Origin of the sequence: Flavobacterium branchiarum (assembly GCF_030409845.1) — a bacterium.
In the GTDB taxonomy this organism is placed as follows: domain Bacteria; phylum Bacteroidota; class Bacteroidia; order Flavobacteriales; family Flavobacteriaceae; genus Flavobacterium; species Flavobacterium branchiarum.
Genome location: NZ_JAUFQQ010000005.1, coordinates 1 through 57,671, shown reverse-complemented (window position 1 = coordinate 57,671; position 57,671 = coordinate 1). Strand labels below are relative to the sequence as shown.

Below are 57,671 nucleotides of genomic sequence, written 5' to 3'. Positions count from 1 at the left end.
CGAAGCGTATTTAAAGTTTTATACTGTGACTGACAACTACGACTGTAAACTGCAACTTTCATGCTGTTTCAAGTTCTGTACTGAGACTGTAAACTGTAAACTGCGACTGAGAACTGCAAACTACAAACTGCTCTTTTATCTAGATGCTAATAATTTTGATTCCTCGGGTGTAAAATCATTTACAATTGTATAATTCTGAATTTTGGCAATTGCCATTTCATCAAGAATATCAACCAGATTTTTATAGTTGGATTTTTTACTGGGTTTTATGATAACAATGGCTCCGTTTTTAGGTCTTCCCATTTGTGCGGAATATTCTAGAATAGATTTATTCTTGTAGTATAGTTCTTTGCGAATTCCATCTTTCCCATATTTAATTTGTTTAGGGCCATCTATTGGCCATTCTAAAAGACCGTAATAGGAAACAATTTGATCATTGTCATCAAGCAATATGGTTATAATACGAGTTTCATGTATTCCTCCACAACCATAATTTCTGTAATAGTTAGGATCTTTCTCAGGTAAACATAAACTCAATGTTTTAGGTTTGTCTAATTCGGTTGTGATCATGAAGAATGCAATCAGTAAAAATGAAACACTTACCATTGCAGTTAAATCTACTCTTGCTTTTAGTTTTTTACTTCTTACTTTCTTGTCTCTTTTGTAGATTTCCATAATTACAATAGTTTAGATGGTTAGTTTTGGTATTCCTTTTTTTTGGTTGTTATAAATATAATGTTTCTTAGTTAATGATTTTTTATTAATCCCTGCTTTTTAAGAGTTATTTTACTTTTATTGTCTTGAGAATAATTAGAAAAAACTAAGTCATTATTAAATATAAATTTTGAAGTTTCTTTTAAAGTAGTTCTTGATGGCTTCTAAATAATCAAATTCTTACATATTAATTGTTATTATGTAGAAAATTACACTATATTTACTTTTTTGATATAAGATACTTCGGTAGTTGTTAGGTAATTTTAAACAAATAAAGTAATGACGAATAATAGACAAAAAAAAGGTTATAATAGTTACAATCCTGTAATTATAAAAAAACTTGTAGAAAAATATGGTTTCTCTGTACAATTTATAGGACAGTCTTTGCGAGGGGAAAGAACAAGTGAGAGTAGTCTTAAAATTTGTGAAGATTATAAGCTAATAGAAGGTGAGGTAAATAAAATAATTGACAAATTATGATATGATAAACGCTTAGATGTATGGAAGAATTATTTTTCTTAATTTATTACAAATAGGATTAAATAGGTCTTTTGTTCAGGGAGCCATTGACGTGACTCTACTCAGCTAAAGTAGTAGAAAATAAAGTAAGGAGTTAATTGTTTACTTATTTGTAATAGAATAAAACCTTGTTTATGGGAGGTGAAAAAAAGAAGAATCTTGAGGATAAGAATCATAAAAAACCAGCAATTAATTATGCTGGTTTTGTTTTGTATACTTCGGTCTACAAACTATTTTTATCGGAAGATTTTTTTTATTTAAGTAGATTTACAGTTAAAGTGATGTTTGTATTTAATAACTTAGATATAGGACAAATTTCTTTGGCTTTTAAAGCTGTATTAGAAAACTCCTCTTCTGAAATATTTGGAACTTTTCCTTTAAGATCTAAATTTATCTGTGTTATTGTGCCATCTTCAAAAGTTACAGTAGCCTCTGTATGCAAATCTTCTGGCGTGTAACCTGCTTCTGATAGTAAAAAGCTTAATTGCATCGTAAAACAGCCAGAATGAGCTGCTGCGATCAATTCTTCAGGATTTGTTCCTACACCATTTTCAAAACGTGTCTTAAATGATAGTTGAGCATTATCTAAAGTAGTGCTCTGTGTACTAATAGTCCCTTTTCCTTCCATTCCGGTGCCTTTCCAGTTGGCATGTGCTTTTCTTGTAAATTTCATCTTTTTGAATTTAATAGGTTAATAACAATTAAATGAATTAGAATATGGTTATTGTTTTGAATTCCAATTAATTGTATTCTCAAATATAATGAAATTTTATCACGTAAATAATCCGAAAAAAAAAATGGTTTGAGAGAGACGCGGTTAAACGCGTCTCTCTCAAACCATTTTGTATGATATAAAGGAATTTTAGATTGCTGTTACAATAGCAGCAAAATCATCTGCTTTTAAGGCAGCTCCACCAATAAGACCACCGTCTACATCTGGTTTAGAGAAAATTTCTTTTGCATTTTCTGGTTTTACACTTCCTCCGTATAAAATAGAAACTTCTTCTGCGATTTCTTTTCCAAAAGCTTTACGTACAGTTTCTCTAATAAATTCGTGCATTTCTTGTGCTTGTTCAGGTGAAGCAGTTTCTCCTGTTCCGATAGCCCAAACTGGCTCGTAAGCAAGGATTACATTAGCCCAAGATTCCTTTTCTATTTGGAATAAACCATCCTTTAATTGATTTTCAACAATATTAAAATGGTTTCCTGTTTGACGATCTTTTAATTCTTCTCCAAAACAGAAAATAACCGTTAATTCATGTTTTAATGAAGTATCCACTTTGTTTGCAATAAGTGCATCTGTTTCTTTGAATATAGCTCTACGCTCAGAGTGTCCAAGAATTACATAGTCTACACCAACGCTTTTTATCATATCTGCAGAAACTTCTCCTGTAAAAGCACCACTTTCAGCTTGATGTACATTTTGTGCAGCAACCTCAATAGTTGTAAACTCTAAATGTGCAACCGCAGAAGCTAAGTTTACAAAAGTAGGAGCAACAATTACTTGAGTCTCACTTACAGTTGGTAATTTAGCAATTAACTCGTTTAATAAATCTTCAGTTTGTTCTGCGTTTTTATGCATTTTCCAGTTTCCTGCAACAATTTTCTTTCTCATCTCGGTTTGTTTTATTTTTATTTTTTTGAAATTTTATACTATTATTTTAAGCTTTGTAACGTTTGATTGATTTTTTCAAAGTCGGTTTCGATTGCACGATACAAAACAATTTCACCTTTTTTGTCTACAATGATGTATCTAGGAATCCAATCTAGATCCATAGCTTTTCCAAAAACACCTTTCATTCCATCATTCATCATATAATGATCTCCTTTTATGTCGTGTTTCTCAATTCCAGCTTTCCATTTTTCAGCTGTTTTATCAGCCGAAAGGAATAAGTAAGCTACATCTGGATTGTTTGCTTGTAATTCTTTTACTTTAGGCATTGCTTTGATACAATCTCCACACCAAGATGCCCAAACTTCGATTACCAAAGTTTTTCCTTTGTATTTTTTTAATATGTCTTTGAATGCAACTTGACTATTATCAGTAGCTAATAATTTTTCTGATAGGGCTTCTTTAGAGAAAGCAGTTTTTTGTGCATTTGTACAAGAAAACGTAGCAAAAGCAATAAACAATAGAACTATTTTTTTCATAGATGTATATTTTTTACCAAAGTTAAACAAACAAATCGAAACAGAAATAGAGATTAACAAAATTTGAAGGCGTCTTTGTTTTGTCACAAATTGAACAATTTTGGTTACAAAAAGCAAAATGAAATCGTAATAGTTGTGGGCTGGAATTGGTTTTACAGGCAAATAAGGAGCATCTGAGCTAAAATAATTTTTAAAAACAGATTCGATTTTCGTTTTAAAAAGAATTTTAAATGAAAAAAAACGTCAGGCTTATGTATAAAAAGGACTTAATGATTTCTGTCTCAGAATTGTTATTGAACACTTTATTTTAATCGAAATTTTGGTGTGAGAATATGTTTTACAAGATGAGTTATAAAGAGAAAACACCAGTTGAATTAGCTCCAACGGTGATTTCTAAGGCACTTAAATGGCTTACAATTTTTTGATTGCTGTATTTATTTATAATTGCCATTTGCCCATTTTTTACTAGGTACAATCCAATCGTCTAAGGCTTTGTATAAAAAGCCATGTTTCAGATTTGTATTTAATTCAATTTCTTTAAAATGATTGATTTTTAACTTCGAGGTTTCTTTTCTTTTTAGTGCCGAAACACCATAAATATCTGATTTTTCATAGATTGTTAAAATGTTTCCACAATAATTTAAATCAGGGATTTGTTCTATATCTGCATCTGTGAAACATCCAATGAATACAAAATTAACGTCGGGATTTGCTAAATAAGTAGAAATATATTGTGCGATATAACCTCCTTTAGAAGTACCTATTACTGTTATTTTATTAGGTTTAACGCCTTTTTTTATTAAAGAATTAATTTGCTTTACATTTTTTCTAACGAATTTATCGAAATCAGTTTTTGGGGTTCTAATTTCACTAAAAACAATAAAATTATCATCTTTAAACGATTTAATGATTTCATTGTATTCTGCTCTTCCATACTCAGGATGTTTAGCATTTAAATCATTTTCTTCAAGAAACTTATTATGTATAAAAAAAACATAGGCTTGTGTTGTGTCTTTTACTTTTGATTGTCCGAAACTAAAAGTGCTTAAAAGCATAAAGAATAAAATAAACGCAACGTTTTGGGGTTTGCTCATAATGTTAATTTTAAAGATGTACTTTCAAATGTACATAAAAAAAATGCATCAATAAACACTAATTTAGGCTCATTGATGCAAGTTTTTATTGCTTTAAAATTTAAAAATTTTTATAATTTTAAATCTTTAATATCATTGTAATGTACTTTTTGAGCAACAGTTCCATTGTTTAAGATTACAATACTAGGATTAGCTCTTTCGATTGTTTTAAGAGTAATTGCATCACAAAAGTAAAAATCAACATTTAGTTTATATTGTTTTTTTGCTGCAGCAATTTCATCCTGTCCCGAAGCTGTCATACCAATTACTTTGTATCCTTTTGCTTTAGCTTCTTCATTTAATTTCTCTAATTTTTCCATACCAGCTGGCTCAGAAAGAGTTAAATCATAAGTAACAAAAATCATTAGTTTTGGCTCTTTTAAGAATTGGTCTTTGTGGTCTACACCATCTTTTTCCATAGAGAAATCATGAATAGGAGGTACGTAACCTTCTGTGATTACTTTGTCTTTACGGTCTACAAAAGTTGCTCCTTCTGGAATATTCATTAGATCTTTCTCAGTATATTCTTTGTTTACACCATTAGCATTGTAAATAAAAATCATTTCAACTACTGATTGTGGTGCTCCTTCAGGAATCTCCATTCCTTTTTCGATGTTTGAACCTACTTTATAGGGACGGAAATCTTTTATTGGTAAATGTTTCAATACCCAAATTCCCATAAAAATGCACAAAAAGATACTTACGTAAGTAATCATATTTTGAACTCTGTTACTGAATAAAGGCTTAACTAATTCTTTATTAATGAATAATATTAAAATGAAGAATAGTAAAACGATATCTTTCGTAAATGATTGCCAAGGTGTTAAATGCAAAGCATCACCAAAACAGCCACAATCTTTTACTACATCAAAATAGGCTGAGTAAAAAGTAAGGAAAGTAAAAAGGATTATAAGGATTAATAAGCTCCAAATTGTTGTTTTAGATTTGTAACCAATAAGCAACATCACTCCTAAAATAACTTCTAGAATTACTAAAAACAAGGCTAATCCAAGTGATAATGGTTCTAAGAAAGGCATGTTGAAAACTGGTTCGCTAAAGTATTCTGCTAATTTATAAGAGAATCCAACAGGATCATTTAGTTTTATTAATCCAGAAATAATAAATAATACTCCAACAAATATTCTTGAGAATTGTGTAATTATATTTTTCATGTAGGTTTTAAGTTTAAGTTTTTTTGAAGGTTACAAAATAGGAATTATTTTTTTGTTTCCAAAGGATCTAATATCAATGCAAAAACAGCGTAGTTAATCATATCCTGATAATTAGCATCAATTCCTTCTGATACTAAAGTTTTTCCTTTATTATCTTCTATTTGTTTAACACGAAGTAATTTTTGAAGAATAATATCAGTTAAAGAGCTTACGCGCATATCACGCCATGCTTCACCGTAATCATGGTTTTTTGCAAGCATCAATTCTTTAGTAATTTTTACTTTAGCATCGTATAATTCAGTTGCTTTTTCTACATCTAAATCAGGTTGATCTGCAACACCTAACTCCAATTGAATTAATGCCATTACAGAATAGTTGATGATTCCTATGAATTCTCCTTTTTCATCTTCGTCAACTTTACGAATTTCATTTTCTTGCAAGCTTCTAATTCGTTGCGCTTTTATAAAGATTTGGTCTGTTAATGAAGGCAACCTTAATATGCGCCACGCACTACCATAGTCTTTCATTTTATTGATAAAAAGGGAACGACAAATCGCAATTACATTATCGTATTCTTGTGGAGTATTCTTCATTATTGATGTATATTTGTCTAAATTTCTTCAAAAATAAGGATAAAATTTTTAAAAGTTTTGTTTCAAGTTTCAAGTTTTGTTTGTTTCAGGTTAAAATCTGTTAGAAAACGTTTTGCAACTTGAAGCTTTAGACTAAAAAACATAAAACTATGTTGATTAACTGCAAAGGACAACTCATTGATTTGTCAGTTCCTAAGGTAATGGGAATTTTAAATGTAACACCAAACTCTTTTTTTGATGGTGGAAAATACAATAGCAATCAAGCAATACTATCTCAAGTAGAAAAAATGCTTTCTGATGGGGCTACATTTATCGATCTTGGCGCATATTCGAGTAAGCCAAGTGCCGAGTTTGTTTCGGAAGAAGAAGAATTAGACCGAATTGTTCCTGTTGTAAAATTGATTTTAAGTCATTTTCCAGACGCATTACTTTCAATAGATACTTTTAGAAGTGAAGTTGCAAAAGCGTGTATTGAAAATGGAGCTGCTATTATCAATGATATTTCTGGAGGTAATCTAGACGATAAAATGTTTGAGGTTATTGCCAAATACAATGTTCCGTATATCTTGATGCATATGCGAGGTACACCACAAACGATGCAAAGCCTTACTGAATATGATGATATTGTAAAAGATATGCTTTTTTATTTTTCAGAAAAAGTAGCTCAAGCTCGTAATTTAGGCATAAACGATATCATATTAGATCCTGGTTTTGGTTTCTCTAAAACACTGGATCAGAATTATGAAGTTTTGCAAAAAATGGAATTGTTTAATCTGTTAGAATTGCCTGTTTTAGCTGGGTTTTCTAGAAAATCAATGATATACAAAGAATTAAATACAAGCCAGCAAGAAGCATTAAACGGAACAACGGTATTAAACACTATTTCTTTGACAAAAGGAGCAAAAATCCTGCGCGTTCATGATGTGAAAGAAGCAATGGAATGTGTTACTTTGTATAATAAGATAGCCGTTTAACTCATTTGGTGCAATTACTTCTTCAATTTGATTCGCTCGGGGCGTAAAAAAGCATTTAACACATAGACACATAGTTTTGATAGAAATCGGAATTGAAGTGATAATCTAAGATGATTTAAGAAAAATATTTTTTTCGCATAGTCTTGCGTTATTTATCTATAAGTTAATTTTCTTAAGCTATCTGAATTGTAAATAGATGTGGTGAAAATTTTGCTAATGAATTAATATAATAGAATTTAAAATATGAAATACTTAAGTTTAATTTTCGTTTTTGTTCTTTTTTCTTGTGGAAAAAAGGAAGATGTTTTACTACCAAAAGCAAATCTATCTGTTGTAAAAGAGGTGTTAGATCATTCACCTATTTATATCTTTTTTAGAACAGAAGGCAAAGACACTTTGGCAGAAGTAAATAGAAAAAACAGTATTATTTCGACTAATTGGCTTTTTAATATTGATAAGCGTTTGCCTCTAAGAATTGTGATTCCTGAAGTAATGAAACTTCAAGAGAAAAAGAGAGCAGATTCTGCTCATAAAAACGAAAACGCTCAAAATTATTATACTTACGCAGATACAATTGGTAAGAATATGGCGTTTTTGCCTTTTACAGATGTATATTATAAACTAGGTGAAGCTAGTAAGAATGTAAGCCAATTGTATTTTAAGAAAAACGGAAAAATTGAATATAAAGGAAAAAAGACTTATGATTTTCCGAAGGAAAACCTGAAGCCTTTTTTAGATAGTTTGATTATAAATCCAAAAGCACAAATTACATTTTCATATGATAAGAATATGACTTACGAAGAATATGTTCAATGTAAAATTCTTATCAATAAGTTAGAAATGAAGCAACCTGAATTAGTGTTTATAAATTATAAAGAAGATATTATTTATTAGTAAGCAATAACTAGAAACTCCTTATTGATGATGGTAAGGCTCGTTTCTTAAAATTGTAAAACCACGATACAGTTGTTCAATAAAAAACAAACGCACCATTTGATGGGAAAATGTCATTAATGAAAGTGAAATTTTCCCTTGTGCTTTGCTATAAACAGTATCCGAAAATCCATAAGGTCCACCAATTACAAAAACAAGTGTTTTAATACCCGAGTTCATTTTCTTTTGTAATTCTTCTGAAAAACCTACGCTTGAGAAGTTTTTACCGTTTTCATCCAATAAAATTAATTGATCTGTTGGCGCTAATTTTGCCAAAATCAATTCCCCTTCTTTTTCTTTTTGCTGACTCTCAGATAAGTTTTTTACATTTTTGATATCTGGAATAATTTCCAAATCAAATTTGATGTAAAAAGACAACCGTTTGGTATAATCATCAATTAAAGTTTGTAGCGATTTATTATCGGTTTTACCAATCGCAATAAGTTTTATATTCATTTTCGAATATTATTTTTTGTTTTCAAAAACCGTTTCAAAATGTTCTACAATAGGAAACGGTTCATAATAATGGTGCAATAATTTCTTCCATTCTAGATATGCTGCTGATTCTCTAAAACCAATTGTATGATCTTCGAGATTTCTCCAATTCACCAATAAAAGATATTTGTTAGGTTGTTCTATGCATTTTTGCAACGTATGTCCTATATACCCATCAATAGATGAAATATACTGACCTGCTTTGGCAAAATCACACTCAAAATCTTTTTCCTGATTTTCTTTTACAAATAAGAAGGCAGCCTCTAGAATCATATTTTATTTATCTGAAAATTTGGCTTCAAAAGTCTTGAATCTTTCATCAAGGTCTTTTCGCAATTGCTTTTTAACGGCATCTTCCTGAATAAAGCTATAATCGATACTGTTGTAAACGTATTGTTTAATCGTTGCATAAGAAACATCCTGATATCTGCTGGCTAATAAAACGTATTGCTCAGTCATATTCGTTCTTAAGATCCCTGCATCATCTGTACTAATAACAATTGGAACATTAAATTCTTTGTATAAAGTAAATGGATGGCGCGCATTTTTAACCTTTAGAATAAATTCATTACTTACTAAGTTGATTTCAATCGGAATGTTATTCTTTGCCATATGGCGCAATAAATCATACGAGTTCTCTTCGTAAGCGATATCTACCCCATGTCCGATTCTATTTGCTCCTGCAGTATGTATTGCAGCAGTAATATGCCATGTTAACTCTTCTGGCTGAACCAATCCTAATGTAAGCTCACCTGCGTGAAGTGTATATTTTACATCTGGAAAACGAGAATGGCAGTATTTAAACATAACCATGTGCAACCAATAATCTTTCATAGAGGTTTCGCCATGCTCTGGAGAAACAATGTTTACACCCGCTATCAATTTGCTTTCGTCAGCAGAAATAAAAGCAATTACAAGATTTTTGAATAAATCTACTGGCTCCATAAAACGTAACACAAAGTTTTGATAACGCATAGTGAAATTTGCATCATCGATTTTAAGGTCTTGGTGTAATTTAGCTATAAAGTTGGTGTTGAAATCGTCAGCATATTTATCAGCTTTTTTGTTCTGCAATGATTTGTAAAGAGTATTTAGCAATTTGAAAAGTGCTTTTTCATCTTTTTGAGCAGCAGCTTTTCTTAGTTTAGTATTAAAATCAGCTAAATCACCCACATTCATATCACATGGAATTGTGTTTAGTTGTGTTTCGATATAGCTTACATTTTCTTTTATCGCTCTGTTTTTAAGTTCTAACAAGCCTTCAGCAAAATGTCCGTCGATAGTTGGTGAGAATTTTTCGAAAGAGTCAAAAAATAAATCATCAGAAGGAACAGAAATACCATTATAGTCTTTTACAGACCACGCTTGCATGATTTGTTGTTTGTAATATTCTAATTTGTCTCTTTTATTAATTGAAGAAAAAGTCTCCCAATTTCCTTTTTCAGGTTTGGTTTTTAAAACTTGCATTGTTTCTAAATTTAAATAGAAATCTTCTGCAATGGCTCTTTCTAGTAAAGGTTCGGCATAGATAGAACCTGAGAAATGATGATGTAAATCACCGCCTTTTGGCATCTGAGAAAAGAAAGCAGTTAAGGCCGCTTCGTTGTTTCTAATTTTATCTAAGTAGGTTGCTGTTGATTGAGAAAAGCCAATCTGAGCTATAAGAAAACAGAAAATTGTAATTATCCTTGTCATAGTCTAGGTTTAAATTACATGCAAATGTAATTCTTTTGGCGGACTTTTGGAAATAAGGATAAAAAAAAGTAGGAATGGGCTGGTTTTAGAAAGAGAGCATCGAAGATACTCTCTTTCTAGAGACGCACTGAAGTGCGTCTCTACCCAGTGCGTCCTTACCTTGAAAACTTAGAGACTTAGTGCCTCAGTGTCTTTAATTAATGAAATAACACATCTCTTATTTCTTCTGTCTTATCAAAAACGCTTTTCGCAAATGGACATAGCGGAATAATCTTTAGATTATTTTCTCGTGCATAGGCTACTGCAGACATAACTAGTTTTTTTCCAACGCCTTTACCATTAAAGTCTGCATTAACTTCGGTGTGGTCGATTATAAATTTGGTGTCTCCAGCCCAAGTATAGGTCATTAATCCAGCTTCTTTTCCGTCTTCTACTGCTTTATAATATCCTTTTCTGTCTTCGTTTATTTGTTCTATTTCCATGATGTTTAGTCTAAAGTGGTTTGTATTTGTATCGTATTTGTAAGTGTTTTGTGTATCGGACAGCTATTGGCAATTTTTAAAAGCCTTTGTTTTTTGGCTTCATCAACATTTCCTGTTATTTCGATTTTACGTGTCAATAAGGAAACATTTTGTTCTGCGTTTTTCTCAAAATCTACTGCGATATTGATTTCTGATACATCCCATTGTTTGTGGTCAATGTACATGCGTAATGTGATTAACGTACAGGATGCCAATGCAGATGCTAATAATTCAGAAGGGGAGAAGCCTAAATTTTTTCCTCCAACTTCTTGGGGTTCATCCGCGATAACAATATTACCGCTAGCCGATTTTATTTCCGTCCGATATTTTCTGGTGTCAATACTTGCTGTGATTGTGTTCATAAGTTATCTCATTTTAGGTTCAGGTAATGGAACAAATTCGGTCTCTCCAGGAACTTTAGGAAAAGTTTGTGCAGTCCAGTCTTTTTTTGCTTTTTCGATTAGTTCTTTATCAGATGAAACAAAATTCCAAAAAATGAAATGTTCTTCTGGAAATGGAGTTCCTCCAAATATATAAACGGTTGTATTAGCTGCTATTTCAAATTCACATAATGTGCTGTCGTTTGCAATCAGTATTTGTTTAGAATCGTAAGTATGTCCTCCACTTTTGATGCTTCCCTCTAGAATATACAGGCCACTTTCGCCAAACAAATCTTTTCCAATACTTATTGTTTGTGCTGTGGTACTTTTGATTTCAATAAAATATAACGGACTGTAAACTGGAACTGGTGATTGTTTGCCAAAAGCTTCTCCAGCAATCAGCTTGTATGATACACCATCTTTTTCCCAAGCGGGAATATCATTGGCTTCAACATGTACAAAACTAGGTTCCATTTGCTCCAATTCTTTTGGTAACGCAACCCAAATTTGCAATCCATGAAGCATTTTGTCCGTTTTACGCAAATACTCAGGAGTTCGCTCAGAATGTACAATTCCTTTTCCAGCAGTCATCCAGTTTACTGCTCCGGGTTTAATCTCCATTTCGGTTCCCAGACTGTCTTTGTGCATGATACTTCCTTCAAACAAAAAGGTAAGAGTCGATAATCCAATGTGCGGATGTGGCGGAACGTCCATATTTTCATGGTCACTTAAATGTGCAGGTCCCATGTGATCTATAAATACAAATGGACCAACGGCTCTTTTTTCCCGAAAGGGCAATAATCTACCCACCATGAAATTACCAATGTTGGCAGCGCGTTCTTCAATAATTAGATTTACGTTTGACATATTATATTTTTAAAATTAATCTTCTAGAACTCCAAATTTACCATTATTGTAATCATTTACAGCCTGAATTAATTCTTCTTGTGTATTCATTACAAAAGGGCCATGAGTAGCAATTGGCTCATTAATTGGTTCACCGCTTAAAACCAATACAATACTGTTTTCTAAAGCTTCAATATTAAAATCTTCTCCTTCATTTTTGAATAAAACTAAATGGTCTGTTGGTACGTTTGTACTACCATTTATAGTAATACTTCCTTCTATTACCAATAAAGCAGTATTATAAGTAGCAGGGAAATTAAAAGTTGCTTTTCCGCCTTTATTTAATCGTGCATTAAGCAAATGCAAAGGAGTAAAGGTTGATGCTGTTCCTTTTACATCTTGATATTGTCCAGCGATAACTTCGATATGACCACCATTTTCAGGAAGCTCATATTTGCTAATTTCAGCATTGGTAATTCCTTGGTATTTTGGTTTTGACATTTTGTCTTTTGCAGGCAAGTTTACCCAAAGTTGTACCATTTGGAAATCACCTCCTGTTTTACTGAAATTTTCTTCGTGATATTCTTTATGTAAAACTCCCGATGCTGCTGTCATCCATTGTACGTCGCCTTCGCCAATTACTCCACCACCTCCGCTACTATCATGATGTGCCACTTTGCCTTTGTAAGCAATAGTAACAGTTTCGAAACCACGATGTGGGTGTACGCCAACTCCTTTTGGAGTATTTGTAGCCGGAAAATAGAATTTTGAATTATAATCGAGCATAATAAACGGACTCATGCGTTTCATGCTTAATTGTGGCACACTCGGAATAAAATTATGTACTCTAAATCCGTCACCAACAAAATGGGGCTGATTTGGAGCAACTACGATTTCTATATTTTTAGTTTTCATAATGGTTTGCTTTAATTGTTTGACAAAGTTACTCTCATTATGAAAAAATGTAACTTAATGTAGATTAAGAACTGAGTTACTATAAAAGTAAGAATTAATATTTAATTCTTTAAATGGTGTTTTTAATTGAAGTTATTGGGGGGGTGAGTGATGTAAATCTTTTAGGAATAGACAGCTTTGAGTTCACCAGCAAGATGTTCGCGCTAGCGTGGGGCCGTAAAAATCGGCGTTGCTTGAATCTATTTTTTGTGTTAAATTTATAATTTGACAGTATTAATATATTAAAAATAATCATATTGTAGGAATTAATCTAAATTAATTAGATTTTATACTATTTTAACCAAAATAAAATTTATGAAAACCCTTTATTTTTTAATACTTTTAGTCCTTAGTTTTAATGTAGCATCAGCTCAGGAAATTTTGTCAAAAGAAGAACAGGAAAGAAGAGCAAAAAATATTCTAGCAGGAAATCCATTTGCTAAATATGGCTCAAAAGCGCATGTTGCAACGTTGAGTAACGGAAAATATCTCGAAGTTCACGACCTAGATAGTATCGTCACTATTGGTAGAGTCCGCTGGCATGTAAAGAACCAACAAATTGTTGGACGCATAATTCATGACCCTACAGATCCTTATGCACAACCTATTGGTGATGCTGTAGGACGATGGATATCTCCAGACCCATTGGGTGAAAAAATGCCTAATTATGGTTCTTATGTTTATGCTTTCAATAATCCTATCAATTTTGTTGATCCAGATGGGAAATTTGCAGTTTCAGTGCATTATCAAATTACAGTTAACGCGATGATTACTATGGGTTATAGTGTAAAAGATGCAAGAAGAATTGCGCATCGAGCTAGTGTGTATGCAGATCATCCATCAGCAAATGTCTTAATGACTGATAATGTAGGTCATGGAACAAATCATAAATATAGAAAGGATATAGATTATTCTCCTACTGCACAATCCCAAAATGAGAAGAATAGTGTTTGGCATTCCATGATGTCTAATAAAGAGCAAAAAACTGGAATGACATATAGCGAAGCAAAACAAAGAGGGTTGTCATTTGGCTGGAATAATATATTCGAGCAACAAAACGGCTTAGATGAGGGTATTATGGGACAAGGATTGCATGCATTACAAGATGCGGAAGCACACGGGGGGGCAAGTACCAATGAGCATTTGGGATTGAATTTATCTTCAATGGGTATGCTTGCAAATGATATGTACGGAAGTAGAAGAAGTGCAAAATTAATTACAAAATCAGCTTTAGTAGTATTGAGTCTTTTTAATAAAGAAAATAAAGGATCTAATTTAAAAAACGGAATGGTCGTTAATTTCAATGGTATGAATAAAACACAATTTAATGAGACAAGTAAACTATTAAATGATAAAGGATTTGATTTAAAATCAACAGGAGAAATTGGTCACTATACACTTAATAAAAAATCTGAATGAAATTATTAATTAACTTTTTGTTAAAACTATCGTGTGTGTTTTTTGTTTTTGTTTGTTTTTTATGGTTAATTTATTACGGGAGTGGTCATAATATTTCAATTGAAACTAATAGGAAACTGATATTTTTGACAGTTTTAAATATATTTTTTATAATTATTTTTAAAATTATAAAAAAGCATAAATAAGTAATATTCTAGCTTTAGGAAGTTTTTTTCTGAGATAACGTCAGCTCTTTGAAGCTTATGTGCTTTGCAAACGCTATTATGGGCTAGCTATTTGGACATAATAGCAAGTAATTAAGTAAATTTCAATCCTTTGATAGAGGAAGTGCCTAATTATGGTTCGTATGTTTATGCTTTCAATAATCCTATCAATTTTGTTGATCCAACAGGTATGATTGCAGAACCCCCTACTGGTGTAGACGCAAATGATGGGGCTATTCATACAGATAGTAGTGGTAGTTGGAAATACAATAAAGCTACGACTACTTGGATGGGACAGAATGGAGCGAAAGATTTAGGTAATACTATTGCATTAAACAATGTTAATATTAAAGGATATAAAAGCAATTATGTTCCATCAGGAGCCTATGGTCCTGATAAAGACCCCACTCATGCTGCAATGGTTGCTGGAGTAGTCGCTTTACCAGTATTGGCTGTTTCAGGAAGTCTGGCGGCAGGAGGGGCTTATGCCGTTGCAGAAGTTGCATCAGCATTTTCTCAAATAACTCTGCGATCTGCAATAACTAATGTAGTCGGGAATGCAGGAGCTCAATATTTTTCAAATGGAAGAGAATTTGGGGAAATAAATTTATTTTCGGCTGGTAGTTCTATTGTTCCTGGATTTGCCCCTGTTATTTTTGGAGAAACATTTAGTTATACGCCTAATAATTTAATGGAAGGTGATGCACCTACAGTGCCAAAATCATTTAATAAATGGGCCGTTCAAGCAGGTACTTCGGTATTAAGTAATCGTTTTGGGAAGGCGACTGAAAACCATCTTTCAGGTTCAAGCTTTGGGGAAACAGTGGTCAAAGAATATTTTAAAGGAGTTATCGGAGTTGGGGCAAATTCGATTCCACAAGAAATAGAATAATTATGAAAGTTAAAACAAAAGCAATAATAATTCTAGGAGGGATGTTTTCTCTTCTTTTATTCGCATATATAAGAGCTTATAAGGTTGATAATGAATTAAAATAAAATGGAAAAATAACAATCACTAGGATTGATTCTATTTTTGTACCTCCTAAATGGTCTCCTACTATATACTTAACGTATTATATTGATAATAAGAAATATTTTGCTTCTAAAAGTGATGTAGAGTATAAAAGTTCTACAAACAACATTAGACGGTTCTATGAGATTAAATATTTGCCAAATTCACCTAGAATAGTGAGAGTGAATTTTTCAAAAGAAATCACCGATACAATAGCGATTTTAAATGCAGGATTTTCTAGAGAAGACATTAAGAATAGTAATTTAGGAATAGAATAACAATGTACTATTGCTTGGATATGTAGCCAACTGCTGCGCGGAATTCCCCCATTCCATCTAAGTATATTGAGAATATAATTAAATGAGAATTTCAAGATGATTGGGGAAAACAAGAATAATGAGAACTAATTTTTTTATAATTTTCATTATGTGTATTTTACTATCATTTACAAACTCTTGTAAAAATAAATGTGTTGTAAAAAACATAGAGGTTAGTGTATTGTTTATTAGTTGGTTGTGTTTAGTGAAAAAGGGTCTTTATTATGTATAGAGACCCTTTTTTAAAACAATAAAAAATCTTGAAGATTAAGAACTTTTTATAGAAAATTATAACTCTTATAAATAGCTAGCAACAATCCCAGTTAAAATAAGCTTTCTCAAAATTTTGATTAATTAAGTCTTCTTTATTGATGAAAAAATTTGCTACTCCGCTATCGCCAAACATTATTTCATCATCGGTATCAATTTGGAGTAACAAAATATCATTTTCGGTTGTAGTGTCATATTCACGTGGATCTGACTGTGTGAAATAAGCGTAACCTCCAATTTTATGTCCGCAGTTAGAGAACATTCCATCGACTTCATTTTTTTGAGATTCACCTAAAGTTTCTTCAAATTCCCAGTAATCTAATCCATCAAACGAATAATCAAACCTAAAATCTTGTGAGCCACCATATTCTATTTCTGTAGAAAATGTTAGACTATGTTCGCAATTAATAGGTGAATCTGAATATAAATCTTCGGTTAGAAAATCAAAATTTGTTTGATGATTTTCGATTTCTGGGTGATATAGTACTTTATAGTCGCTCATGTCATACCAGTCTTCGCCTGAAATATAAAATTGTAAAATACCTTGTTCAGGATAATTCTCTAATTTTGGAATTTCAGAAAAATTAAGTTGAGACATCAAAATCATTGGCTTCCCCATTTTATCTTTTGGGTATTCCATACCTACGGGTAAATAGGGTTTTCCTAAAAATTTACTTTGGGTCAGGTTTAATGTATCGCTATTTTTTATTGGCTTTGCTTGAATCTGAACGTAATCAAGTTTATATTTTAATAAATCGGTTTCAAATTTTTTTAAGTAGTCTGGAAAAGTCATTTTATTTATTTAAGGTTTGTTTTAAAACTTCATTCTCTGAATTCGTACTGCATTTAAAATAGCTAGTAAAGCAACTCCAACATCTGCAAAAACAGCCTCCCACATAGTAGCTAAACCTCCTGCACCAAGAATAAGAACAACAGCTTTTACAACAAAAGCCAAAGTGATGTTTTGCCAAACGATTTGTTTGGTTTTTTTACCAATGTTTATTGCAGTATATATTTTTGTTGGTTGGTCGTTCTGGATAACAATGTCAGCAGTTTCAATCGTAGCATCACTACCTAAACCTCCCATAGCGATTCCTGCATGCGCAAGAGCAACAACAGGAGCGTCATTTACACCATCGCCTACAAAGGCAATTTTTAAGTTTTTATCTTTTAAAGCAGTTACTTTTTCGACTTTGTTTTCAGGTAATAAATCTCCGTAGGCTTCATCGATATTTAGTTCTTTTGCCACAGCATTAACCACAGCCGTTTTATCTCCCGAAAGCATTACTGTTTTTACATTTATCGAGTGCAAGCTCTGAATGGCATGTTTAGCATCTTCCTTAATCTCATCAGCGATTAAAAAGTAACCAGCATATTTTTGATTTACAGCCACGACAATTATAGTAAACGGAGTATTGTCAATCTCGGTATCATAACTTATATTGAATTTCTTCAATAGTTTGGCATTACCAGCTAAGATCTCGTTTCCGTCAACATTTCCTTTTAAACCGTGACCCGCAATTTCTGTGACATCGCTAACCGTACTATTTTTTTCAGCACCATTGGCATATTCGATTATGGCAGTTCCTACAGGATGTGTTGATTTGGTTTCGAGTGCGGCGGTATATTTTACTAAATCGGCTTCTGAGATTCCTACTGCAACAACTTTTTGCACATTAAAAACACCTTTGGTTAAAGTTCCTGTTTTATCCATTACCACAACTTGAATAGCTGCCATAATATCTAAAAAGCTAGAGCCTTTAAATAATATTCCGTTTTTACTAGCTGCTCCAATTCCTCCAAAATAACCTAGTGGAATTGAAATAACCAACGCACAAGGGCAGGAAACAACCAAGAATACTAATGCTCGGTATAACCAATCTCTAAAGATATAATCGTCTACAATAAAATATGGTAGCAAGCAGATTGCAATAGCTGAATATACTACAAATGGGGTATAGATTTTAGCAAATTTTCTGATGAATAATTCGGTAGGGGCTTTTTTGGCAGTTGCATCCTGAACCATTTCCAGAATTTTAGATAATTTACTATCGGTGTATAAGGCAGTAACTCGTACTTCGGCAACAGAATTAAGATTTATCATACCAGCCAAAACGCTTTCGCCTTTACTCTTGGTATCAGGTTTACTTTCGCCAGTTAAAGCCGCGGTATTAAACGAAGCAGTATCGGAAAGTAATTCTCCATCCAAACCTAGTTTTTCACCGGGTTTAAGCTGTATAATAGCTCCAATTTGTACGCTTTCGGCCTTGATGATTTTCGGTTGGTTATTTTCTAAAATAGTAACCTCATCAGGGCGTTGGTCTAGAAGTGTTTTAATATTTGCTTTGGCTCTGGTAACTGCCAAGGTTTGAAAAGTTTCACCAATAGCATAAAACAACATTACAGCAACACCTTCGGGATATTCACCAATGGCAAAAGCTCCGATTGTAGCAATACTCATAAGTAGAAATTCAGAAAAGAAAGAACCTTTTCTGGCACTTTCTAAAGCTTCTTTAAGCACTGGGAAACCAACAGGTAAATAAGCAATTACGTACCATGCTATTCGTACCCAACCCGTAAACCAAGATTGAGGTTGGTAATTATCAAAAACAATCGCAATAATTAATAAAACAAGGCTAATTATAGCAGGAGCAAACATCTGGAAAACGGTTTGATCTCCTCCAGAATGATCGTGTCCGTCGTGGTCATCATGCGTTTCTGGCTCATCATCGCAACAACATGTAGATTTAGATTGTTTTGAATGAGATTTGGAAGGCGTTTTACAATCGATTGGGCTGTTGTTTTCGTCGGGGGTATGTTGATGTTTCATATTTGTCTTTTTCTAAATCCACAAAATTGAAAGTTTTGTGTTGTGTTAAACGGGGTAATATGATCTTCGGTGAAGCATTTTAGTGCTTCGAAATTTTCCTGAAAAGTAATTTTCATGTTCTCTTCAGAATATTGTTTGATGTCTAATCCGCTACATTTTAAAGGTCCATTTTCTGAAAAAGTACCTAGTAAAAAATGAGCATTAGTATGTATTGCATTTTCGGCAATCGAGACATATTTATTAATGCTCTCGTTAGTAGTCAAAAAATGAAAAACGGCTCTGTCATGCCAAAAATCAAATTTTACATCGGGAGTAAACGTTGTGATATCTGAGACAATCCAATGTACTAGGCTGGCTCTTTCACCTAAGCGATTTTTTGTTTTTTCTAAGGCTGTGGCTGAAATATCCAGCACCCAAATATTCACAAAACCTTTATCTAGCAAAGCATCAACTAGATTACTATCGCCACCACCAATATCAATGATATTGGCAGTTTTTGATAGTTTTAGGCTTTCTATATAATCGATGGCAGTTTTTGGGTATTCTTGTGTCCAACTTACTTCATTTGGAGTTTTTGTTGTGAATACATTTTCCCAATGCGATTTATTGCTCATATAAAAAATATTAATGTGTGTGTTCACCACCACCTTTTTGTGCGGCTAAGAGGTAAAAAGCACCTTGTGTCACAATTTGACTGTTTTCAGGGATTGAAGTTACAAATTTTATTTCGGTATATCCCATATCTGTTGTGCCAGGAATAACTTCTATAGCTTTAAAATGTATTTCTCCTTGTCCTTCTTCATGAGCACCTTCCGTTTCATTTCCATGATCATGTTTCTCTTCTTTTCCGTGATCGTGTTTCTCCTCTTTTTTAGGATGTGCATTTTCTTTTATGTAGATGAAAAATTTATCTCCATTTTTTACAATAGCCCCTTTTGGCAAAGCAGGAACAGTTGCTTTATCTAGGTTAATATTGGCAGAAACATACATTCCGGAGATTAGATCCTTGGCGTCATTTGGATTGATTTTGGCGTGTACAGCCACGGTTTTACTTTCGTTAGAGAATGATTTATTGATACCGAATATTTTTCCTTTTATCGATTTATTAGACTGATTGGTTAGTATAAAATCGACTTCTTGACCAATTGAAATTGATCCTAAATCTTTTTCATATACATTTAAATCCAAGTGCATTTGGCTATTATCAGAAACTTCAAATAAAGTAATACCAGTTTCTGCAAACGCTCCTTTGGCAATATTTATCTCTCCAACATAACCACTTATAGGCGATATAATCGGAATTAAAGCGCTGTTGCTAGACAAACTCACATTTAAGGCTTGTAATCTGTTTTTTGCTGCTTGCGCTCTAGCTCTTTCTACAGCTAGTTTCGCTTTTACTTCCTGAAATACTTTTCGAGGATTTACATTCTCATCAGCCAATGTTTTCTGACGATTGTATTCTAATTGCAAATATTCAAGGTTGGCAGTAGCCGATCTGTAATCTTCTAACATTCCTACAACTTCCAGATTCTGAATGGTTGCTAAAACCTTTCCTTTATTTACAAAAGTACCTTCTAGAACAAAGATGTCTTTGACAGTACCACCAAGTAATGTAGCAATTTTAGCCGCGTTTTGAGGTGGAACCGTTGTATATCCTGTAGCTTTGATAATCGTTTTTAGATTGCGATTTTCGACTTTACCAAATTGAATACCAACAGTTTTAAATTGGGCTTCGGTTAAGGCTACTTCAGTTTCTGACTTTTCTTCTTCATGCGTTTCTTCAGTCTTCTTTTCATTGCATGATGTTAAAGTCAATAGTAAAAAAGCAATTGGAAGCAGGAAAGAAAAACGATTTATTGTGTTTTTTATATTTTTCATTGTAAAGTGTATTAGTTATTGGAAATTGATGGAAATTGTAATCGGATAGCGCTTTGATTGTATGTGTTCAAAGTCTCGGCATATTGTTTTTTGATGTCAATTGCTTGATTTAAAAAACTGATATAGGTCCAATAACTCATATCTCCATTGGCATAACTTTTTTGGGCTGTTGTGATAATTTGCTCGGCATAATTTAAACCTTCTGTTTGGTAATAAAGCAAGCCTTTTTCTTGTTTTTCAAATTCGTTTGTTAATTCCTGCATTTGTAATTCTAAGGAAAATTGATTGTTCTCTAATTCCAGTTGAGATTGTGCAATGCTTATCGAAGCTGCTTTGGCTTTAGCTGTATTTACACCTCCAAACAATGGAATTTGTAAACCTGCTGTAAATCCCTGAAATAAAGATTCCTTGTCAATAGTTTGCGCAAAATACCCTAAACCTAATTTAGGAGTACGTTGTGCTTTAAACGTATTGGCTTCTTTTTGAAAGACCGAAATTTGTTGCTGATAATAATCATTCATCAAACCTTCTACTTTTGATTTGTTTGATTCTGAAAGTGAGGCAAATTGAAGCGGAGTATTGCTATCAGGGACAATGTTTTCTTTTGTTCTAACAAAAAACTGTAACTGCTTTTGATAAATAGCTAAATCGTAGTCTAATTGTACTTTTTGAGTTTCAATCTCTTTAGATTTAGCTTTGGCGCTGATTACTTCTATATTACCACTTTCTCCAGTTTTAAAACGGAGTTCGGCATTTTTAAGGAACAAAGCGTATATATTAAGTAACTCTGTATTTAGTTTGTGAACAGAAACACCATATAAATACTGATAATAGGCTAATGTCACCGCTTTTTCAATTTCATATTCGGATAGCGCTTTTTGTTTTTCGGCTAATTTCACCAGTTCTTCCTGCAATTGACGGTTGGCTTTGGTAATTTTTCCGATAGGGAAATATTGCTGTACAGAAACATTACTGTCATATTTTACACTATTAGACTGTCCGCCTTGATATTCCACTTGTAATGGATCTGGCTGAAAGGCTGTCTTTTTTAGCACCGTTTGTTTTTCTATTTCTTTATCAGCAATTTTCAAATTAATGCTATTGGCTTTTGCCATTTCGATTGCTTTTTCCAGTCCAATTGGTTGGTTGTTTTGTGCAAAAGAGAAACTGCTAATTAGTAATAAAAGCCCTGTTATCATTGGTTTTATCATTGTTGTTTTTCTTTTAATTACTCTTTCTGATAATAAGTAAAGTATTGGCAAAACGATTAATGTAAGTAGGGTAGCCGAGAATAAACCACCTATTACAACCGTTGCCAAAGGTTTTTGTACCTCGGCACCGCCACTTGTAGATAGTGCCATTGGTAAGAAACCTAAAGAAGCTACGGCAGCAGTCATTAAAACAGGACGTAATCTTGTTTTTGTTCCAATTAATACACGTTGCAATGGGTCTGTGATTCCTTCCAGTTTAAGTTGGTTGAAATAAGATATCAGTACAATTCCGTTTAATACTGCAATTCCAAATAAAGCAATAAAACCAATTCCAGCCGAAATACTAAACGGCATACCACGTAACCATAATGCGAATACACCTCCAATTGCCGAAAGCGGAATTGCGGTAAAAATTAAAGCGGCTTGTTTGGTACTTTTAAAAGTGAAATAAAGCAATACTAAAATTAAACTCAACGCAATAGGCAGAGCCACAGAAAGACGCTTGTTTGCTTCGATTAGGTTTTCAAACTGTCCTCCGTAAGTAACATAATACCCTGCTGGAAGTTTGAAGTTTTTATCAAGCTTTTGCTGAATTTCCTCCACAACACTTTTTACATCACGGCCACGTACATTAAGACCAATAGTCATTCTACGTTTTCCGTCTTCACGAATTACTTGTACTGGACCTTGTTCATAATCGACAGTTGCAACTTGCGAAAGAGGTACTTGTTGCCCACTTGGAAGAGGAATAAATAAATTACTCACATCGCTTATATCAGTACGATTGTCTTTATTCATTCGAACGACTATATCAAAACGTCTGTTTTCTTCGTAAATTTTACCTGCAGCTTCTCCTGCAAATGAAGAACGAAGTATCTTATTTAAGTCTTCAATGTTTAAACCATACAATGCAATTTTATCATAATCGTATTTAATGGTGATTTGAGGCAATCCACTTACTTTATCTGCTTTGAGATCGCCAATACCTTCAATTTTATTAATTTTCTGAATTAGTTCATTGGCTTTTCTTTCTAGAACATCAAGATTATCACCAAATATTTTAATAGCAATATCACTTCGGCTTCCAGTCATTAATTCATTAAAACGCATTTGTATAGGCTGAGAAACTTCGATGTTGGCTCCTGGAATTTTTTCCATTTCTTCTTTCATCATATGAGCTAAATCTTGCCAGTTGTCAGCGCTGGTCCATTCTTTTTTATCTTTTAAAACAATAATCAAATCGCCACTTTCTATAGGCATTGGGTCGGTTGGAATTTCTCCACTTCCAATCTTAGTTACAATGGTTTTAATCTCAGGGAATTTCGCTTTAAGCAATTTTTCATATTCGGTTGTTGTCTTTATCATTTGCGTTAAAGAACTTCCGGTCATAATGGTGGCATTAATGGCTAAATCTCCTTCTTCGATAGTTGGAATAAATTCTCCTCCCATGTTCTGAAAGATTACAAGTGCTAAAACAAATAATGCAACAGCAATACCTAGAACTGCTTTTTTGAACTGTAAGGCTTTGTTTAAGAAAGGAGCGTATATTTTTTCAAACCAAGCCATCATTCGGTCACTAAAGTTTGGTTTATGCTCTGTATTTTTAGAAAGAAACAAAGCACTCATCATAGGAACATAGGTAAGCGATAAGATAAAAGCTCCCATAACTGCAAAACCAACTGTCATTGCCATTGGTTTAAACATTTTTCCTTCGGTTCCAACCAATGCTAATATTGGTAGATATACAATTAAGATAATTATTTCTCCAAAGGCTGCGCTATTTCTTATTTTAGAAGCCGAAGCATATACTTCGGTATCCATTTCAGACTGCGTTAATTCTCTTTTTTTCTTGAGTTTTTGTAAATGATGCATCGTGGCTTCAACAATAATCACGGCACCATCGACTATAATTCCGAAGTCAATTGCACCTAAGCTCATTAAGTTGCCGCTCACGCCAAATGCATTCATTAAGATTACTGCAAACAACATTGCTAGCGGAATAACAGATGCAACAATTAATCCAGCACGAAGATTACCTAAAAATAAAATCAGTACAAAAATTACAATTAATGCCCCTTCAAGTAAGTTTTTAGTAACGGTCCCGATTGCATTATCAACCAATTTACTTCGGTCTATAAAAGCTTCGGCTACAACACCTTCGGGTAGCATTTTGTTAATCTCAACCATTTTTTCTTTCACACGCTCTACAACTGCTTTAGAGTTTTCTCCTTTAAGCATTAGCGTTAAGCCTCCTACAATTTCGCCTTTTCCATCTTTGGTTGTAGCACCAAATCGGATTGCGTTACCTAATTGTACAGTCGCTACATCACGAACCAAAATTGGAGTGGCATTTCTATTTTTAATAACAATATTGCCAATGTCTTTTATTCCAGAAGCCATTCCGACACCACGAATAAAATAAGCAAACTCATCTTTTTCGATGTAGGCACCACCTGTATTTTGATTGTTTTTTTCTAGAGCATCAAAAATTTCAGTTATAGTAACACCAACACTATTTAATCGGTTGGGATCAACAGCAATTTCGTATTGTTTTACGCTACCTCCCCAAGTACTTACTTCGGCAACACCTTTTACACCTTGTAATTGAGGTACTATAATCCAATCCTGAATTGTTCTTAAACTGGTTGCGTTATATTTATCTTCGTAACCTTTTTTTGCATAAACATCGTATTGGTAAATTTCACCAAGACCCGTTGTAATTGGAGCCAATTCTGGTGTTCCTGCATATTTAGGGATGTTTTCTTCAGCTTGTTTTAATCTTTGAAACACTTGCTCACGTGCCCAATAGGTATCGGCATCTTCTTCAAAAACAACAGTAACGACAGACAACCCAAAACGGGAAATACTACGAAGTTCGATTACTTTCGGAATTGTTTTTAAAGATTGCTCTATCGGATAGGTAATTAATTGTTCTACTTCCTGACTAGCTAGAGTAGGAGCAGTAGTAATGATTTGCACTTGATTGTTAGTAATATCAGGAAGTGCATCCAGTGGTAAATTTTTGAGTGAAAAACTTCCCCAGGCTATAAGAACCAAGGTAAGTAGTAGTATAATGAACTTGTTCTTTATACTAAATTGTATAATCTTATCTAACATTTTTAGGATATAATGAATGAGAAATCAGGACGATGAATCGCCTGTTTTTTTGTGGTAAACCACAACACATACACCCGAAATTACTCGGGCTACATTATACTATTTGGGGCGGTTGCCAAATACTTCCGTAGAAATTAGAAGTAAGAATTGAATGATAAGAAGATAACGGTTTTTTAATGAGTGTTGTTTCAGCATTAAAAACCCATGCAACAGCAGGAGCTGAGGTTAGGACCTGAGCAGCACAACAATTGCAACTGCAAAACGGAGCACAAAGATCCAGTCCCTTTTGGTGAGATTGATTATCCTTACTTACTATTTCGCTTGTATGCGCAATAGTTTCGCTTTCCAGCGTATCTGCACAAGGCAAACACGATAGAACGACTAAGTAAATTGATAATATGATGTTAATCCATTTCACGGCAGTAAAATTAAGGATAAAAATCTGATGTAAAAAAAAATAATTCTGTTTTTTAGCAGAAAAATAACATAGTTTATGAGTAAATTATAAACCCATTATGGAGAAACTTAAAAATCGTAAAAATGGTATTTAACACATAGAGATATAGTTCCGATTGCTATTGAAATAGATTTTTTAATTAAAGATGATTTAATCAAAATATTTTTTCACATAGACTTATGTGCTTTATTTTAAGTGAAACGCCTTTTTCAAGCTTTGTTAAGCTATGTTTCTATGTGTTAAATGAAAAATTACATTCAACGGGTTTGCTTATGTTTTCTTAGAACAATTATATGATTTATAAGACTAATTTTTTAAATCAGTTCGAAATCCAACACTTCGCTTTCAGTTCCATTAATGATTATAGACAATTGATGTTTTCCTAAATGAAATACACGTGTAGTAATTACTCTAAAGGATTGATTTCTTTTAATCTTAACCAATTGATTGGGCTGGTATATTCGCTCACTAATTTTGAATACTTTTTTAGCCAAATGGCCTTTCGACTTTTGGTAATAAATAGCATATTCTAATCGGACTGTTTTATTCTCAGAATTAGCGTTATTCAGTGAAAACTGAAATTCTAAGTAATCACCAATTTTTACTTTAGGAGTGATAATCTCAAAATCAGACAATTCAATATTAGTACTTTCTAAACCATAATGTTTTAAGATGTCAGGATTGCCTTGTTTTAATAAAGTACGACAGCCGTGTTTAATAATAGCGTCAGTTTCGGAGCTTATATTTTGCCATTGATTAGCAATATTCAATACAATTCCGGGATTATCTTTTACAATATCGTTGAGGTTGTTGGCAACACTACGTCGGACATATTCGGATGAATCGGTTTTTAAATTTTCTAAAATAGGCAAAACAGGGCTAGGATCTTTCTTTAAGGCAGGAATTGCCATTGCCCAAGGTAATCTTGAACGTGATCCTTCGCTTGCTAATCTTCTTACATGATGATTTTCATGCAAAGACCATTTAATCATTTCAGCTATCATTTCTTGAGGATATTTAATGATAAAAGGACGAACAGCAAACTCACAGCTTATAAATTGTGTAACCATTACAAAAGCATCAGCACTTATCTTAAAGTGATTAATACCATATTTTTCGATATAATCGGCAAAAAAGATAAAAGCAAGATTGCTCTCATTGAATGTATCTTTCTTTAAATTTTCGATAATACTTTCGATAGTCAAAACCGCTTCTCCAAAATCGGCAGGCATAAACTGATGTAAAACAACAGTAGTATGTTGCATGCGTTCTTTCCACTCTTTGTTGGCAAAATCAGCATCAAAAATTTGAGAAATAAATAGTTGTTTGTCAAAATCAGGAATGACTTTTGCAACGCAATTAGTAAAGTTTTCGTAAAAAGTAATCGAATAAATATCTTTAATTAAGCCCATTTTATAGTAAAGTTGAAACCCAAAGGTATTTAATGTTTAGTAATTGATTGTATATAAAAAGAGAAACTGTTTAAAATTTTCAAATCACCTAAATTTTCAAATCCACAAAATATGTGCTACTTTAGCATTCTATTAAAATTCATACAAAATGATTAACGAAGTACAATTTCAGAACGAATTACAATTGCTAATTTTTAACGCAATTCGTGAAGACGTAGGCACAGGAGATTATAGTTCTTTGGCTTGTATTCCTGCCGATGCGCAAGGTAAAGCCAAATTATTGGTAAAGGAAGATGGAATAATTGGAGGAGTTGCATTTGCAAAAATGATTTTTAATTATGTCGATCCAAATTTAAAAGTCGAAACATTTATAGAAGACGGAACTCCAGTAAAATATGGAGATGTTGTATTTCATGTTTCAGGAAGTTCACAATCTATTTTAAAATCAGAGCGTGTTGTATTGAACTCCATGCAACGCATGTCGGCAATTGCGACTAAAACCAATCAATATGTACAATTATTGAAAGGTACCAATGCTAAAATATTAGATACTCGTAAAACAACGCCTAATTTCCGTGTTGCCGAAAAGTGGGCGGTAAAAATTGGAGGAGGAGAAAATCATCGATTTGCACTCTATGATATGATAATGCTTAAAGACAACCATATTGATTTTGCTGGAGGAATTACTTTGGCTATAGCCAAAACCAAAGCCTACTTAAAAGAAAATAAGCTAGATTTAAAAATCATAGTCGAGGCTAGAAGTCTAGACGAGATTAGAGAAATTTTACAAAGTGATGGAGTTCATCGTATCTTAATAGATAATTTTAATTATGAAGATACTAAAAAAGCGGTTGCTTTAATTGGAGACAAATGCCAAACAGAATCTTCAGGAAACATCAACGAAAAAACAATTCGTGAATATGCTTTGTGTGGTGTCGATTATATTTCTTCGGGAGCATTAACGCATTCTGTTTATAATATGGATTTAAGCCTAAAAGCACTTTAGAATTTCGAAATTTATTTAAACAATAATTCAGTAAGTATGTCTGTAGAAATAGAAAATCGGCTAGATAGAGTACCAGTAGTGCGCTATCTCGTTCGTTTCTTAAAGAACATAAAGCTACCTTGGCTTGATGGTTTTTCGTTGTATGACTTACTCGAATTATATACAATAGGTATCATAGAGGGAGCATTTTCATATCATGCAAGCGCAGTCGCGTTTAGCTTTTTTATGGCATTATTTCCCTTTGCCTTGTTTATTCTTAACTTAATTCCGTATATCCCAATCGATGGATTTCAGCAAGATTTTCTGCAATTTGTGCAGCAGGGAGTCCCGCCAAATACCTACGATGCGATATATAAAATTATTAGTGACATCTTAAATAATAGTCACTCAGGATTGCTTTCTTGGGGTTTCTTTTTGTCGGTTTTTTTAATGGCAAATGGAGTTAACGGAATCCTAGGAGGGTTTGAGTCATCTCGACATGTATTACAGAAAAGAGGTTTTTTAAATCAATATCTTGTGGCACTAGCAATCTCAATTGTAATGTCGATGTTGTTGCTAGTAACCGTTGCTACAATTATAGTCTTTGAGGTGCTTATTCAAAAAACAATGATTCAGGATGTGCTCAATGATAGTATTCCGCTTATCATCATGGGACGTTACGTGTTTGTAATCTTAATGATTTTGATAACATCTTCTATATTATTGCGTTACGGAACAAAACAGTATAATAAAGTACCATTTATAAGTATTGGTTCTGTGTTTACAACAATTCTAATTGTGATATCTTCTTACTTTTTTGGGATTTGGGTTGTAAAATTCTCAAAATATAATGAACTTTATGGCTCAATTGGTACATTATTAATACTAATGTTTTACATTTGGATAAACTGTATGATTTTGCTTTTGGGATTCGAATTAAATGCCACAATCAAAAAATTAAGACAAAAAAATAATCAATAACATTTAGAAGCTGTTCCTGCTTTTCGCTGTATCTTTATCCCTTAAAGAATCGGGATAAAGGATGTCGCTACAATCAGGGCTAAAAAAAATCAAACATCATGAAAAACTGGATCGTAACAATGGGCTTATTATTTTTGGTAATAGGCAATGTACAAAGTCAATCTGTGCTCGGAAAATGGAAAACTGTTGACGATGCAACTGGAGAAGCAAAATCGATTGTAGAAGTGTATGAGAAATCGGGAAAAGTTTATGGTAAAGTTGTCGAAATTCTACGTGAAGACCATAAAAAAGACCTTTGTACTTCTTGCTCAGGAGTAAATAAAAACAAGCCAATTTTAGGAATGGTAATTATCAACGACTTGAAAAAAGATGGGAAAGAGTATAATTCGGGAACAATTTTAGATCCAACAAACGGAAAAGTGTACAAATGTTATATTGAATTAGATTCTCCAGATAAATTAAAGTTACGTGGGTTCATTGGATTTTCTCTTTTAGGAAGAACACAATATTGGACAAGAGTTAAGAATTAAAGAAGCTGTATTTAGCAATGTAATAATGCAAAATAAATTAATTTTACTGTTGCTTCTTTTGGGGATTGCAAAGTCTTTTGGGCAAACAGAAAATAACAAATTACAAATAAGTCATCTTACGGGTGACTTTTATGTTTATAAGACGTTTAATGAATACAAAGGAAATCGTATTCCTGCAAATGCCATGTATTTGGTTACAGATAAAGGCGTTGTAATGTTTGATGCTCCTTGGGATAAGACACAGTTTCAGCCCTTACTGGATAGTATAAAAGCAAAGCATAATAAAGATGTTGTTATGCAAATTGCAACACATTCGCATGAAGACAGAGCGGGAGGTTTGGAGTTTTACAAGCAAAAAGGAATCAAAACGTATACTATAAAGCTTACGGATGAAATTTTATATAAAAATAAAGAGCCTAGGGCTGAATTCATAATGCCAAATGATACCATATTTGCAGTTGGGCAACATCGTTTTGAAGTGTTTTATCCAGGTAAAGGACATGCGCCCGATAACATTGTAGTTTGGTTTGATAAAGAGAAGATACTTTATGGGGGTTGTTTTATAAAAGGAGCAACTTCTACTAATTTAGGTAATTTAGCAGATTCGGATGTTAAAGAATGGGATGGGGCTATTAAAAGAGTGCAAGTTAAATTTAAGAAACCACTTTATATTATACCAGGTCATGAGGATTGGACTAATATCGGTTCTCTTAAAAATACCTATAAGTTAGTTAAGGAGTATAATGCTAAAAATGCTTCAGAGAAATTAAATAATAAGTAAGCTTATTTTAAGGTCTTACTTAGAAAAAACATAACCGGAATAATAATTTAAATGTTATTATTTTAAAACATACCACTATTTAAAATGCATTTTGTAGAAGTCATTTTGCCACTTTCATTAGCTAAAACGTTTACCTATCGTATTTCTGAAGCTGAGTTCAATTTTATTCAGAAAGGGATGCGTGTTGCTGTGCCTTTTGGTAAAAGTAAAATGTATACAGCTTTGGTTCTTGAAACGCATCAAAATGAACCAGCTCTGTATGAAGCGAAAGAAATTCATCAAATTCTTGACGAAAGACCAATTGCTACCGAAATTCAAATTAAACATTGGCTTTGGATAGCGTCTTATTATATGTGTGCTATCGGTGACGTATATCGTGGCGCATTCCCAAGTGGCTTGTTATTAGAAAGCGAAACAATGATCTCGGCTAAAGAAGGTGTCTTTGTCGATCAAACTGTTTTAACAGATGAAGAGTATCTAGTTTACGAAGCATTACAACAGCAGAGCTCGCTCAAGGTTCAGGATGTTGTAGCTATTTTAAATAAAAAGAATATTTTTCCTATTCTTCAAAAGTTAATAGATAAAGACATTGTTGTTCTTGAGCAAGAAATACAAGAAAGTTACAAGCCAAAGTTAGTTCGTTATGTTAAGTTACATAGTAAATACGATTCTAATCAAGGGTTAAATGAGTTGTTGGATTTGCTTAAAAATGCAGCTAAGCAAAAAGAAATTGTCTTGGCGTATTTTCAGCTAACTGCAGTCGAAAAGAAACCAGTTACAGTTAAGAAACTTGTTGAAGCATCACAATCATCATCGGCAATTGTAAAAGCGCTAATTGAAAAAGAAATCTTTGAAGAGTATTTTTTACAGCAAGATCGTGTTGGTTTTACGGGTAAAAGTACAGAGAAAGAGTTGTTGTTGAGTTCAGTGCAGCAAACTGCTTTTGACGAAATCAAAACTAGTTTTGTAGAAAAAGAAGTTTGTTTACTTCACGGAGTGACTTCTAGTGGTAAAACAGAGATTTATATAAAACTTATAGAAGAGTATCTGGCAACGGGGAGGCAAATTTTATATTTATTGCCAGAAATTGCATTAACGACACAATTGGTTGCTAGGTTGCGTGTTCATTTTGGGAATAAAGTAGCTGTTTTTCATTCTAAATACAGTAATAACGAACGAGTTGAGGTTTGGAATCAGACTTTAGCAAATGTTGAAAAAGCTCAGATAATAATAGGAGCAAGGTCGGCTTTGTTTTTACCATTCGCCAACTTAGGTTTACTTATTGTTGACGAAGAACATGAGCAGACTTTTAAGCAAGTCGATCCAGCACCGCGTTATCATGCACGTGATGCGGCGATTGTTTTAGCAAACTTTCACAAAGCCAAAGTGCTTTTGGGATCTGCTACGCCAAGTTTAGAAACTTATTTTAATGCGCAATCGCAGAAATATGGACTGGTAACAGTTACGGAGCGTTATAATAATGTGCGAATGCCAGATATTACATTGGTTGATTTAAAAGATAAGTATTTTAGAAAACGAATGACTGGGCATTTTAGTGATGTTTTGGTAGAGGCAATTTCAGAAGCGATAACATTAGGAGAACAAGTTATATTGTTTCAAAACAGACGAGGATATTCACCTATTATAGAATGTATCACTTGCGGGAACGTGCCACAGTGCCAGCAATGTGACGTGAGTCTTACTTTTCATAAGCATAAAAATCAACTGCGTTGTCATTATTGTGGATACAGTATGGCTAAGCCAACAAATTGTCATAGCTGTTCTAGTATTGATTTAACTACAAAAGGATTTGGTACAGAGCAAATAGAGCAGGAGTTACTAACGCTTTTTCCAAATGCTAAAACGGGCAGAATGGATCAGGATACAACTCGAGGAAAGTTTGGATTCGAGAAGATCATTGATAGTTTTAAAAATCGTGAGATAGATATTTTGGTTGGAACACAAATGCTTGCCAAAGGATTGGATTTTGATAATGTGAGTTTGGTAGGAATCATGAATGCTGATAATATGTTGTTTCATCCAGATTTCCGAGCTTTCGAGCGTAGTTTTCAGATGATGATGCAGGTTTCAGGACGCGCAGGACGATCAGAGAAACAAGGTAAGGTTGTAATTCAGACGTATAACCCGAATCATAATACAATACAGCAGGTTACAAATAATGACTATGCAGGAATGTATAAGGAGCAATTGTATGATAGATTAATTTATAGGTATCCTCCTTATTTTAGAATAATAAAGCTTACGCTAAAGCACCGAGATTTTGATAGACTAAAAGAAGGTTCGTTGTGGTTGTATCAGGTTTTGAGTCAGAATTTGAATATGCCAGTATTAGGACCAGAAGAGCCAGCAATTAGTAGGATCAGAAACGAGTATATTCGTACGATTTTAATTAAAATACCTCAAGAGATGCCTTTAGGAGGTACAAAAAAAACTATTCAGAAAATTCTGAATAGTTTTGAGGCAGTTGCACAATATAGAGCAATAAAAGTGATTATAAATGTAGACTTTTATTAGTGCTTTAATGAGTGATTGACAGTGCGCGAACTAAGTCTTCTTTTTTATTTCGACTTAATGGGATTTTGGTAATTCCGATTTCGGCAAACTTGCTATTAAAGCGTTCTACTTTGTCGATATTTATAATATACGACTTGTGTACACGAATGAATTTTTCCTTTGATAAATCATTTTCAAAAGACTTCATTGTTGAAAGAACTAAGTTACTATCGTCTTCGGTTACTACTCTTACATAGTCGCCAAAAGCTTCAATCCACTTAATTTTCGCAGTGAAAATTTTAAGTTTTTTGAGGTTACTTTTGATGAAAATATGTTCGCCTTCATCTTCTTTTACATCTGTGCGTAAGGTATATAAGTCTAATGCTCTTTTAACAGAAGCATTAAATCGATCTATAGCAATCGGTTTTTGGAGGTAATCGGTAGCATCGTAATCAAAAGCCTTTAAAGCGTATTCCGCCTTAGAGGTAATAAATATTATCTGGGGTTTTGTTTTTAGACCATCTAAAAAATCAAAACCATTTATAACAGGCATTTCGATATCTAAAAATATCAAATCAATATTATTTAAAGAGATACAGCTTCGAGCTTCGATTGCATTTGAAAAATCTCCAATCAAATGTAAATTCGTATGATTATTGACTAACTTTGAGATAATGGTTCTTTGGATAGAACTATCGTCTACTACTACACAATTTAGTTTCATAACATTTAAATTTAGGGAATGTAATAGTAAATATAGATTTATTTTTCTTTTAAAACTAGATTTTAGACTTATTTTTTGTCATACGTCGAATAAAAGTAAAAAAGTGTTGGATATATAAAATTAATGGTTACTTTTGCACCAAATTTTAACAAATAAATATTATATTTATGAATCATTATGAAACTGTTTTCATTTTAAATCCCGTTTTATCTGAGGTTCAGGTGAAGGAAACAGTAACGAAATTTGAAGAATTTCTTACTAGTAGAGGAGCTGAAATGGTATCAAAAGAGGATTGGGGTCTTAAAAAAATGGCTTACGAAATCCAAAACAAAAAAAGTGGTTTTTATCACTTATTTGAGTACAAAGTAGCTGGAGAAGTTCTAATTGCTTTTGAAACTGAATTTAGACGTGATGAGAGAATTATGCGTTTCTTAACTGTAAGTTTAGATAAGCATGCTATTTCTTGGGCTGAAAGAAGAAGAACTAAATTAAAATCTACAAAAGCTTAATTATTATGTCTACAATAGAGCAATCAGCAAAAGGAAAAAAAGACGGAGATATCAGATATTTAACGCCTTTAAACATAGAAACTAACAAAACTAAAAAGTATTGTCGTTTCAAAAAATCTGGAATCAAATATATCGATTATAAAGATGCAGATTTCTTATTGAAATTCGTTAATGAGCAAGGAAAAATTCTTCCTCGTCGTTTAACAGGAACTTCTTTAAAATACCAAAGAAAAGTGTCTGTAGCTGTTAAGAGAGCTCGTCACTTAGCTTTAATGCCATACGTGGCCGATTTATTAAAATAATATTAAACTAAAGTTGTTGGTTTCCGGTAAGATGGAACCTAACTTCTCAAATATAAGGACAACAACATGGAACTTATTTTAAAACAAGACGTACAGAATCTAGGATTTAAAGATGATGTAGTATCTGTAAAAGCTGGTTACGGTCGTAACTTTTTAATTCCTCAAGGTTTTGCTCATTTAGCAACTCCTTCTGCAAAAAAAGTATTAGCTGAAAACCTAAAACAAAGAGCACACAAAGAGGCTAAGATTGTTGATGACGCTAAGAAAATAGCTGAAGCATTGAAAGCTCTTGAAATTAAAATTTTCGCAAAAGCTGGTGGAGAGAAACTTTTTGGTTCTATCACTAACATAGATATTGCTGAAGCTTTGGATAAAGCGGGTAACTCTATCGAAAGAAAATTTATTACTAGCGGTATCGTAAAACGTACTGGTAAATATGCTGCAAGCATTAGATTACACAGAGATGTTGTAGTTGAATTACCATACGAAATTGTTGCTGAGAAGTAATAGTTTTAATTTATAATATGAAATCCCGATGCAAATCGGGATTTTTTTTTGAATTTTAAATAGCTAAATGACGCTATAAAAGCTTAAATATTTTAAAATGAAATACGCAAGATTAACAAAAGAACAATTTGATGAATTAAACGCTGAATTTGCAAGCTTTTTAGGAACGCAAGCAATTGATAAAGCAGAGTGGGATTCGATCAAAATTAATAAGCCAGAGGTGGCTGAGCAAGAACTAGATGTGTTCTCTGATTTAATTTGGGAAGGTGTTCTTTCAAGAGCGGAATTTTTAGAACATTTTTCTAAAAATCATATTTTCCTATTTCAATGTTTTGATACACATGTTCAATCGATAGTTTTAAAATCATTGGTTCCTGAAACTGATTTCTTAACTAAGGAAGGCTTGCAATGGTTAAGTGATAATATGTTTACAGAAACTATTGAAATGAAGGTTGGTAAAAAAGTGTTTACTGACGACCGTAATACTTCAATCTTTGAATTAATTCAACAAGGAGCATTCTTAAGTGATGGTCAGTTGTTTAAACAGATAAATTCAATTATAGAATCATAGTTTTTTAATTATGATTCGATAAAATTTGATTCGTTTTGTAGCCTATTCAATATGCTTTTGCAGTCTACATTTCTTTAATATCCATAAAGTCAATTGTAGTACTATCGAAGAACGTATTGTTATTACTTGCAATGAAATTATTTTTTAAAGGGTTAGCTGTTAATTTATTAACAATTAGCCCTTTTTCTTTTTTTTATAATTACCACAACAATATTTTTCTCAATTAAATTAGTGGTTTCTTTTTAATTCTTGGAGTTTTAGCCTTATTTTTTTGTAGTTTTTTTCGCAAATATGTTTTTTTTACTAGTTCCGGAAAAATTATAAATTAAGATTATTACACGAATGATTTAGAGCTCTTTTTTTATGTTAGCCTGATGTTTTGTTTGATATCTAGTAATTTAAACAGTTGAATATCTTAGTACTTATGGAATGTGATTTTAAATTAAAATCGCATTTCATCTTTTTTTTACTTGCATGTTATAAAAAAAAAAATTAAATTTATAAAATGTTTATCGTTGAACAATTGTTAATTGTTTTTAATAAAATAAGCTTTATTTGCTTATTCTTGGTGAATCATATAATGAATTAATCATTATTCAAAACGATGTAATATTTAAATCAGATTAAATAGAATTAGTTTTTTGCCAAAGTAAAAGGCATCTAAGAAATTTAATGTAAAACAAAATATAAAAAGATTATCTATTAACGTTCCAATTTGTTTTTGAAATAAAATAATATAATACCACATAATAGCAGAAAGATCTTGAATAAAGATTTTTAAGTAAATGAATTTTTTGTACGAATTTTTTTTGTCAATTATTTTTTAATCTAGATGCTTATGGAATTTATAATTACTTTTTTGGGAAGCAATAGATTTATCTCTTGTTCATTTCTTAGTTTATCGTTATTCAATGACGAATTGAATACCCTATCTGATCTAGCTTCTGCAAATAGAAAGAAGTATTTGTCTTTTGATAATCTCATAAATCAATTGAATATTTTAGATAACAGATTAAATCAGTATAGTAATAATTTTCGTTACTATTTGTTCCATAACAATACATAATTGTATTGTTAATTTGAGTCTTCAATCCCCCGAAGCACAAATCGACAAGTCAGGTATTAGTTTACAAATTTATTTCTTGTTTGAATTAATTTTTGACAATCAATAAATTTTAATTTCCACATTTCTGTAGAATTAATTTCTAGTACCGTATTTTGTACATGTTTCTCAATACTTAAAATTGTCAATTTTTTTTTATTTTTTTATTAAATGGGTGTATTTAAATGCATCACATATGTTTTTACCTCATATAGAACTGAAATAAAACGAACAGATCCCCAAATATATTAATCTCTTAAAAATATTTTATGAAATTAAAACCTACTTCAAATACTCCTTTTATGCAACTCTTTTTTTTTGATATTCATTTGATTTTTTCGTCAAATTAAGGGATCATTCGCTTCCTCGCGAATTGTGGTTGTTTCCCCCTTTGGAGTAATTTTTATAGATTTTAAGATCAAGATATTTTTCAGAACATTAAATGTAGTCTGAAAATCTGTTAGTATGGCTTTATTTAATAATCTCCTATTTGCGTATGAGATTATTGATGGTATTGCTTATTTATCATATTGGAATTTTTTTGTCACATCATTAATCTCTTAGGAATATGAAAAATTTTTACTTAAGAATAAAAAAAGAGACTTTTTTGCAAAGTTATTTGTGGTTGTTTTTGATATTGATTCCTTTTTCGAGTTCTTTTTCACAAACATTTTGCAGACCTATTTCACAAACTAATACTACAGGAGGGCTTCTGTGTGTGGGTATGAGTGTTACAAATCCTACTGCCGCATTTGATGGAAATCTGAATACATATGCTTTGTTGACAAATGTTCTTGGTTTAGCTTGTTTCGCAGAAGAAACGTTAACCTTAAACCAAACGGCAAAATCAGGAGATCAAATAGTTGTCTATTTTGGTACTGGTGCGGTAGCAGGTTTAGTCGACGTTAGTTTACTTTCAAACGCAACTATTCAAGCAAAATTTTCAGGAACAGATGTTGGTGGTCCTGTCCCTCTAAATAATGCATTATTAAATCTTCAATTATTGCCTGGTAATCAAATGGCAGTAATCAATTATACATTGCCTGGAGATGCTAATCAAATACAAATTAGGGTAGGTGGTCTTGTAAGGTTATTAGTAGATTTGAAAATTTTCGAAGTGCATTCGCAATTTGCTAGTCCAACAATTAGTGGAGGGAGTTCGCAATCAGTATGTTCAGGTCAGAGTATAGCTCTTTCTGCTACAGCAGCAGCAGGTACAACATTGGCTTGGTATGATTCTCCAACTTCAACAACAGCACTCTCAACTACAGGTAATTATTCAACTCCTGCTTTAACCGCTACAACAACTTATTATATTAGTGTTTCAAGAACAGCTGGTTGCGAAAGTGATAAACGAATACCTGTAACTGTAAATGTAATAAACCCCGTATTACCTATAATTAGTACAGTCGGTACAACAATATGTTCCTCAGGACCTACTCAAGCAACTAAACTGTCAGTTATAAACCCTATACCCGGAACTACATATTCATGGTTTAGCGTAGAATCAGGTGGTATTGTTTTGGCTACAGGTGATTCTTATACACCGACAGTTCCTACTGGTGTGACTAATTTTTATGTAGAAGCTACTATTGGTAGTTGTACAACTCCAACACGAACTCTAGTTGCTGTTACTTCAACTCCAGTTCCTGCTTTGGCAACGGTATTGACTCCTAGCGTATCAATACAATCAGGGCAAAATGCTACTTTAACTGCTTCGGCTTCTGGATCTGGTGAAACATTAGATTGGTATGATGCTCCAACAGGAGGTACTAAATTATTAGCCAACTCAACTACATTTACAACACCAATCTTATTTGCTACAAAAACATATTATGTAGAATCTAATAATATTGCTGGAGGATGTTTAAGTGCTAGTCGAGTAGCTGTAACCGTGACAGTTTTGCCTGCTTCACTAGGAACTTGTCTAGAAGCAAATAGCCAACAAACTACACAAAATGGACTTTGCTTACTTTGTTCTGTTGCTAATCCAAATAATTCAGTCGATGGAAATAATAATACTGCTTCAACATTAAGTATACCAATTGGGTTAGTTAATGGGTGGATTCAACAAACACTGCAATTTAATAACGGAGGGAATACTGGTGATGTTATTCAAGTTGATTTAGAAATTCCTACAGGAGTTCTAGATATAAGCTTATTAAGTTATATTTCATTGGCTAGTTACAATGGAGCAACATATAATAATGACCGAGTAGCAGTAAATGATCCTCTTTTAAATATTCAGTTATTATCGGGAAATCGTTTTAGAGCAAGTTTTAAAGCAGGGGCTTCCTTTGATCGTGTTGAGATTCGATTAGGTGGATTAGTGAACTTAGTGTCAAGCCTCAATATTTATGGTGCTTCCTATAAATTTAAAGCAAGAACAATAACAGGAAATACAACGATTTGTAGCGGACAAACGATTACTTTGGTGTCTGATACTGCTGTGGGAGAAACAATTAAATGGTATGATGCTTTAACTGGAGGAAATGTAGTGAGTAGTACTACTTCTTTTACTACACTAGCTTTAACTGCTAATACTACATATTATGTTGAAGTTACTCGAAATGGTTGTTTAAATAGTGAAAGAACTCCTGTTGTAATATCAATAAATAACCCTATTGCTCCAACAATAAATACTTCGGGGACAACTATTTGTGCAGGGATTACAACTACGCTAAATATTGTTACACCTGTTGTAGGAACTATATATAAATGGTATGATACAGCTACAGCTGGAACGTTAGTATTTACAGGAACATCATTTACAACTCCGATCTTAAATGCAAACACAAGTTATCATGTTGAAGCATCGATTGGTAGTTGTATTAGTGCTACACGTACTCCTGTAAATGTTACTGTTAACCCATTGCCTGCAGTACCAACAGTTGCTTCTTCAACTGTAACTATTCAACCCGGTCAAAATATTGTATTACAGGTGTCTAATCCTGTAGTTGGGGTTGAATATGATTGGTACACTGTTCCTATTAATGGAAGTCCTTTATTAACAAATTCAAGCACTTTTACTCCAACACCAGCATTAACTGTAAATACTACCTACTATATTGCAGCAAGAGATGCTGTTACAGGATGTGTGAGTAGTACAAGAACAGTTATAAATGTGATGATAGGTAGCCCAATAGATCTTTGTTTACAGCCAAATGATCAAACGAATAGGTTGTCTACTCTTACAGATGGTGTAATATGTGCAATATGTGCGGTTAATAATCCTAATAATGCGATAGATGGTAATTTTACTACAGCATCTAATCTTAATGTTTCTGTTGGTGTAGGAGCATTTGCAGAACAAGTTTTAAGTTTTTCTAATTTAGGGAAAGTAGGAGATAAGATAGATGTTGAATTAGGTATTCCTGCTGGACTTATCGATGTAAGTGCATTATCCTATATCACTTTAGCTACGTATAACGAGGGTGCGTATAATAATGATCGTACCGCTATAAATTCTAATTTAATAAATGTACAATTATTAACAGGAAATCGTTTCAAAGCTACTTTTGTTGCTGGATTTCCATTTAATGCGATTGAAATTAGATTAGGAGGAGTAGTGACTTTATTATCTCAGTTAGATGTTTATGGAGTTTCTATTAGATATAAAGATGCAGTAGTAACTACATCTCCAATTTGTAATGGCCAAAGTGCTATATTAGCAGCGACTCCTATTGTAGGTACTACTTTTAATTGGTATGATGTTTCTACCGGAGGTGTTGCTTTAGTTACTAATTCGGACACTTATAATACAGGTGTATTAACAGCAACTAAAACATATTATTTAGAATCTGTTCGTGGTGCTTGTGTAAATAGCACTCGTCAAGCAGTAACAGCAACTGTATTGACTATCCCAACTGCTACTGATATTACAATTATTAGTCCACTTACAGCATCTTGTACAGGGCAAGCTGTATTAGCACCAACATCAGCTTTGGCAGGTGCAAGATTTAAATATTATACAGATCAAAATAAAACACTTGAAATAACCACAGGAACTTCAGTTCCTGGTCAACTAGGAGTAACTTTTTTGAAAGATCCTGTAACAGATGTGCTTACTATTGATGGTCTTACTAGTGCATCTTATAATTATTATATATCAGTTCTTAATGGTGGTATTTGTGAAAATATAAATGGGACATTAAAAGCTGTTGTTGTAAATTATCCAGCAGTATCAGCTTTAAATGTTACGCCAACTTTGGCAGGTTGCGTTAGTGTAAATTTAAAAAATGCAATTACAGATTTTGATACAACTGGAACTACAACTTATGCTTTCTTTCAGGGAGTAACTCCTATCACAGAACAAGATGCTGTAAATATTACTACAGGTGGTTCTTATTGGATCCAAGCTCAAACAGCAGGTGTGGCTTGCCCATCTGATAAAAAAGAAGTTGTTGTGTCAATTAATCCTTTACCAACTTTAACAGGAGTTACAAACTCAATTGTTGTCAATAAAGGCAATTCAGTAGCATTAATAGCAACATCCAATGGGACAGTAGCTTGGTATGATCAAAATGGAAATCTTATACCATCAAATAATACAGGTATCCTTAATACTGTTGGGATTTTTAGCTACACAGTAATTGCGAGTAATGGGACTTGTACTGTAAGTCAAACAATAACAATTAGTGTAATTGATCCTGCAAGTTGTGACTCATTGCTAGAAAGAGAATATGCGACTAGCCAGACTTGGTCATCAATTATTACAGGAGGAGTAACAAAAGAAGCAAATGCTGCCGATGGTAATCCAAGTACTTTTTCTACAATAACTACTGGTTTTGGGCTTTTGGGGATAGGGACAACATGGCAAAATTTGCAATGGCCAACCAACATAACAAAAGGAACTCCAGTAACGCTGAAATTAGGCTTGGAAAATAGTTTGGTTGCAGTAGGGCAAAGTATTACAGTAGTGGGAACCAAACGTAATGGAGCTAATAATCCAATTGATATTGGAGTTTTAAAATCTATATCAGGATCATTATTAAATTTATTATCAGGACAGAATTCATTTGAATACACATTTGTCCCTTCTGATGTTTCTGGCCCTAAAGATTACGATGGTATTCGAGTTCAGTTAGGATCTATTTTAAGTGTTGGACAAAGTATAAATGTTTACGATGCTTACTATGAAAAACAAGTTACACAAATAGCTTGTGAGCAAGGAGATATTCAAGACGTTTTTACAGGAGTAAAAGATTTAGGAATTGGAGCATTAACAACTACTGTTGGCGTTTCGAATCCATGGAATATAGCTGATGGAGATATCTCAACTTATGCTACAATGTTTAGTGGAGCGGGAGTACTTGCTGCAGCTGAACTTAAAGCAGTTTTTAGAACACCTTCTATGGTTGGTGATAGTTTAAGAATCACGATTTCAAAACCAGGAACAGTTTTAAACCTCAATCTACTTACAGGATTTACAGTGCAGCTTTATTCAGGTAATATTGCTGTGGGTGGGCCAATTAAAAATACAAGTAGTTTGTTGTCTTTAAGATTACTTTCTGGGGGTACAATGGCAATGACAATTGTTGCGCCTCAAACGCAACCATATGATAGAGTTACAATCACTTTTGGAGGGGTTGCAAGTGTCTTAGATCAGCTTAGAGTTCATACAATCGATCGTGTTACAAATACTAAAGTCGTTGGAGGAGATATCAACAATAAAATCACAGTTTGTCCAGGATCAAATATTTCTTTAGAAGTTCCCGAAAAACCTTGTGCCGATTATGCTTGGTATGATTCACCAATAGGAGGAAATTTTCTAGTTAACGGTCAGACATATACACTTCCTACTACATTAGCACCTGGAATTTATAAATATTACATTCAACCAATTCGTTACGGCTGTGCAGCTTTAACAAGAGGAGAGATAACTGTAGAAGTTAGAGCGACTACACCTGCAAATGCAATAGCTAGTGTAACAATAAATGGAGAAACTAATACAACAATTTGTGCTGAAATTGGCACAGTAACATTAAATGCAGTTCTAGATACTAGTCCAGTGCTTGCAAATCCAATATATCGTTGGTATAGTTTTGATGGAACAACAAGTCAATTAATAGCAGGGCAGTCTGCATCAGAATTAGTTATTACAGGATTAGTTCCTGGAACATATACATATTTTGTTGGAGTTATTTCTGATGAATTTTGTGAAACGCTACCTGTAGATAGAAAACAAGTAACATTTACAATTTTACCGACAGCACTTCCAGCAGATATTACTGTTTCGAACGCTTCTATTTGTCATAATACAAATGCAATATTAATACCTACAAGTACATTAATAAATCCCGTATTTTTTTGGTATTTAGATGCTAATAAAACACAACCTATTACTGATGGGGCTATTATTGGTGGGGTAACCTATACAATTAGCTCAGCAGGAGTTTTAACGGTTTCAGGTTTAACTACAGTGATGAGTCCCATTTCTTACTATGTAGCAGCATCTAATCCTAACACTTGTCAGAATAAAAATGGAGAACTTAAAATTGTAACGGTAACAGTAACCGATCCAGCGACTCCAACGACAACCGATACAACACAAGACTTCTGTTTGGTAAATGCACCAAAAGTTTCTGATATTCAGGTAAATGAATCAGGCGTAGTTTGGTACACAACCTTAACAGGTGGCGTAGCTTTAGCGCCAACAACAGGTTTAAATAGCGGACCCTATTATGGTGCTATCCTTGATGGAGTAACTGGCTGTGAGAGTTCAGAGCGATTATTAGTAACGGTAGACGTAACAGATCCATTAACTCCAACGACAACTGATACAACACAAGACTTCTGTTTGGTAAATGCACCAAAAGTTTCTGATATTCAGGTAAATGAATCAGGCGTAGTTTGGTACACAACCTTAACAGGTGGCGTAGTTTTAGCGCCAACAACAGGTTTAAATAGCGGACCCTATTATGGTGCTATCCTTGATGGAGTAACTGGCTGTGAGAGTTCAGAGCGATTATTAGTAACGGTAGACGTAACAGATCCATTAACTCCAACGACAACTGATACAACACAAGACTTCTGTTTGGTAAATGCACCAAAAGTTTCTGATATTCAGGTAAATGAATCAGGCGTAGTTTGGTACACAACCTTAACAGGTGGCGTAGTTTTAGCGCCAACAACAGGTTTAAATAGCGGACCCTATTATGGTGCTATCCTTGATGGAGTAACTGGCTGTGAGAGTTCAGAGCGATTATTAGTAACGGTAGACGTAACAGATCTATTAATTCCAACGACAACTGATACAACACAAGACTTCTGTTTGGTAAATGCACCAAAAGTTTCTGATATTCAGGTAAATGAATCAGGCGTAGTTTGGTACACAACCTTAACAGGTGGCGTAGTTTTAGCGCCAACAACAGGTTTAAATAGCGGACCCTATTATGGTGCTATCCTTGATGGAGTAACTGGCTGTGAGAGTTCAGAGCGATTATTAGTAACGGTAGACGTAACAGATCCATTAACTCCAACGACAACTGATACAACACAAGACTTCTGTTTGGTAAATGCACCAAAAGTTTCTGATATTCAGGTAAATGAATCAGGCGTAGTTTGGTACACAACCTTAACAGGTGGCGTAGTTTTAGCGCCAACAACAGGTTTAAATAGCGGACCCTATTATGGTGCTATCCTTGATGGAGTAACTGGCTGTGAGAGTTCAGAGCGATTATTAGTAACGGTAGACGTAAGAGATCTATTAATTCCAACGACAACTGATACAACACAAGACTTCTGTTTGGTAAATGCACCAAAAGTTTCTGATATTCAGGTAAATGAGACAGGCGTAGTTTGGTACACAACCTTAACAGGTGGCGTAGCTTTAGCGCCAACAACAGGTTTAAATAGCGGACCCTATTATGGTGCTATCCTTGATGGAGTAACTGGCTGTGAGAGTTCAGAGCGATTATTAGTAACGGTAGACGTAACAGATCCATTAACTCCAACGACAACTGATACAACACAAGACTTCTGTTTGGTAAATGCACCAAAAGTTTCTGATATTCAGGTAAATGAATCAGGCGTAGTTTGGTACACAACCTTAACAGGTGGCGTAGCTTTAGCGCCAACAACAGGTTTAAATAGCGGACCATATTATGGTGCTATCCTTGATGGAGTAACTGGCTGTGAGAGTTCAGAGCGATTATTAGTAACGGTAGACGTAACAGATCCATTAATTCCAACGACAACTGATACAACACAAGACTTCTGTTTGGTAAATGCACCAAAAGTTTCTGATATTCAGGTAAATGAATCAGGCGTAGTTTGGTACACAACCTTAACAGGTGGCGTAGTTTTAGCGCCAACAACAGGTTTAAATAGCGGACCCTATTATGGTGCTATCCTTGATGGAGTAACTGGCTGTGAGAGTTCAGAGCGATTATTAGTAACGGTAGACGTAACAGATCCATTAACTCCAACGACAACCGATACAACACAAGACTTCTGTTTGGTAAATGCACCAAAAGTTTCTGATATTCAGGTAAATGAATCAGGCGTAGTTTGGTACACAACCTTAACAGGTGGCGTAGCTTTAGCGCCAACAACAGGTTTAAATAGCGGACCATATTATGGTGCTATCCTTGATGGAGTAACTGGCTGTGAGAGTTCAGAGCGATTATTAGTAACGGTAGACGTAACAGATCCATTAATTCCAACGACAACTGATACAACACAAGACTTCTGTTTGGTAAATGCACCAAAAGTTTCTGATATTCAGGTAAATGAATCAGGCGTAGTTTGGTACACAACCTTAACAGGTGGCGTAGCTTTAGCGCCAACAACAGGTTTAAATAGCGGACCCTATTATGGTGTTATCCTTGATGGAGTAACTGGCTGTGAGAGTTCAGAGCGATTATTAGTAACGGTAGACGTAACAGATCCATTAACTCCAACGACAACTGATACAACACAAGACTTCTGTTTGGTAAATGCACCAAAAGTTTCTGATATTCAGGTAAATGAATCAGGCGTAGTTTGGTACACAACCTTAACAGGTGGCGTAGCTTTAGCGCCAACAACAGGTTTAAATAGCGGACCCTATTATGGTGCTATCCTTGATGGAGTAACTGGCTGTGAGAGTTCAGAGCGATTATTAGTAACGGTAGACGTAACAGATCCATTAACTCCAACGACAACTGATACAACACAAGACTTCTGTTTGGTAAATGCACCAAAAGTTTCTGATATTCAGGTAAATGAATCAGGCGTAGTTTGGTACACAACCTTAACAGGTGGCGTAGTTTTAGCGCCAACAACAGGTTTAAATAGCGGACCCTATTATGGTGCTATCCTTGATGGAGTAACTGGCTGTGAGAGTTCAGAGCGATTATTAGTAACGGTAGACGTAACAGATCCATTAACTCCAACGACAACTGATACAACACAAGACTTCTGTTTGGTAAATGCACCAAAAGTTTCTGATATTCAGGTAAATGAATCAGGCGTAGTTTGGTACACAACCTTAACAGGTGGCGTAGTTTTAGCGCCAACAACAGGTTTAAATAGCGGACCCTATTATGGTGCTATCCTTGATGGAGTAACTGGCTGTGAGAGTTCAGAGCGATTATTAGTAACGGTAGACGTAACAGATCTATTAATTCCAACGACAACTGATACAACACAAGACTTCTGTTTGGTAAATGCACCAAAAGTTTCTGATATTCAGGTAAATGAATCAGGCGTAGTTTGGTACACAACCTTAACAGGTGGCGTAGTTTTAGCGCCAACAACAGGTTTAAATAGCGGACCATATTATGGTGCTATCCTTGATGGAGTAACTGGCTGTGAGAGTTCAGAGCGATTATTAGTAACGGTAGACGTAACAGATCCATTAACTCCAACGACAACTGATACAACACAAGACTTCTGTTTGGTAAATGCACCAAAAGTTTCTGATATTCAGGTAAATGAATCAGGCGTAGTTTGGTACACAACCTTAACAGGTGGCGTAGTTTTAGCGCCAACAACAGGTTTAAATAGCGGACCCTATTATGGTGCTATCCTTGATGGAGTAACTGGCTGTGAGAGTTCAGAGCGATTATTAGTAACGGTAGACGTAAGAGATCTATTAATTCCAACGACAACTGATACAACACAAGACTTCTGTTTGGTAAATGCACCAAAAGTTTCTGATATTCAGGTAAATGAGACAGGCGTAGTTTGGTACACAACCTTAACAGGTGGCGTAGCTTTAGCGCCAACAACAGGTTTAAATAGCGGACCCTATTATGGTGCTATCCTTGATGGAGTAACTGGCTGTGAGAGTTCAGAGCGATTATTAGTAACGGTAGACGTAACAGATCTATTAATTCCAACGACAACTGATACAACACAAGACTTCTGTTTGGTAAATGCACCAAAAGTTTCTGATATTCAGGTAAATGAATCAGGTGTAGTTTGGTACACAACCTTAACAGGTGGCGTAGTTTTAGCGCCAACAACAGGTTTAAATAGCGGACCATATTATGGTGCTATCCTTGATGGAGTAACTGGCTGTGAGAGTTCAGAGCGATTATTAGTAACGGTAGACGTAACAGATCCATTAACTCCAACGACAACTGATACAACACAAGACTTCTGTTTGGTAAATGCACCAAAAGTTTCTGATATTCAGGTAAATGAGACAGGCGTAGTTTGGTACACAACCTTAACAGGTGGCGTAGCTTTAGCGCCAACAACAGGTTTAAATAGCGGACCATATTATGGTGCTATCCTTGATGGAGTAACTGGCTGTGAGAGTTCAGAGCGATTATTAGTAACGGTAGACGTAACAGATCCATTAACTCCAACGACAACTGATACAACACAAGACTTCTGTTTGGCAAATGCGCCAACAGTTGCTAGTCTTCAGGTAAATGAATCAGATGTTGTTTGGTTTGCATCAGAGACAGGAGGAACCGCTTTAGCGCCAACAACAGCATTAACAGATGGAGGATTGTATTATGGAGCAATCTTAGATCCACTGACAGATTGTACAAGTTCCGTTAGATTATTAGTAACGGTAAGAGTAACTAATCCAGCGACTCCAACGACAACCGATACAACACAAGACTTTTGTTTGGCAAATGCGCCAACGGTTGCTAGTCTTCAGGTAAATGAATCAGATGTTGTTTGGTTTGCATCGGAGACAGGAGGAACCGCTTTAGCGCCAACAACCGCCTTGGCAAGTGGTTCGTATTATGGAGCTATCCGTGATGGAGTAACTGGCTGTGAGAGTTCAGAACGATTATTAGTAACAGTAACCGTTACCGATCCAGCAACACTAATTATAAACGATAAGGATCAAAAATTCTGTTTAGTTACTACACCAACTGTTGCAAGTATAAATGTAAGTCCTTCTAATGTTGCTAATATAATTTGGTATGATGCTTTAAGTGGTGGAAACTTAATTTCATCTGGAACAGCATTAACTAGTGGTAATTATTATGCAGCTATTAAAGATCCAATGACAGATTGTGAAAGAGGTGTTCGATTATTAGTAAAAGTAACTGTTAATGATGGGGTTTTACCAACTACGACAAGAGCTATACAAGATTTTTGTTTAACTGCTTTACCAAAAATATCAGATTTGTTAGTAAATGAAGCTGGTGTCGTTTGGTACACAACCCAAACAGGTGGTGTGGCATTAGCGCCAAGTACATTACTTGTTGCTGGAACATATTATGGATCTTTGAATAATCTAATAACAGGTTGCGAAAGTAAATCTAGATTGGCTATTCCTGTTAGTTTTAGAGGAAGTGAGCCAGCAACAATAACTGCAAGTAAGGCTAATGCATGTGTTTTTGATGTTGTTACATATACAACTTTAAATGGAATGTCTAATTATAATTGGACTATCACTGGTGACGGAACAGTTACAGCAGGTGGAGCCACTACTGATAATTTTGTAACAGTTTTATGGCCAGAAATAGGGCCAGCAAGTGTAAATGTTTCCTATTCGAATTTATGTAATGAAACGCAAAGTAAATTACTTGCTTTAGCCGTTCAGACTTGTTCGGATATAACAATGACAAATACTGTAGACAATCCTAATCCTAAAGTTAATGAAAATGTGATTTTTACTATAACAGTTAATAACATTGGAGCAGGGAATTTTATAGATGTATTAGTTCGTGAACTTTTACCAACAGGATATGATTTTGTTAGTGCACAGACTAGTAATGGAATATATAATAGCACTACTGGAGAATGGAATATTCTAATGCTAAACGCCAATACAAGCGAAACATTAACTATAGTAGCACAGGTATTACCAACAGGCAATTATTTAAATGTAGCATCAGTTATTATCTCAAATCCAATAGATTCAGATACTTCAAATAATTTTGCTGAAGCATCTGTGAGTCCTATGATTTTGGTAGTTTATAATGAATTTACTCCTAATAATGATGGTGCAAATGATTTTTTCAAAATCGAAGGTATCGAAAATTATCCAAATAATAATTTAAGCGTTTACAATAGATATGGAGCATTAGTTTATAAACAAAATCGTTATAACAATGATTGGGATGGAACAACAAATGTTTCGGGAGCTATAAATAAAGGAGATAGATTACCAGCGGGCACATATTATTATGTTCTAGATACTGGTGCAGATGGAGCAGCTAAAACAGGTTGGTTAGCTATTATTAGATAACCTTCAGGAACCATTAAAGCATCAAATTAAATTAACTGACTAAATAGTTATAATATGAAACTAAGTGTAAAATTTATAGAGACCTATCTTTTGATATTTTGCGGTTTTGCTTCCTTCCTAGCAAATGCACAGCAAGATCCGCAATATACGCAGTATATGTATAACACAATGGTAATCAATCCTGCTTATGCTGGTTCTACAGGTAATCTAGAAGCGGTATTGTTGCATCGATCGCAATGGGTAGGAATAGATGGTGCACCACAAACACAATCCCTATCTGTACAATCGCCCTTGAGAAATGAAAAAATAGGATTAGGCTTTAGTGTAGTAAATGATAAGCTAGGGCCATCAAACGAGTTATATTTAGATGGTAATTTTTCTTATTCATTGGCTTTAGGCTATGAAAAAAGGTTAGCATTTGGATTAAGAGCAGGAATGCGAATGCTGAATATAGATTGGACTAAAGGGCGATACTATGATGCTAATGATGCTTTATTAAATAGCAATATTAATAATGTTGTAAAACCATCTATAGGAGCAGGGGTATATTATTACACAGACAGATGGTATGTAGGAGCATCGGTTCCTAGTTTCATAAGAAGTGATTATTACAATGACATACAAGAAGCCGTTAATTATGACCAGATGCATTATTTTTTTATGGGAGGTTACGTATTTGACTTGAATAGAAGTTTGAAGTTCAAACCTGCTGTATTAGCTAAAGTAGTCAGTGGAATGCCAATTTCGGTAGATCTTTCAGCCAATTTTATGCTTCAAGAAAAAGTGGTATTAGGAGCTTCTTATCGTTTTGATGATTCAGTTAGTGCGTTAGCTGGATTCCAAATATCAACAAGCCTTTATATTGGGTATTCGTATGATTATACAGTAACCAAATTGAATAAATACAATGATGGTTCACATGAATTCATATTGCGTTATCAATTTCATAAAGACCCAAGAAAAATTAAATCTCCAAGATTCTTTTAAAAATCTCACTTATGAAAAAATATTATATACTTAGCTTGCTATTCAGCTTTGTATCTGTTTTAGCACAAACAAATTTAAAAAAGGCCGATGCCTTATTTAGAAATTATTCTTATGTAGATGCTGCAAAAGCATACGAAGAGTGTTTGGAAAATATCAAAAAACCATCAGTTCAAACTTTAAAAAATGCCGCTGATTCCTATTATTTTACTTCAGATAATCGGAATGCTTTAAAGTGGTATCAAAAAGTATATGAATTACAAGGAGATAATTTACCAGATATCTATTATCTAAGGTATATTCAGTCAATGAAAGGAGTTATGGATTATGATAACGCTGATAAAATAACCAAAGAATATTTAAACAAAAAAGGAGACCAAAAGGAAATTGATAAATATGTTTATCAAAAGAAATTATTAGACAGTTTGTCCAAAAACAAATCCCTTTATACTGTGCAAAATATTGCTATTAATACCAATAAGTCTGATTTTGGAACTGCTTTTTATAAAGATAAGGTGGTATTTACATCAGCTAGAGACACAACTAATTTTGATAAAAAGTTATATAATTGGAATAAACAACCCTTCTTGAGCTTATTTGTTGCAGAAAGGAGTGCTGTTGATGGTAATTTGTTTAACGAAACAATTTTCATTCCTAATGTAATGACTAAATATCATGAGGCTACAGTAACATTTAGTCCCGATTGGAAAACAATGTATTATACAACAAACATTCTCAAGAATAATAAATTAGTTGTTGATGAATCTAGAATAAACAATTTTCAAATTATAAAAGGAACTGTAGAAGATAATAAATTAGTTAAAAGTGAAAAGGTATTCTTTGATAGTGATAAATATTCAGTAGGGCACCCAAATCTAAGTGATGATGGTAGATTGTTGTTTTTTGCATCAGATATGCCAGGTGGATATGGAGAGACCGATTTGTATGTAGTACGAATTGCTGTTGATGGCACCATGAGTTCGCCACAAAATTTAGGACCAACAATTAATACAATTGGAAATGATGTTTTTCCTTTTTATAGAAATGGAATACTTTATTTTTCTTCAGATGGACACTATGGGTTAGGTGATTTAGATATATATGAAAGTAAACTCTTGGATGGATTGAATTTCTCCGTTCCTAGAAATTTAGGAGCCCCAATAAACAGTAATAAGGATGATTTTTCATTTATAATCGATTCAAAAGATAATTATGGTTACATATCATCAAATCGTGCACAAGGTAAAGGAGATGATGATATTTATTATTTTACCAAAGGAAAGCCAATTTGTAATCAACTTATTTCAGGAAAAGCAATAAATCTAAAAACTAAAACGGGGATAAGTGATACATTTATTTTAGTGTATGATGTTTATGATACAGTTATAACCGAAACTAAAACGGATGTTGATGGAAATTATACATTAGAAGTACCATGTAGCAAGAGGGTCAAAATAACAGCTAATAAGCCAAATTACAGTGGAGATGAAAAATATGTAGAAACAACAAAAGAAAATAATGCCACTATAAAAGAGGTTAATTTCTATCTAAATAATTATGACGATTTAGTAGTTAAAAAAGAGGGAATAGAAAAAGTAGATATTAATCCTATCTTCTTTGAATACAACAAGTTTGATATTAATCCGCAAGCAGCTACAGAACTAGATAAAGTTGTGTTTGTGATGCAAAAATTCCCTAAGATTAAAATTAAAATTGAGTCACATACGGATTCAAGAGGTAAAGATGCATACAACTTGAAACTCTCAGATGAACGAGCCAAGGCAACAGAAGATTATATCCTTTCAAAAGGAATCGATGTCTCAAGAATTGTTAGTGCAATTGGTTATGGAGAAACAAGATTGGTAAATAAATGTAGCAATGGAGTTAAATGTACTGAAGAAGAGCATTTTGCCAACAGGCGTTCCGATTTTATTATAACAGAGAAATAAAACTTAAAATATTTTGTGAAAACCACTTTTAAAAGAGTGGTTTTTTTGTTTTTAATTATACTTTTGATTGCTTATTTTAGACAAAATTTTCTAGGTTAATAAAAGACAATCGAATTACAAAAAAAACATGAATATTAAGGATTCCATACAAGCTTTAAGGGACGAATTAAATGCACATAATTACAATTATTATGTGCTTGATAATGCTACAATATCAGATTATGATTTTGATATAAAATTAAAGCAACTTCAGGAATTAGAGAAACAACATCCAGAGTTTTTTGATGAAAATTCACCAACACAACGTGTAGGAGGTATGATCACAAAAAACTTTCAGACAGTTGCTCATGAATATCGTATGTATTCCCTAGATAATTCCTATTCAAAAGAAGACTTAATAGACTGGGAAACTAGAATTCAAAAAGTATTAGGTAATGTAGATTTACAATATACTTGCGAATTAAAATATGATGGAGCTTCGATAAGTATTACCTATGAAAACGGAAAATTAAAACGAGCAGTTACTCGTGGAGATGGATTTCAAGGTGATGATGTAACAAACAATATCAAAACAATAAAATCGATTCCGTTGCAATTAAAAGGAGATTATCCACCCGTTTTTGCAATTCGAGGAGAAATAATATTACCATTCGCAGGATTCGAAAAAATGAATCAGGATTTAATAGAAATAGGAGAAACCCCTTATTCAAATCCAAGAAATACAGCTTCAGGAAGTTTAAAGCTACAAGATAGTGCCGAGGTAGCAAAAAGACCTTTAGAGTGTTTACTCTATTTTGTAACAGGAAATAATTTGCCATTCAAAACCCAGTTTGAAGGATTAGAATTGGCAAGAAAATGGGGTTTCAAAGTGCCCCTTGAAGCAAAATTGGCAAACAATCTACAAGAAGTATTCGATTTCATAGATTATTGGGACATTCATCGTCATGAGTTACCTTATGAAACAGATGGAGTAGTTGTAAAAGTAAATAGTATACAGCATCAAGAAGAGCTAGGTTATACAGCAAAATCACCTCGTTGGGCAATTGCATATAAATTTAAATCAGAGCGCGTTTCAACTAAATTAAACTCAATCTCTTATCAAGTAGGAAGAACAGGAGCAATTACTCCAGTAGCCAACTTAGAGCCAGTACAATTAGCTGGAACAATTGTAAAACGAGCCTCTTTGCATAATGCAGATCAAATAGAAAAATTAGACATTAGAGTAAACGATACCGTATTTGTAGAAAAAGGAGGAGAAATAATTCCTAAAATAATTGCAGTCGATTTAACACAAAGAGAAGCAGACGCAATACCCACAAAATACATCACGCATTGTCCAGAATGTGATACCGAATTGGTAAGGTCAGAAGGAGAAGCAAATCATTACTGCCCTAATTTTTATGGATGTCCACCACAGATTATTGGTAGAATCCAGCACTATATTTCAAGAAAAGCAATGGATATTGAAGGACTTGGAGGAGAAACAGTCGCTTTACTTTTTAATAATGGTTTAGTACATAATTATGCAGACTTATATGAGCTAACAGTAGAGCAAATTCTACCACTAGAAAGAATGGCGCAAAAGTCAGCAGAAAACCTAGTAAAAGGAGTAGAGAATTCTAAAAAAATCCCATTTGAGAACGTCTTGTTTGCACTTGGAATTCGATTTGTAGGAGAAACTGTTGCTAAAAAATTAGCGAAACATTATAAAAATATAGATGCTTTGAGCCAAGCTACATTAATGGATTTGGTTCTAGTAGATGAAATAGGCGAACGTATTGCGAAAAGCGTTATAGAGTTTTTTGAGAATGACGAGAATAAAGAAATTATTAAACGCTTAAAAGGCTACGGAGTTCAATTTGAGATAGTAGAAAAAATAAACCCTAATGCGACTACTAAATTTGAAGGAAAGACATTTGTTGTCTCAGGAGTGTTTTCTAAATTCTCAAGAGACGACATCAAAAAAACTATTGAAGATAATGGAGGTAAGGTAGGAAGTTCTATTTCTGCTAAAACCGATTTTGTTGTTGCCGGTGAAAACATGGGACCAGCTAAATTAGAAAAAGCAAATAAATTAAATATACCTATAATTTCAGAAGATGATTTTATAACAAAATTAAATGAAAGCTAATACCCCCTCATTAATCCTTTACTTTTTATCGTTAACATTTGCAATTATCTTTGATTTCTTGGAAGAAGATTTTATAGGTATGTATGCAAAGGCAATTGTTGTGCCTTCAATATTTATATATTATCTTATAACGACCAATTATAAGATAAATTTAATTCAGGGACTTATTTTTGCCTTATGTTTTACAGGAGAGGTATTTAGTTTAATGGAGGTTGATGCCACAGAGTTTGGCTCTCTTTTTTGTTTTTTATCAGTCTATTTATTGTTTTTGAAACTAATTTTTGATGATAATCGAAAAATAAAACTAAGAAAAAACGACATATTGCCAGTAGCAATAGTCGTTCTTTTCATTTTATATTTATTGATTTCTGTCTTGGGTTTACAATATGAGAAAATCAAAGAATATCATTTTATTTATACTGTGTATGGGATTGTGTTAAGTATGTTAGGATGTATTTCATTTATTAGTTATATATCCAAAGGTACCTATTTAACACTTTTGCTGACGATAATGACAGCTTGTTTTATCTTTTCGGATGTCTTTTTTATATTTAATCAATCTTTTGATCATTCAATAGTATTAGTGCTAATTCGAGATGTAACTCAAATGTTAGCTTACTATTTTATGGTAAGATATTTTATCCAAAAAAGAATAGAAAACATTCGAGTAAGAAATTAAACAGTAATTGATTTTCCTTGTGATGATTTTGTCTTATTGTTGTCTAGATAAAAGTCAATTCTACCTACGTTAATTCCATAACAACCAACTTGATTAACTAAAACATCCTCACCAGCTTTGTTTTTTACAATAGTTGGTTTGTCAAGAAAAGTATGAGTGTGTCCGCCAATGATTAAATCAATATCTTGAGTTTGTTCAGCCAATTTTAAATCACACATTCTAGTAGCATCATCACGATATTTGTATCCCAAATGCGATAGACAAATAACTAAATCACATTTCTGTTCCTTTTTAAGAATTCTAACCATGTCGTGTGCAGTTTCAACAGGATCATTGTAAACAGTTTCTTTGTACATAAGCTTATCTACTAAACCTTCTAGTTCAATACCAAGACCAAAAACACCTATTTTGATACCATCTTTGTTGAAAATTTTATACGGTTTTACAAGACCGTCCATCACGGTATTTTTAAAATCGTAGTTAGAAGAGATAAATTCAAATTTTGCATGAGGCATTTGAGCATATAAGCCATCTACACCGTTATCAAAATCATGATTACCAATTGTAGAAGCATCATATTTCATCATGCTCATTAATTTAAATTCCAATTCTCCTCCATAATAGTTAAAGTAAGGAGTTCCTTGAAAAATATCACCAGCATCTAATAAAAGAACATTTGGATTTTCTTTACGGATTGAATCAATTAAAGCAGCACGTCTTGATACTCCACCCATATTTGCATTGCGAGGATCATCGGCAGGAAAAGGGTCAATATGGCTATGTACATCATTGGTGTGTAATATAGTTATGTGTTTAACATCAGGAGATGTAAAGCTACTCATAGATAAACCCAAACTCAATAATGCTGTACTAGCAGCAGTTTTTTCAATAAAATCTCTTCTTTTCATTTTAATTTATTTTGCGGTAAAACGCTTGAACTCAAAGTTCTTAAATATTTTTTAATTGTTTATTTTATTCTTGTCTAACTCGGATATCTTTTGGTACCGGAATTGGATTAACAGATTTAAAATAATCAATAAGAATGTCTCGTAATTTGTAATTTAAATCATATTTCTGAACAGCTTTCTTAAAGAAGTTCATGCTATCTCCACCATTTGCTAAATAATCATTCGTAGCAACATAATAGATTTTATCTTTTTCGATAGGTTTTCCTTGGATCAAGATGTTTGTTGGAGTATTGTTTTTAGTAATTGTAAAAGTCATTCCAGAAATTGGATGAGGCTTTTTCTCAGCAATAAAATAATTAGCTAATTCTAAAATTTGTTCTCCTTTTAATGCCATAACAACAAGACTATTTTCAAAAGGCATAATTTCAAAAGCAGTTCTAGCAGTAACATTTCCTTTAGGAAGAATTGCACGTATACCACCATGATTAAGGAAGCAAATGTCAATATCTTTGTTCTCCCTAGTTTTAAAGATTAAGTTACCTCTTTGTAAACAGGCATCTGCCATGAAATTACCAATTGATGTCTGTAATTTACCAGTACTTTTGTCTAATGTTTCAGGACAAAAAGAAAGAACACTATCTAGATCTTTGTTAATGTGTTCTCTGTAAGGTTTAATGAAATTCTCTATTTCAGGAGTTTGATTCTCAGTAGTTGTAATAGGGATTAGTTTACCCTCTATTTTAGAAACTTGATACGTTTGCTTGCTACAAGAAACTCCTAGAAAAAATGTTAAGAATATAACAAAAAGTTTTAAAAATCCGTTATACTTTTTTAGTTTTACCATCTTAAATGCGACTTAAATAATTAATTTTGTAATCAAGTAAAAGTACTATGTTTTTAAATTATATAAAGGTTTTTTTTGTAAAAAAATCATTAAATAAAAATCTTGATAATGTAAAAAACTGTGCATTTACCACCGATATACAAACTGTTGGTTTGCTTATAGATGAGAGTAGTTTTTCAGAGAAAAAAAGCGTTGCTAGCTGATTTGGTGTCTAAAGGAATTGTTGAAGAGAATATTAAGATTGTTGTTTATAAAGACAAAATCGATAAAAAAGAAGCGTATACTTGTCCAACTTTTGGGATAAAAAATCTTAATTTGAAGGGAGAAATTACCGAAAATTTGTTAAAAGACTTTATAAAAGAAGAATTCGATTTATTAATAAGTTATTATGATATCGAAAAAGCAATGTTGATGCTCGTGACACAAAATTCTAAAGCCAAGTTTAAAGTTGGTTTTACATCAATCGATAAAAGATTAAATCGAGTGATGATTGATACCAATGTTCGGGAACATAAAGTTTTCGTGAATGAATTATTTAAATATTTAAAAAACATTAAACCAAATATAATCTGATATGCAATCATTAATAGGGACGGGCGTTGCACTAGTAACTCCTTTTAAAGAAGATTTTTCAATTGATATAGAAGCGTTACAAAGGATAGTTAATTTTTCTGTAGATGGAGGAGTTGAATATCTTGTAGTTATGGGGACCACTGCTGAGAATGCAACATTAACAGAGGATGAAAAGGAACTTGTTATTTCGACAGTTATTAATACAAATAAAGGAAGGTTGCCTTTGGTATTGGGAGTTGGAGGAA

General features: G+C 33.3%; 45 protein-coding genes. 21 read left to right on the top strand and 24 right to left on the bottom strand.

Annotation, left to right across the window (positions count from 1 at the left end):
• Positions 1 to 135: 135 nt before the first annotated feature.
• Positions 136 to 675: an ExbD/TolR family protein gene (locus QWY99_RS12255; protein WP_290265680.1), complete on the bottom strand. Its 540-nt coding sequence runs from the start codon at positions 673 to 675 to the stop codon at positions 136 to 138.
• Between the two features lie 318 nt (positions 676 to 993).
• Between QWY99_RS12255 and QWY99_RS12250 the strand changes: the two genes are divergently transcribed.
• Positions 994 to 1,194, top strand: a complete 201-nt coding sequence (locus tag QWY99_RS12250; protein WP_290265677.1) for a hypothetical protein — start codon at positions 994 to 996, stop codon at positions 1,192 to 1,194.
• A gap of 292 nt (positions 1,195 to 1,486) precedes the next feature.
• On the opposite strand, the gene QWY99_RS12245 is transcribed toward QWY99_RS12250, so the two are convergent.
• From QWY99_RS12245 to QWY99_RS12220, 6 genes are all read right to left on the bottom strand, one after another.
• On the bottom strand, positions 1,487 to 1,906 hold the full coding sequence (locus tag QWY99_RS12245; protein WP_290265676.1) for an OsmC family protein: 420 nt from the start codon (positions 1,904 to 1,906) through the stop codon (positions 1,487 to 1,489).
• A 189-nt stretch (positions 1,907 to 2,095) separates the two neighbouring features.
• Entirely contained in the window at positions 2,096 to 2,848 is a 753-nt protein-coding gene (gene tpiA, locus QWY99_RS12240) for a triose-phosphate isomerase (RefSeq protein ID WP_290265673.1), read from the bottom strand.
• A gap of 41 nt (positions 2,849 to 2,889) precedes the next feature.
• Positions 2,890 to 3,384 carry a TlpA family protein disulfide reductase gene (locus QWY99_RS12235; RefSeq protein ID WP_290265670.1) on the bottom strand — a complete coding sequence of 165 codons (495 nt, stop codon included), beginning with the start codon at positions 3,382 to 3,384 and terminating at the stop codon, positions 2,890 to 2,892.
• Between the two features lie 434 nt (positions 3,385 to 3,818).
• Positions 3,819 to 4,478 (bottom strand): YqiA/YcfP family alpha/beta fold hydrolase, encoded by a 660-nt coding sequence (locus tag QWY99_RS12230; protein ID WP_290265667.1) that lies wholly within the window; start codon positions 4,476 to 4,478, stop codon positions 3,819 to 3,821.
• A 110-nt stretch (positions 4,479 to 4,588) separates the two neighbouring features.
• Positions 4,589 to 5,689 carry a BT_3928 family protein gene (locus tag QWY99_RS12225; RefSeq protein ID WP_290265666.1) on the bottom strand — a complete coding sequence of 367 codons (1,101 nt, stop codon included), beginning with the start codon at positions 5,687 to 5,689 and terminating at the stop codon, positions 4,589 to 4,591.
• 44 nt (positions 5,690 to 5,733) lie between these two features.
• Positions 5,734 to 6,282 (bottom strand): DUF1599 domain-containing protein, encoded by a 549-nt coding sequence (locus QWY99_RS12220; RefSeq protein ID WP_230728627.1) that lies wholly within the window; start codon positions 6,280 to 6,282, stop codon positions 5,734 to 5,736.
• A 149-nt stretch (positions 6,283 to 6,431) separates the two neighbouring features.
• Here QWY99_RS12220 and folP point away from each other — a divergent pair, with 149 nt between their 5' ends.
• Positions 6,432 to 7,256, top strand: coding sequence for a dihydropteroate synthase (folP, locus tag QWY99_RS12215; RefSeq protein ID WP_290265660.1), 825 nt, complete (start codon positions 6,432 to 6,434; stop codon positions 7,254 to 7,256).
• Between the two features lie 243 nt (positions 7,257 to 7,499).
• The gene (locus QWY99_RS12210) at positions 7,500 to 8,150 is read left to right on the top strand and encodes a hypothetical protein (RefSeq protein ID WP_290265657.1); all 651 of its coding nucleotides are present in this window, start codon (positions 7,500 to 7,502) and stop codon (positions 8,148 to 8,150) included.
• Positions 8,151 to 8,171: 21 nt separating this feature from the next.
• Here QWY99_RS12210 and rlmH read toward each other — a convergent pair whose 3' ends face one another.
• The 7 genes from rlmH to QWY99_RS12175 all read right to left on the bottom strand — a co-directional run bounded on the left by rlmH (position 8,172) and on the right by QWY99_RS12175 (position 13,041).
• Positions 8,172 to 8,645: a 23S rRNA (pseudouridine(1915)-N(3))-methyltransferase RlmH gene (gene rlmH, locus QWY99_RS12205; RefSeq protein ID WP_129537943.1), complete on the bottom strand. Its 474-nt coding sequence runs from the start codon at positions 8,643 to 8,645 to the stop codon at positions 8,172 to 8,174.
• Between the two features lie 9 nt (positions 8,646 to 8,654).
• Positions 8,655 to 8,957 carry an antibiotic biosynthesis monooxygenase family protein gene (locus QWY99_RS12200; RefSeq protein WP_290265654.1) on the bottom strand — a complete coding sequence of 101 codons (303 nt, stop codon included), beginning with the start codon at positions 8,955 to 8,957 and terminating at the stop codon, positions 8,655 to 8,657.
• Between the two features lie 3 nt (positions 8,958 to 8,960).
• Positions 8,961 to 10,379 (bottom strand): amidohydrolase family protein, encoded by a 1,419-nt coding sequence (locus QWY99_RS12195; RefSeq protein ID WP_290265651.1) that lies wholly within the window; start codon positions 10,377 to 10,379, stop codon positions 8,961 to 8,963.
• 197 nt (positions 10,380 to 10,576) lie between these two features.
• Complete coding sequence (locus tag QWY99_RS12190) at positions 10,577 to 10,861, bottom strand: GNAT family N-acetyltransferase (RefSeq protein WP_290265649.1); 285 nt, start codon at positions 10,859 to 10,861, stop codon at positions 10,577 to 10,579.
• A 5-nt stretch (positions 10,862 to 10,866) separates the two neighbouring features.
• The gene (locus tag QWY99_RS12185) at positions 10,867 to 11,262 is read right to left on the bottom strand and encodes an OsmC family protein (protein WP_290265647.1); all 396 of its coding nucleotides are present in this window, start codon (positions 11,260 to 11,262) and stop codon (positions 10,867 to 10,869) included.
• Positions 11,263 to 11,265: 3 nt separating this feature from the next.
• Positions 11,266 to 12,147, bottom strand: a complete 882-nt coding sequence (locus QWY99_RS12180) for a pirin family protein (RefSeq protein WP_290265645.1) — start codon at positions 12,145 to 12,147, stop codon at positions 11,266 to 11,268.
• 15 nt (positions 12,148 to 12,162) lie between these two features.
• The gene (locus QWY99_RS12175; RefSeq protein ID WP_290265643.1) at positions 12,163 to 13,041 is read right to left on the bottom strand and encodes a pirin family protein; all 879 of its coding nucleotides are present in this window, start codon (positions 13,039 to 13,041) and stop codon (positions 12,163 to 12,165) included.
• Positions 13,042 to 13,395: 354 nt separating this feature from the next.
• Here QWY99_RS12175 and QWY99_RS12170 point away from each other — a divergent pair, with 354 nt between their 5' ends.
• Positions 13,396 to 14,499, top strand: a complete 1,104-nt coding sequence (locus QWY99_RS12170; protein ID WP_290265641.1) for an RHS repeat domain-containing protein — start codon at positions 13,396 to 13,398, stop codon at positions 14,497 to 14,499.
• A 315-nt stretch (positions 14,500 to 14,814) separates the two neighbouring features.
• Positions 14,815 to 15,594 carry an RHS repeat-associated core domain-containing protein gene (locus QWY99_RS12165; protein WP_290265639.1) on the top strand — a complete coding sequence of 260 codons (780 nt, stop codon included), beginning with the start codon at positions 14,815 to 14,817 and terminating at the stop codon, positions 15,592 to 15,594.
• A 744-nt stretch (positions 15,595 to 16,338) separates the two neighbouring features.
• On the opposite strand, the gene QWY99_RS12160 is transcribed toward QWY99_RS12165, so the two are convergent.
• The 7 genes from QWY99_RS12160 to QWY99_RS12130 all read right to left on the bottom strand — a co-directional run bounded on the left by QWY99_RS12160 (position 16,339) and on the right by QWY99_RS12130 (position 27,206).
• Entirely contained in the window at positions 16,339 to 17,094 is a 756-nt protein-coding gene (locus QWY99_RS12160) for a YwqG family protein (RefSeq protein WP_290265637.1), read from the bottom strand.
• 21 nt (positions 17,095 to 17,115) lie between these two features.
• Positions 17,116 to 19,131 (bottom strand): heavy metal translocating P-type ATPase, encoded by a 2,016-nt coding sequence (locus QWY99_RS12155; RefSeq protein ID WP_290265635.1) that lies wholly within the window; start codon positions 19,129 to 19,131, stop codon positions 17,116 to 17,118.
• Positions 19,128 to 19,745, bottom strand: a complete 618-nt coding sequence (locus tag QWY99_RS12150) for a class I SAM-dependent methyltransferase (protein WP_290265633.1) — start codon at positions 19,743 to 19,745, stop codon at positions 19,128 to 19,130. The genes QWY99_RS12155 and QWY99_RS12150 overlap by 4 nt, the downstream gene beginning before the upstream one ends.
• A 10-nt stretch (positions 19,746 to 19,755) precedes the next feature.
• Positions 19,756 to 21,009: an efflux RND transporter periplasmic adaptor subunit gene (locus tag QWY99_RS12145; protein ID WP_290265631.1), complete on the bottom strand. Its 1,254-nt coding sequence runs from the start codon at positions 21,007 to 21,009 to the stop codon at positions 19,756 to 19,758.
• A gap of 11 nt (positions 21,010 to 21,020) precedes the next feature.
• A complete protein-coding gene (locus QWY99_RS12140; protein ID WP_290265629.1) occupies positions 21,021 to 25,337 on the bottom strand; it encodes a CusA/CzcA family heavy metal efflux RND transporter in 4,317 nt (1,438 codons plus the stop codon).
• Between the two features lie 94 nt (positions 25,338 to 25,431).
• On the bottom strand, positions 25,432 to 25,755 hold the full coding sequence (locus tag QWY99_RS12135) for a DUF6660 family protein (RefSeq protein WP_290265627.1): 324 nt from the start codon (positions 25,753 to 25,755) through the stop codon (positions 25,432 to 25,434).
• A gap of 353 nt (positions 25,756 to 26,108) precedes the next feature.
• On the bottom strand, positions 26,109 to 27,206 hold the full coding sequence (locus QWY99_RS12130; RefSeq protein ID WP_290265625.1) for a DNA alkylation repair protein: 1,098 nt from the start codon (positions 27,204 to 27,206) through the stop codon (positions 26,109 to 26,111).
• A gap of 148 nt (positions 27,207 to 27,354) precedes the next feature.
• On the opposite strand from QWY99_RS12130, the gene nadC reads away from it, so the two are divergent.
• From nadC to priA, 5 genes are all read left to right on the top strand, one after another.
• Positions 27,355 to 28,212, top strand: coding sequence for a carboxylating nicotinate-nucleotide diphosphorylase (gene nadC / locus QWY99_RS12125; RefSeq protein WP_290265622.1), 858 nt, complete (start codon positions 27,355 to 27,357; stop codon positions 28,210 to 28,212).
• 36 nt (positions 28,213 to 28,248) lie between these two features.
• Positions 28,249 to 29,172, top strand: coding sequence for a YihY/virulence factor BrkB family protein (locus QWY99_RS12120; protein WP_290265619.1), 924 nt, complete (start codon positions 28,249 to 28,251; stop codon positions 29,170 to 29,172).
• 98 nt (positions 29,173 to 29,270) lie between these two features.
• Positions 29,271 to 29,702, top strand: a complete 432-nt coding sequence (locus QWY99_RS12115; protein WP_290265618.1) for a DUF2147 domain-containing protein — start codon at positions 29,271 to 29,273, stop codon at positions 29,700 to 29,702.
• 25 nt (positions 29,703 to 29,727) lie between these two features.
• Positions 29,728 to 30,483 (top strand): subclass B1 metallo-beta-lactamase, encoded by a 756-nt coding sequence (gene bla-B1-FLAV / locus QWY99_RS12110; RefSeq protein ID WP_290265616.1) that lies wholly within the window; start codon positions 29,728 to 29,730, stop codon positions 30,481 to 30,483.
• 84 nt (positions 30,484 to 30,567) lie between these two features.
• The gene (gene priA, locus QWY99_RS12105) at positions 30,568 to 33,018 is read left to right on the top strand and encodes a replication restart helicase PriA (protein WP_290265613.1); all 2,451 of its coding nucleotides are present in this window, start codon (positions 30,568 to 30,570) and stop codon (positions 33,016 to 33,018) included.
• Between the two features lie 4 nt (positions 33,019 to 33,022).
• On the opposite strand, the gene QWY99_RS12100 is transcribed toward priA, so the two are convergent.
• Positions 33,023 to 33,721 carry a LytR/AlgR family response regulator transcription factor gene (locus QWY99_RS12100; protein ID WP_290265611.1) on the bottom strand — a complete coding sequence of 233 codons (699 nt, stop codon included), beginning with the start codon at positions 33,719 to 33,721 and terminating at the stop codon, positions 33,023 to 33,025.
• A gap of 167 nt (positions 33,722 to 33,888) precedes the next feature.
• Here QWY99_RS12100 and rpsF point away from each other — a divergent pair, with 167 nt between their 5' ends.
• From rpsF to QWY99_RS12055, 9 genes are all read left to right on the top strand, one after another.
• Positions 33,889 to 34,230 (top strand): 30S ribosomal protein S6, encoded by a 342-nt coding sequence (gene rpsF, locus QWY99_RS12095; protein ID WP_047775818.1) that lies wholly within the window; start codon positions 33,889 to 33,891, stop codon positions 34,228 to 34,230.
• A gap of 5 nt (positions 34,231 to 34,235) precedes the next feature.
• On the top strand, positions 34,236 to 34,532 hold the full coding sequence (gene rpsR / locus QWY99_RS12090) for a 30S ribosomal protein S18 (RefSeq protein ID WP_002987043.1): 297 nt from the start codon (positions 34,236 to 34,238) through the stop codon (positions 34,530 to 34,532).
• A 66-nt stretch (positions 34,533 to 34,598) separates the two neighbouring features.
• Positions 34,599 to 35,039 (top strand): 50S ribosomal protein L9, encoded by a 441-nt coding sequence (gene rplI, locus QWY99_RS12085; protein ID WP_290265464.1) that lies wholly within the window; start codon positions 34,599 to 34,601, stop codon positions 35,037 to 35,039.
• A gap of 97 nt (positions 35,040 to 35,136) precedes the next feature.
• Positions 35,137 to 35,610: a DUF6495 family protein gene (locus tag QWY99_RS12080; RefSeq protein WP_290265462.1), complete on the top strand. Its 474-nt coding sequence runs from the start codon at positions 35,137 to 35,139 to the stop codon at positions 35,608 to 35,610.
• A gap of 1,670 nt (positions 35,611 to 37,280) precedes the next feature.
• A complete protein-coding gene (locus QWY99_RS12075) occupies positions 37,281 to 49,358 on the top strand; it encodes an Ig-like domain-containing protein (protein WP_290265605.1) in 12,078 nt (4,025 codons plus the stop codon).
• A gap of 54 nt (positions 49,359 to 49,412) precedes the next feature.
• Entirely contained in the window at positions 49,413 to 50,345 is a 933-nt protein-coding gene (locus tag QWY99_RS12070; RefSeq protein ID WP_290265273.1) for a PorP/SprF family type IX secretion system membrane protein, read from the top strand.
• A gap of 11 nt (positions 50,346 to 50,356) precedes the next feature.
• Positions 50,357 to 52,291 carry an OmpA family protein gene (locus QWY99_RS12065; RefSeq protein ID WP_290265272.1) on the top strand — a complete coding sequence of 645 codons (1,935 nt, stop codon included), beginning with the start codon at positions 50,357 to 50,359 and terminating at the stop codon, positions 52,289 to 52,291.
• Positions 52,292 to 52,418: 127 nt separating this feature from the next.
• The gene (gene ligA, locus QWY99_RS12060) at positions 52,419 to 54,422 is read left to right on the top strand and encodes an NAD-dependent DNA ligase LigA (protein ID WP_290265271.1); all 2,004 of its coding nucleotides are present in this window, start codon (positions 52,419 to 52,421) and stop codon (positions 54,420 to 54,422) included.
• On the top strand, positions 54,412 to 55,101 hold the full coding sequence (locus QWY99_RS12055; protein WP_290265270.1) for a lysoplasmalogenase family protein: 690 nt from the start codon (positions 54,412 to 54,414) through the stop codon (positions 55,099 to 55,101). Before ligA ends, QWY99_RS12055 begins: the two co-directional genes overlap by 11 nt.
• Here the strand turns inward: QWY99_RS12055 and QWY99_RS12050 are convergent.
• A complete protein-coding gene (locus QWY99_RS12050) occupies positions 55,098 to 56,009 on the bottom strand; it encodes a bifunctional metallophosphatase/5'-nucleotidase (RefSeq protein WP_290265269.1) in 912 nt (303 codons plus the stop codon). The genes QWY99_RS12055 and QWY99_RS12050 overlap by 4 nt on opposite strands.
• 64 nt (positions 56,010 to 56,073) lie before the next feature.
• Positions 56,074 to 56,853, bottom strand: coding sequence for a 5'-nucleotidase C-terminal domain-containing protein (locus tag QWY99_RS12045; protein WP_290265268.1), 780 nt, complete (start codon positions 56,851 to 56,853; stop codon positions 56,074 to 56,076).
• Between the two features lie 162 nt (positions 56,854 to 57,015).
• Here QWY99_RS12045 and QWY99_RS12040 point away from each other — a divergent pair, with 162 nt between their 5' ends.
• A complete protein-coding gene (locus QWY99_RS12040; RefSeq protein ID WP_290265603.1) occupies positions 57,016 to 57,426 on the top strand; it encodes a DUF6913 domain-containing protein in 411 nt (136 codons plus the stop codon).
• A 1-nt stretch (position 57,427) separates the two neighbouring features.
• Positions 57,428 to 57,671: dihydrodipicolinate synthase family protein (locus tag QWY99_RS12035; RefSeq protein ID WP_290265601.1), on the top strand; the 244-nt coding region annotated here is incomplete at its 3' end.

What these genes read in the sequence shown, in the direction of transcription:
- QWY99_RS12175 (WP_290265643.1), bottom strand. Translation starts at nt 13,041, where the DNA reads ATGAAAACTAAAAATATAGAAATCGTAGTTGCTCCAAATCAGCCCCAT.
- QWY99_RS12150 (WP_290265633.1), bottom strand. Translation starts at nt 19,745, where the DNA reads ATGAGCAATAAATCGCATTGGGAAAATGTATTCACAACAAAAACTCCA.
- QWY99_RS12230 (WP_290265667.1), bottom strand. Translation starts at nt 4,478, where the DNA reads ATGAGCAAACCCCAAAACGTTGCGTTTATTTTATTCTTTATGCTTTTA.
- QWY99_RS12145 (WP_290265631.1), bottom strand. Translation starts at nt 21,009, where the DNA reads ATGAAAAATATAAAAAACACAATAAATCGTTTTTCTTTCCTGCTTCCA.
- QWY99_RS12185 (WP_290265647.1), bottom strand. Translation starts at nt 11,262, where the DNA reads ATGAACACAATCACAGCAAGTATTGACACCAGAAAATATCGGACGGAA.
- QWY99_RS12120 (WP_290265619.1), top strand. Translation starts at nt 28,249, where the DNA reads ATGTCTGTAGAAATAGAAAATCGGCTAGATAGAGTACCAGTAGTGCGC.
- QWY99_RS12045 (WP_290265268.1), bottom strand. Translation starts at nt 56,853, where the DNA reads ATGGTAAAACTAAAAAAGTATAACGGATTTTTAAAACTTTTTGTTATA.
- QWY99_RS12055 (WP_290265270.1), top strand. Translation starts at nt 54,412, where the DNA reads ATGAAAGCTAATACCCCCTCATTAATCCTTTACTTTTTATCGTTAACA.
- QWY99_RS12210 (WP_290265657.1), top strand. Translation starts at nt 7,500, where the DNA reads ATGAAATACTTAAGTTTAATTTTCGTTTTTGTTCTTTTTTCTTGTGGA.
- QWY99_RS12170 (WP_290265641.1), top strand. Translation starts at nt 13,396, where the DNA reads ATGAAAACCCTTTATTTTTTAATACTTTTAGTCCTTAGTTTTAATGTA.
- QWY99_RS12225 (WP_290265666.1), bottom strand. Translation starts at nt 5,689, where the DNA reads ATGAAAAATATAATTACACAATTCTCAAGAATATTTGTTGGAGTATTA.
- QWY99_RS12200 (WP_290265654.1), bottom strand. Translation starts at nt 8,957, where the DNA reads ATGATTCTAGAGGCTGCCTTCTTATTTGTAAAAGAAAATCAGGAAAAA.
- QWY99_RS12220 (WP_230728627.1), bottom strand. Translation starts at nt 6,282, where the DNA reads ATGAAGAATACTCCACAAGAATACGATAATGTAATTGCGATTTGTCGT.
- QWY99_RS12160 (WP_290265637.1), bottom strand. Translation starts at nt 17,094, where the DNA reads ATGACTTTTCCAGACTACTTAAAAAAATTTGAAACCGATTTATTAAAA.
- QWY99_RS12080 (WP_290265462.1), top strand. Translation starts at nt 35,137, where the DNA reads ATGAAATACGCAAGATTAACAAAAGAACAATTTGATGAATTAAACGCT.
- ligA (WP_290265271.1), top strand. Translation starts at nt 52,419, where the DNA reads ATGAATATTAAGGATTCCATACAAGCTTTAAGGGACGAATTAAATGCA.
- QWY99_RS12190 (WP_290265649.1), bottom strand. Translation starts at nt 10,861, where the DNA reads ATGGAAATAGAACAAATAAACGAAGACAGAAAAGGATATTATAAAGCA.
- rlmH (WP_129537943.1), bottom strand. Translation starts at nt 8,645, where the DNA reads ATGAATATAAAACTTATTGCGATTGGTAAAACCGATAATAAATCGCTA.
- nadC (WP_290265622.1), top strand. Translation starts at nt 27,355, where the DNA reads ATGATTAACGAAGTACAATTTCAGAACGAATTACAATTGCTAATTTTT.
- QWY99_RS12140 (WP_290265629.1), bottom strand. Translation starts at nt 25,337, where the DNA reads ATGTTAGATAAGATTATACAATTTAGTATAAAGAACAAGTTCATTATA.
- QWY99_RS12115 (WP_290265618.1), top strand. Translation starts at nt 29,271, where the DNA reads ATGAAAAACTGGATCGTAACAATGGGCTTATTATTTTTGGTAATAGGC.
- QWY99_RS12255 (WP_290265680.1), bottom strand. Translation starts at nt 675, where the DNA reads ATGGAAATCTACAAAAGAGACAAGAAAGTAAGAAGTAAAAAACTAAAA.
- QWY99_RS12065 (WP_290265272.1), top strand. Translation starts at nt 50,357, where the DNA reads ATGAAAAAATATTATATACTTAGCTTGCTATTCAGCTTTGTATCTGTT.
- rpsR (WP_002987043.1), top strand. Translation starts at nt 34,236, where the DNA reads ATGTCTACAATAGAGCAATCAGCAAAAGGAAAAAAAGACGGAGATATC.
- QWY99_RS12040 (WP_290265603.1), top strand. Translation starts at nt 57,016, where the DNA reads ATGAGAGTAGTTTTTCAGAGAAAAAAAGCGTTGCTAGCTGATTTGGTG.
- priA (WP_290265613.1), top strand. Translation starts at nt 30,568, where the DNA reads ATGCATTTTGTAGAAGTCATTTTGCCACTTTCATTAGCTAAAACGTTT.
- tpiA (WP_290265673.1), bottom strand. Translation starts at nt 2,848, where the DNA reads ATGAGAAAGAAAATTGTTGCAGGAAACTGGAAAATGCATAAAAACGCA.
- QWY99_RS12070 (WP_290265273.1), top strand. Translation starts at nt 49,413, where the DNA reads ATGAAACTAAGTGTAAAATTTATAGAGACCTATCTTTTGATATTTTGC.
- QWY99_RS12245 (WP_290265676.1), bottom strand. Translation starts at nt 1,906, where the DNA reads ATGAAATTTACAAGAAAAGCACATGCCAACTGGAAAGGCACCGGAATG.
- rpsF (WP_047775818.1), top strand. Translation starts at nt 33,889, where the DNA reads ATGAATCATTATGAAACTGTTTTCATTTTAAATCCCGTTTTATCTGAG.
- QWY99_RS12155 (WP_290265635.1), bottom strand. Translation starts at nt 19,131, where the DNA reads ATGAAACATCAACATACCCCCGACGAAAACAACAGCCCAATCGATTGT.
- QWY99_RS12050 (WP_290265269.1), bottom strand. Translation starts at nt 56,009, where the DNA reads ATGAAAAGAAGAGATTTTATTGAAAAAACTGCTGCTAGTACAGCATTA.
- QWY99_RS12235 (WP_290265670.1), bottom strand. Translation starts at nt 3,384, where the DNA reads ATGAAAAAAATAGTTCTATTGTTTATTGCTTTTGCTACGTTTTCTTGT.
- QWY99_RS12250 (WP_290265677.1), top strand. Translation starts at nt 994, where the DNA reads ATGACGAATAATAGACAAAAAAAAGGTTATAATAGTTACAATCCTGTA.
- rplI (WP_290265464.1), top strand. Translation starts at nt 34,599, where the DNA reads ATGGAACTTATTTTAAAACAAGACGTACAGAATCTAGGATTTAAAGAT.
- bla-B1-FLAV (WP_290265616.1), top strand. Translation starts at nt 29,728, where the DNA reads ATGCAAAATAAATTAATTTTACTGTTGCTTCTTTTGGGGATTGCAAAG.
- QWY99_RS12180 (WP_290265645.1), bottom strand. Translation starts at nt 12,147, where the DNA reads ATGTCAAACGTAAATCTAATTATTGAAGAACGCGCTGCCAACATTGGT.
- QWY99_RS12195 (WP_290265651.1), bottom strand. Translation starts at nt 10,379, where the DNA reads ATGACAAGGATAATTACAATTTTCTGTTTTCTTATAGCTCAGATTGGC.
- folP (WP_290265660.1), top strand. Translation starts at nt 6,432, where the DNA reads ATGTTGATTAACTGCAAAGGACAACTCATTGATTTGTCAGTTCCTAAG.
- QWY99_RS12075 (WP_290265605.1), top strand. Translation starts at nt 37,281, where the DNA reads ATGAAAAATTTTTACTTAAGAATAAAAAAAGAGACTTTTTTGCAAAGT.
- QWY99_RS12100 (WP_290265611.1), bottom strand. Translation starts at nt 33,721, where the DNA reads ATGAAACTAAATTGTGTAGTAGTAGACGATAGTTCTATCCAAAGAACC.
- QWY99_RS12130 (WP_290265625.1), bottom strand. Translation starts at nt 27,206, where the DNA reads ATGGGCTTAATTAAAGATATTTATTCGATTACTTTTTACGAAAACTTT.